At 75.5% G+C, this 57,671-nt stretch carries 46 protein-coding genes (1 of these 46 running past the window's edge); 30 read left to right on the top strand and 16 right to left on the bottom strand.

The window, feature by feature from the left end; genetic code table 11:
- Both xylB and H7K62_RS15610 read right to left on the bottom strand, forming a co-directional pair.
- Positions 1-22, bottom strand: partial view of a xylulokinase gene (gene xylB / locus H7K62_RS15615; RefSeq protein WP_186719973.1) — the beginning only. 1,418 nt of this gene lie to the left of the window's left edge; the window shows 22 of its 1,440 coding nt (coding positions 1-22); the start codon lies at positions 20-22; the stop codon falls past the left edge of the window.
- Between the two features lie 29 nt (positions 23-51).
- On the bottom strand, positions 52-777 hold the full coding sequence (locus tag H7K62_RS15610) for a FadR/GntR family transcriptional regulator (RefSeq protein ID WP_186719971.1): 726 nt from the start codon (positions 775-777) through the stop codon (positions 52-54).
- 121 nt (positions 778-898) lie between these two features.
- On the opposite strand from H7K62_RS15610, the gene H7K62_RS15605 reads away from it, so the two are divergent.
- Together H7K62_RS15605 and H7K62_RS15600 are read left to right on the top strand one after the other, a co-directional pair.
- On the top strand, positions 899-2,596 hold the full coding sequence (locus H7K62_RS15605) for an L-lactate permease (protein ID WP_186719969.1): 1,698 nt from the start codon (positions 899-901) through the stop codon (positions 2,594-2,596).
- A gap of 53 nt (positions 2,597-2,649) precedes the next feature.
- On the top strand, positions 2,650-3,912 hold the full coding sequence (locus tag H7K62_RS15600) for an alpha-hydroxy acid oxidase (protein WP_186720159.1): 1,263 nt from the start codon (positions 2,650-2,652) through the stop codon (positions 3,910-3,912).
- Positions 3,913-3,983: 71 nt separating this feature from the next.
- Here H7K62_RS15600 and xylA read toward each other — a convergent pair whose 3' ends face one another.
- Positions 3,984-5,201: a xylose isomerase gene (gene xylA / locus H7K62_RS15595; RefSeq protein WP_222437698.1), complete on the bottom strand. Its 1,218-nt coding sequence runs from the start codon at positions 5,199-5,201 to the stop codon at positions 3,984-3,986.
- Between the two features lie 76 nt (positions 5,202-5,277).
- Between xylA and H7K62_RS15590 the strand changes: the two genes are divergently transcribed.
- Positions 5,278-6,516 carry an ROK family protein gene (locus tag H7K62_RS15590; RefSeq protein ID WP_222437697.1) on the top strand — a complete coding sequence of 413 codons (1,239 nt, stop codon included), beginning with the start codon at positions 5,278-5,280 and terminating at the stop codon, positions 6,514-6,516.
- 70 nt (positions 6,517-6,586) lie between these two features.
- Positions 6,587-7,771: a Gfo/Idh/MocA family protein gene (locus tag H7K62_RS15585; RefSeq protein WP_186719967.1), complete on the top strand. Its 1,185-nt coding sequence runs from the start codon at positions 6,587-6,589 to the stop codon at positions 7,769-7,771.
- Between the two features lie 16 nt (positions 7,772-7,787).
- Here H7K62_RS15585 and H7K62_RS15580 read toward each other — a convergent pair whose 3' ends face one another.
- Positions 7,788-8,843: a LacI family DNA-binding transcriptional regulator gene (locus tag H7K62_RS15580; protein ID WP_186719965.1), complete on the bottom strand. Its 1,056-nt coding sequence runs from the start codon at positions 8,841-8,843 to the stop codon at positions 7,788-7,790.
- Between the two features lie 406 nt (positions 8,844-9,249).
- Between H7K62_RS15580 and H7K62_RS15575 the strand changes: the two genes are divergently transcribed.
- From H7K62_RS15575 to H7K62_RS15550, 6 genes are all read left to right on the top strand, one after another.
- Positions 9,250-10,554, top strand: a complete 1,305-nt coding sequence (locus tag H7K62_RS15575) for an extracellular solute-binding protein (RefSeq protein ID WP_186720156.1) — start codon at positions 9,250-9,252, stop codon at positions 10,552-10,554.
- A 75-nt stretch (positions 10,555-10,629) separates the two neighbouring features.
- Positions 10,630-11,571, top strand: a complete 942-nt coding sequence (locus tag H7K62_RS15570) for a carbohydrate ABC transporter permease (protein WP_186719963.1) — start codon at positions 10,630-10,632, stop codon at positions 11,569-11,571.
- Between the two features lie 139 nt (positions 11,572-11,710).
- Positions 11,711-12,508 carry a carbohydrate ABC transporter permease gene (locus H7K62_RS15565; RefSeq protein WP_186720149.1) on the top strand — a complete coding sequence of 266 codons (798 nt, stop codon included), beginning with the start codon at positions 11,711-11,713 and terminating at the stop codon, positions 12,506-12,508.
- A 12-nt stretch (positions 12,509-12,520) separates the two neighbouring features.
- Entirely contained in the window at positions 12,521-13,243 is a 723-nt protein-coding gene (locus H7K62_RS15560) for a ThuA domain-containing protein (protein WP_186719961.1), read from the top strand.
- Positions 13,240-14,379, top strand: coding sequence for a Gfo/Idh/MocA family protein (locus tag H7K62_RS15555; RefSeq protein WP_186719959.1), 1,140 nt, complete (start codon positions 13,240-13,242; stop codon positions 14,377-14,379). Before H7K62_RS15560 ends, H7K62_RS15555 begins: the two co-directional genes overlap by 4 nt.
- 93 nt (positions 14,380-14,472) lie before the next feature.
- The gene (locus H7K62_RS15550) at positions 14,473-16,827 is read left to right on the top strand and encodes a beta-xylosidase/alpha-l-arabinosidase (RefSeq protein WP_445500197.1); all 2,355 of its coding nucleotides are present in this window, start codon (positions 14,473-14,475) and stop codon (positions 16,825-16,827) included.
- A gap of 75 nt (positions 16,828-16,902) precedes the next feature.
- Here H7K62_RS15550 and H7K62_RS15545 read toward each other — a convergent pair whose 3' ends face one another.
- The 5 genes from H7K62_RS15545 to H7K62_RS24110 form a co-directional block, all read right to left on the bottom strand.
- Positions 16,903-18,390 (bottom strand): S1C family serine protease, encoded by a 1,488-nt coding sequence (locus H7K62_RS15545; RefSeq protein ID WP_186719957.1) that lies wholly within the window; start codon positions 18,388-18,390, stop codon positions 16,903-16,905.
- 103 nt (positions 18,391-18,493) lie between these two features.
- Positions 18,494-20,380 (bottom strand): thiamine pyrophosphate-requiring protein, encoded by a 1,887-nt coding sequence (locus H7K62_RS15540; protein WP_186719955.1) that lies wholly within the window; start codon positions 20,378-20,380, stop codon positions 18,494-18,496.
- A gap of 52 nt (positions 20,381-20,432) precedes the next feature.
- The gene (locus H7K62_RS15535; protein ID WP_186719953.1) at positions 20,433-22,094 is read right to left on the bottom strand and encodes a DNA repair helicase XPB; all 1,662 of its coding nucleotides are present in this window, start codon (positions 22,092-22,094) and stop codon (positions 20,433-20,435) included.
- Positions 22,095-22,149: 55 nt separating this feature from the next.
- Positions 22,150-22,722 carry a hypothetical protein gene (locus H7K62_RS15530; protein WP_186719951.1) on the bottom strand — a complete coding sequence of 191 codons (573 nt, stop codon included), beginning with the start codon at positions 22,720-22,722 and terminating at the stop codon, positions 22,150-22,152.
- A 132-nt stretch (positions 22,723-22,854) separates the two neighbouring features.
- Entirely contained in the window at positions 22,855-25,239 is a 2,385-nt protein-coding gene (locus H7K62_RS24110) for a helicase-associated domain-containing protein (protein ID WP_186719949.1), read from the bottom strand.
- Positions 25,240-25,353: 114 nt separating this feature from the next.
- Here H7K62_RS24110 and H7K62_RS15520 point away from each other — a divergent pair, with 114 nt between their 5' ends.
- Genes H7K62_RS15520 through H7K62_RS15505 form a run of 4 tightly spaced genes read left to right on the top strand, consistent with a single transcriptional unit; the run spans position 25,354 to position 30,928 of the window.
- Positions 25,354-25,737 (top strand): cold-shock protein, encoded by a 384-nt coding sequence (locus tag H7K62_RS15520; RefSeq protein ID WP_186719947.1) that lies wholly within the window; start codon positions 25,354-25,356, stop codon positions 25,735-25,737.
- A 43-nt stretch (positions 25,738-25,780) separates the two neighbouring features.
- Positions 25,781-26,581, top strand: coding sequence for a DUF3027 domain-containing protein (locus H7K62_RS15515; RefSeq protein WP_186719945.1), 801 nt, complete (start codon positions 25,781-25,783; stop codon positions 26,579-26,581).
- Positions 26,565-29,639, top strand: coding sequence for a sacsin N-terminal ATP-binding-like domain-containing protein (locus tag H7K62_RS15510; protein WP_186719943.1), 3,075 nt, complete (start codon positions 26,565-26,567; stop codon positions 29,637-29,639). The genes H7K62_RS15515 and H7K62_RS15510 overlap by 17 nt, the downstream gene beginning before the upstream one ends.
- Positions 29,636-30,928, top strand: a complete 1,293-nt coding sequence (locus tag H7K62_RS15505; RefSeq protein ID WP_186719941.1) for a CapA family protein — start codon at positions 29,636-29,638, stop codon at positions 30,926-30,928. The genes H7K62_RS15510 and H7K62_RS15505 overlap by 4 nt, the downstream gene beginning before the upstream one ends.
- A gap of 24 nt (positions 30,929-30,952) precedes the next feature.
- Here H7K62_RS15505 and H7K62_RS15500 read toward each other — a convergent pair whose 3' ends face one another.
- Positions 30,953-31,192: a DUF2530 domain-containing protein gene (locus H7K62_RS15500; protein WP_186719939.1), complete on the bottom strand. Its 240-nt coding sequence runs from the start codon at positions 31,190-31,192 to the stop codon at positions 30,953-30,955.
- A 50-nt stretch (positions 31,193-31,242) separates the two neighbouring features.
- On the opposite strand from H7K62_RS15500, the gene H7K62_RS24105 reads away from it, so the two are divergent.
- The 5 genes from H7K62_RS24105 to H7K62_RS15475 all read left to right on the top strand — a co-directional run bounded on the left by H7K62_RS24105 (position 31,243) and on the right by H7K62_RS15475 (position 38,258).
- A complete protein-coding gene (locus H7K62_RS24105; RefSeq protein ID WP_222437696.1) occupies positions 31,243-31,551 on the top strand; it encodes an Lsr2 dimerization domain-containing protein in 309 nt (102 codons plus the stop codon).
- Positions 31,552-31,611: 60 nt separating this feature from the next.
- Positions 31,612-32,076, top strand: a complete 465-nt coding sequence (locus tag H7K62_RS15490) for a MarR family transcriptional regulator (protein WP_222437695.1) — start codon at positions 31,612-31,614, stop codon at positions 32,074-32,076.
- Positions 32,073-33,401, top strand: coding sequence for an MFS transporter (locus H7K62_RS15485; protein WP_186719935.1), 1,329 nt, complete (start codon positions 32,073-32,075; stop codon positions 33,399-33,401). Before H7K62_RS15490 ends, H7K62_RS15485 begins: the two co-directional genes overlap by 4 nt.
- Positions 33,401-34,630, top strand: coding sequence for a class I SAM-dependent methyltransferase (locus tag H7K62_RS15480; protein WP_186719933.1), 1,230 nt, complete (start codon positions 33,401-33,403; stop codon positions 34,628-34,630). The genes H7K62_RS15485 and H7K62_RS15480 overlap by 1 nt, the downstream gene beginning before the upstream one ends.
- A gap of 97 nt (positions 34,631-34,727) precedes the next feature.
- The gene (locus H7K62_RS15475) at positions 34,728-38,258 is read left to right on the top strand and encodes an ATP-binding cassette domain-containing protein (RefSeq protein ID WP_186719931.1); all 3,531 of its coding nucleotides are present in this window, start codon (positions 34,728-34,730) and stop codon (positions 38,256-38,258) included.
- 20 nt (positions 38,259-38,278) lie between these two features.
- On the opposite strand, the gene serC is transcribed toward H7K62_RS15475, so the two are convergent.
- Entirely contained in the window at positions 38,279-39,457 is a 1,179-nt protein-coding gene (gene serC, locus H7K62_RS15470; protein WP_186719929.1) for a phosphoserine transaminase, read from the bottom strand.
- 10 nt (positions 39,458-39,467) lie between these two features.
- Here serC and pdxH point away from each other — a divergent pair, with 10 nt between their 5' ends.
- On the top strand, positions 39,468-40,157 hold the full coding sequence (gene pdxH / locus H7K62_RS15465; protein ID WP_370591802.1) for a pyridoxamine 5'-phosphate oxidase: 690 nt from the start codon (positions 39,468-39,470) through the stop codon (positions 40,155-40,157).
- Between the two features lies 1 nt (position 40,158).
- On the opposite strand, the gene H7K62_RS15460 is transcribed toward pdxH, so the two are convergent.
- The gene (locus tag H7K62_RS15460) at positions 40,159-40,884 is read right to left on the bottom strand and encodes a PIG-L deacetylase family protein (RefSeq protein ID WP_186720143.1); all 726 of its coding nucleotides are present in this window, start codon (positions 40,882-40,884) and stop codon (positions 40,159-40,161) included.
- Positions 40,885-41,240: 356 nt separating this feature from the next.
- Between H7K62_RS15460 and H7K62_RS15455 the strand changes: the two genes are divergently transcribed.
- From H7K62_RS15455 to H7K62_RS15445, 3 genes are read left to right on the top strand one after another with little or no spacing between them, the layout of a single operon-like run.
- Positions 41,241-42,545 carry an MFS transporter gene (locus tag H7K62_RS15455; protein ID WP_186719926.1) on the top strand — a complete coding sequence of 435 codons (1,305 nt, stop codon included), beginning with the start codon at positions 41,241-41,243 and terminating at the stop codon, positions 42,543-42,545.
- A gap of 10 nt (positions 42,546-42,555) precedes the next feature.
- Positions 42,556-43,329: an HD domain-containing protein gene (locus H7K62_RS15450; protein WP_186719925.1), complete on the top strand. Its 774-nt coding sequence runs from the start codon at positions 42,556-42,558 to the stop codon at positions 43,327-43,329.
- 9 nt (positions 43,330-43,338) lie between these two features.
- A complete protein-coding gene (locus H7K62_RS15445) occupies positions 43,339-44,682 on the top strand; it encodes a DUF2254 domain-containing protein (RefSeq protein WP_186719924.1) in 1,344 nt (447 codons plus the stop codon).
- Positions 44,683-44,700: 18 nt separating this feature from the next.
- Here the strand turns inward: H7K62_RS15445 and H7K62_RS15440 are convergent, their stop codons facing one another.
- A complete protein-coding gene (locus H7K62_RS15440; RefSeq protein WP_186719923.1) occupies positions 44,701-46,080 on the bottom strand; it encodes a cryptochrome/photolyase family protein in 1,380 nt (459 codons plus the stop codon).
- A 64-nt stretch (positions 46,081-46,144) separates the two neighbouring features.
- Here H7K62_RS15440 and H7K62_RS15435 point away from each other — a divergent pair, with 64 nt between their 5' ends.
- From H7K62_RS15435 to H7K62_RS15405, 7 genes are all read left to right on the top strand, one after another.
- Positions 46,145-47,701: an MmgE/PrpD family protein gene (locus H7K62_RS15435; RefSeq protein ID WP_186719922.1), complete on the top strand. Its 1,557-nt coding sequence runs from the start codon at positions 46,145-46,147 to the stop codon at positions 47,699-47,701.
- The gene (prpB, locus tag H7K62_RS15430; RefSeq protein WP_186719921.1) at positions 47,701-48,621 is read left to right on the top strand and encodes a methylisocitrate lyase; all 921 of its coding nucleotides are present in this window, start codon (positions 47,701-47,703) and stop codon (positions 48,619-48,621) included. The genes H7K62_RS15435 and prpB overlap by 1 nt, the downstream gene beginning before the upstream one ends.
- The gene (locus H7K62_RS15425; protein ID WP_186719919.1) at positions 48,618-49,760 is read left to right on the top strand and encodes a bifunctional 2-methylcitrate synthase/citrate synthase; all 1,143 of its coding nucleotides are present in this window, start codon (positions 48,618-48,620) and stop codon (positions 49,758-49,760) included. Before prpB ends, H7K62_RS15425 begins: the two co-directional genes overlap by 4 nt.
- Positions 49,761-49,796: 36 nt before the next feature.
- Positions 49,797-50,474, top strand: a complete 678-nt coding sequence (locus H7K62_RS15420) for a metal-dependent transcriptional regulator (protein ID WP_186719917.1) — start codon at positions 49,797-49,799, stop codon at positions 50,472-50,474.
- A 310-nt stretch (positions 50,475-50,784) separates the two neighbouring features.
- Positions 50,785-51,660 carry a C40 family peptidase gene (locus tag H7K62_RS15415; RefSeq protein ID WP_186719915.1) on the top strand — a complete coding sequence of 292 codons (876 nt, stop codon included), beginning with the start codon at positions 50,785-50,787 and terminating at the stop codon, positions 51,658-51,660.
- A 434-nt stretch (positions 51,661-52,094) separates the two neighbouring features.
- A complete protein-coding gene (locus tag H7K62_RS15410; protein WP_186719913.1) occupies positions 52,095-52,595 on the top strand; it encodes an HNH endonuclease in 501 nt (166 codons plus the stop codon).
- Between the two features lie 33 nt (positions 52,596-52,628).
- Entirely contained in the window at positions 52,629-54,590 is a 1,962-nt protein-coding gene (locus H7K62_RS15405) for a gamma-glutamyltransferase family protein (protein WP_370591801.1), read from the top strand.
- Positions 54,591-54,614: 24 nt separating this feature from the next.
- On the opposite strand, the gene ligD is transcribed toward H7K62_RS15405, so the two are convergent.
- The 3 genes from ligD to H7K62_RS15390 all read right to left on the bottom strand — a co-directional run.
- Entirely contained in the window at positions 54,615-55,583 is a 969-nt protein-coding gene (gene ligD, locus H7K62_RS15400; protein WP_186719912.1) for a non-homologous end-joining DNA ligase LigD, read from the bottom strand.
- Between the two features lie 112 nt (positions 55,584-55,695).
- Entirely contained in the window at positions 55,696-56,394 is a 699-nt protein-coding gene (locus tag H7K62_RS15395) for a fasciclin domain-containing protein (RefSeq protein WP_186719911.1), read from the bottom strand.
- A 269-nt stretch (positions 56,395-56,663) separates the two neighbouring features.
- Positions 56,664-57,671, bottom strand: a 1,008-nt coding sequence (locus H7K62_RS15390) for a molybdopterin-dependent oxidoreductase (protein WP_186719910.1), incomplete at its 5' end; no start/stop codon positions are given.

Genomic DNA, 57,671 nt, shown 5'->3' with positions numbered 1-57,671 from the left:
CCGCGACCAGCTTCTTCGCCATGGCGCCCAGTCTGCCGTCCGTGCTCTCGATCACAGGTGCAGGTCGGCGGCGGCCCTGCGGACGTGGCGGTCCACGAGGTCGGCGGCGGTCTCGCCGTCGCCCGCGGCCACGGCGTCGTAGATGGCGCGGTGCTCGGCGCGCAGCTGGGCCGAGACGGCCTCCCAGGAGGTGCTGCGCTGCATCGCCTCCAGGATCGGCCCGCGCATCGCCGTGCGGATCGAGACGGTCAGCGCCGAGGAGACGGCGCTGCCGGAGGCCTCGGCCAGGCCGGAGTGGAAGGCCGTGTCAGCGGCGTTGAAGTCCTCCCGGCTGACCCCGGGGGCCTCCATCGCGGCGAGCGCGTCGCGCATCGCGGCCATGCCCGCCTCGGTGCGGGCCTCGGCGGCGCGCACCGCGCTCGCGCGCTCGAGCACCACCCGCGCGTCGACGACGTCCTCGAGGGCGAAGTTGGACAGCGCGATGTGCAGCCGCAGGAAGCGCGTCAGCGCCTCGCGGGGGACGGGGGTGACGAAGGTGCCGCCGTCGACGCCGGGCCGCGAGCGCAGGACCCCCTGGCTCTCGAGCACCCGGACGGCCTCGCGAACGCCGGCGCGGCTGACGCCGAGGCGGGCGGCGAGCTCGCGCTCCGGGGGCAGCGGGTCTCCCACCCGCAGCGCCCCGGCCTCGATCTGGTCCTCGATCGCCTCGATGACCAGCTCGTGGGCGCTGGCCCGGCGCAGGGGCTTCCAGTCGGGTCCGGCGGAATCCGAGGACATCCGCCCTTGATAGCAGGTGGTCGGTCGAGCCGCACGCATGGTTGACCCCTCTGACCGCGCAGAGTATGGTCCATTCAGCGGTCAGACCATTAGAACGACGACGTTCGAACGGAGTCCACCCATGACGTACGCGCAGCAGCTCGCGCCGCTCGGCAGCCTCGGGCTGTCAGCGCTCGTGGCAGCCCTTCCCCTGGTCACGGTCTTCGTGACCCTCGGCGTCCTGCGCTGGAAGGCGCACTGGGCCGGGCTGTCGGGCCTGGCGGTGGCCGTGCTGGTCGCCGTCGCCGCCTACGGGATGCCCGCGCCCCTGGCCGGCCTGTCGGCCACCCAGGGGTTCGCGTTCGGGATCTTCCCCATCATCTGGATCGTGCTCAACGCCATCTGGCTGTACGAGCTGACGGTCCGCAGCGGCCGCTTCGAGCTGCTCCGCCGCGTCATCGACGCCGTCTCCGACGACCCCCGCATCCAGGCGATCATCATCGCCTTCGGCTTCGGCGGCCTGCTCGAGGCGCTCGCGGGCTTCGGCGCCCCGGTCGCCATCACCGGCGTGATGCTCCTGGCCGTCGGGTTCGCGCCGATGCGCGCCGCCGTCGTCGTCCTGCTGGCCAACACCGCTCCGGTCGCCTTCGGCGCCGTGGGCATCCCGATCGTCACCGCCGGCAACCTCACCGGCATCGACTACCACGAGATCGGCGCCGTGGTCGGGCACCAGACCCCGCTGATCGCGATGGTGGTGCCCGCCCTGCTCGTGCTCATCGCCGACGGGCGGCGCGGCCTGCGCGAGACGTGGCCCGCGGCGGTCGCGGTCGGGCTCTCCTTCGGCGTGGCCCAGTGGCTGGCCGCCACCTACGTGTCCGTGGAGCTCACCGACATCGTCGCCTCGCTGGTCGGGGTGGCCGCGGCGGTGGTGCTGCTGCGCTTCTGGCGCCCCACCGGCACCGAGCGGGCCCGCGAGCGGCTGCTGCTCGACCGGCAGCGCGAGGAGGCGCTGGTGGGCGCCGGGGCCGGTGGCCCCGCCGTCCCCGCGAGCGCGGCCACCGCCACCACCGCGGCCGGCGGTGCGCAGAGGCTGACGCCGGGCGTCGTCGTCAGCGCGCTCTTCCCCTACCTCCTGGTGGTCGTGGTCTTCGCCCTGGCCAAGCTGTGGACGCCGCTGAAGGAGGCCCTCGTCGGCACCGACGTGAAGGTCCCCTGGCCGGGCCTGGACGGCGCCGTGCTCAACGCCGCGGGCGCACCCCTCGCCTCCACCACCTACACGCTGCCGTGGCTGTCCTCCGCGGGCACCCTGCTGCTGGGGTGCGGCGTCGTCGTGGGCCTCGTGCAGGGCCTGGGGCTGGGCCAGGTCGCGCGGGCGTGGGTGGACACGGTGGTGAAGCTGCGGTTCTCGATGCTCACCGTCGGCTCGGTGCTGGCGCTGGCCTACGTCATGAACCAGTCGGGCCAGACCCTCACCATCGGTGCGTGGATCGCCGGGACCGGCGCCGCGTTCGCCTTCCTCTCCCCGGTGCTCGGCTGGCTCGGCACCGCCGTGACCGGCTCGGACACCAGCGCCAACGCCCTGTTCGCCACCCTCCAGCAGAGCGCCGCCGAGCGCATCGGCCTCGACCCGACCCTGCTGGTGGCTGCCAACACCTCCGGCGGCGTCGTCGGCAAGATGATCAGCCCGCAGAACCTGGCCATCGCCGCCACCGCGGTGGGGCTGGTGGGCCGCGAGTCCGAGATCCTGCGCCGCGTCGTCTGGTGGAGCCTCGGCATGCTGCTCGCCCTCTGCCTGCTGGTCGGCCTGCAGTCGAGCGTGCTCTCCTGGATGCTCCCGTGACCCCGCCGCCGGACCTGCCCACCCGTCTCCGCACCACCAGAGAGGTGACCCCCGTGTCCGTCGTCCAGCGCCAGGCCCCCAAGCCCCGCGAGCTGCTCGAACTCGTGAAGTTCAAGAAGCCGACCCTCGACGGGCGCAGGCGCCGGCTGGAGAGCGCGCTCACCATCCACGACCTGCGCGCCATCGCCAAGCGCCGCACGCCCGCCGCGGCCTTCGACTACACCGACGGCGCCGCCGACGGCGAGATCTCGATGCAGCGGGCCCGCCAGGCGTTCCTCGACGTCGAGTTCCACCCCAGCATCCTGCGGGACGCCACCCGCGCGGACACGTCCTGCACGGTGCTCGGCGGCCCGTCCGCGCTGCCGTTCGGCATCGCCCCCACCGGCTTCACGCGCCTCATGCAGACCGAGGGCGAGACGGCCGGCGCCGGCGCCGCGGGGGCGGCCGGCATCCCCTTCACGCTGTCCACCCTCGGCACCACCTCCATCGAGGGCGTGAAGGCCGCCAACCCGCACGGGCGCAACTGGTTCCAGCTCTACGTCATGCGCCAGCGGGAGATCTCCTACGGGCTGGTCGAGCGCGCCGCGAAGGCCGGCTTCGACACCCTGTTCTTCACCGTGGACACCCCGGTGGCCGGGGCCCGCCTGCGCGACAAGCGCAACGGCTTCTCCATCCCCCCGCAGCTCAGCCTGGGCACGGTCCTCAACACCGCGACGCGCCCGTGGTGGTGGTACGACTTCCTCACCACCCCCAAGCTGGAGTTCGCCTCCCTGTCGGCCACCGGCGGCACCGTGGGGGAGCTGCTGAACTCCGCGATGGACCCGTCGATCTCCTACGACGACCTCGCCGTGATCCGCTCGATGTGGCCGGGCAAGCTCGTGGTCAAGGGCGTGCAGAACCTCGAGGACTCCAAGCGCCTCGCCGACCTCGGCGTCGACGGGATCGTGCTGTCCAACCACGGCGGCCGCCAGCTCGACCGGGCCCCGGTGCCGTTCCACCTGCTCCCCGAGGTGGTGCGCGAGGTGGGCGCCGACACCGAGGTCATGGTCGACACCGGGATCATGGACGGTGCCGACGTCGTCGCGTCGATCGCCCTGGGGGCGAAGTTCACCCTCATCGGCCGCGCCTACCTGTACGGCCTCATGGCCGGCGGGCGCCCCGGCGTCGACCGCGCCATCGCCATCCTGCGCGAGCAGGTGGAGCGCACCATGCGTCTGCTGCAGGTCTCCGAGCTCGCCGAGCTCGGCCCGCAGCACGTGACGCAGCTGCAGCGGCTCGCGCCGCGCGCCCTGGAGCGGGACGCGCTGCGGGTCTGAGGCGGACGGCTGAGGGCCGGCCGCCCGTGGTGGTGACCACGGGCGACCGGCCCTCAGCCGTCAGCGGTGGGTCAGCGGGCGCCCATGAGGTGCTCGATGGCCAGCTGGTCGAGGTTGCCGATGCCGTAGCCGCGCTTGCCCTTGGCGTCCGCGTCGAAGTCCTCGAACGCGGAGCGGTCGGCGACGATGTCGGCCAGCGACTCACCCGGCGAGAGGGTGGGGACGGCCAGCTCGGTGACGCTGGCGGTCTGCAGCGCGGCCTGGACCTCCGGGTCGGCGCGGAAGGCCAGCGCACGCTCCTTGAGCAGCAGGTAGGTGCGCATGTTGGCCGCGGCCGAGGCCCAGATGCCGTCGAAGTCCTCGGTGCGGTTGGGCTTGTAGTCGAAGTGCTTCGGGCCCGAGTAGGTGGGCCCGCCGCCCGGGAAGCCGTTCTCGAGGAGGTCGACGGTCCAGAAGGCGGAGAGCAGGTCGCCGTGGCCGAAGACGAGGTCCTGGTCGAACTTGGGGCCGTGCTGGCCGTTGAGGTCGATGTGGAACAGCTTGCCGGCGGCGAGCGCCTGCGCGATGCCGGCGGTGAAGTTGAGGTTGGACATCTGCTCGTGCCCGACCTCGGGGTTCACGCCCACGAGGTGCGGGTGCTCGAGGGTGTAGGAGAAGGCGATGGCGTGGCCGACCGTGGGCAGCAGGATGTCGCCGCGGGGCTCGTTCGGCTTGGGCTCGATGGCGATGCGCATGTCGAGGCCCTGCTCGGTGATGTACGTCGTCAGCAGGTTGACGGCCTCGGCGTAGCGGTCCAGCGCGGCCTTGATGTCCTTGGCGCCGTCGACCTCGGCGCCTTCGCGGCCGCCCCACATGACGAACGTCTGCGCGCCGAGCTCGGCGCCGAGCTGCAGCTGGCGGAAGGCCTTGCGCAGCGCGAAGCGGCGGACGTCGCGGTCGTTCGCCGTGAACGCGCCCTCCTTGAACACCGGGTGGCTGAAGAGGTTGGTGGTCACCATCGGCACGGCGAGGCCGGTGTCGGAGACGACCTTCTTGAGGCGGCCGAGGATCTCGTCGCGCCCGGCCGGGTCCTTGTGGCCCACCTCGAAGGGGACGACGTCGTCGTCGTGGAAGGTGATGCCGTAGGCGCCGAGGTCGGCCAGGCGGCGGGCGGCGTCGATGACGTCGACGTCGGGGCGGGTGGCGGCGCCGAACGGGTCGGCGGCGGCCCACCCGACGGTCCAGAGGCCGAAGGAGAACTTGTCCTCGGGGGTGGGCGTGAGGTGCTGAGCTGAGATCGGGGCGGCCACGGTGGTGCTCCTCTGCGTCGAGGTCGGTATTTGTTCTGTGATTGAACTTATGTGCTCGCCGTGGGAGTGTCAACGGGTGCCCCCCGTCGAGCCGGTGCGCGAGCCGGCGCGCCAGCGCGACCTGCGCGACCGCAACCTCGCCACCCTCCTGGCGCGCGTCGCCGCCGCTGGCGGTGCCGACGACGACGCCGCGCCCTCCCGCGCGGCCCTCGCCGCCGCGACCGGCCTGGCGCGCGGCACGGTCTCGGCCCTGGTCGACGTGCTGCTCGCCGCCGGGCTGCTGGAGGAGCTCCCGCCGCCGCCGCGCACCGGCGCCGGCCGGCCCGCGAACGGGCTGCGCCTCTCGGGCGGGCGCGTCGCCGCGCTCGGCGTGGAGCTGGGCGCCAGCCACGTGGTCGCCTGCGTGCGGGACCTCACCGGCGCCGTCCGCGCACGGGTGGCGCGGGGCTCCGTGGACCGCACCGGCGCTCCCGAGCGGGTGCTCGCCGCCTCCGCCGAGCTGGCGGGCGCCGCGCTCGCGCAGGCGCGGGCGCAGGGGCTGGAGGTGGTGGGCGGGGCCTGGGCGCTGCCCGGTCTGGTGGACTCCGCCGCCGGGCGGCTGCGCCTGGCGCCCAACCTGGGCTGGCGCGACGTCGACGTGCTCGCGCTGCTGGGGGCGCACCCGGGCCTGGCGGGACTGCCGCTCGCCGTCGACAACGAGGCGGCGCTGGCCGCGGTGGCGGAGCTGTGGCACCCCGGCGACGCTCTCGACGGCTCCCTGGGCGGGACGTCGTTCGTGCTGGTCACGGGGGAGGTCGGCATCGGTGCCGGGGTGGTGCTGGACGGGCGGCCGCTGCGCGGCGAGCGCGGCTGGAGCGGTGAGCTCGGGCACGTCACGGTGGACCCCGCCGGACCCCGCTGCGGCTGCGGCGCCCGCGGCTGCCTGGAGGCGTACGCCGGGCAGGAGGCGCTGCTGCGGCGCGCCGGCCTGGCCGGTGACGGCACGGGGGCGGACGCCCTGCGGCGCGCGGCCGAGGCCGGGGCGCCGGCGGCCCTGGGCGCGCTCGAGGAGGCCGGCCGCGCGCTCGGGGTGGCCCTGGCCGGTGCGGTGAACCTCCTCGACGTCGACGCGGTGGTGCTCGGCGGCACCTGCGCGCCGCTCGCGCCCTGGCTGGCGGCGCCGCTGGAGCGCGAGCTGGGCGAGCGCGTGCTGCGCGCGCGGCTGCTGGGGGTGCCCGTGAGGGTGTCCACCACCGGTGCCGACGCCGCCGTCATGGGCGCGGCGGCGCTCGTGCTGCAGCGCGTGCTCGACGCCCCGGCGGCGCTGCTCGGCTGAGGGCGTTCGCTACCGTCCACACCCATCGATGCGAATCGACGGCACGAACCGAGCTCACTGAGGAGCAGTCATGGCACAGACAGGCGCGCTGCGGGTCGCGATGGTCGGGCACGGCTTCATGGGAGCCGCCCACAGCCAGGCGTGGCGGGTGGCACCGCACTTCTTCGACCTGCCGCTGGAGGTCCGGCGCTCGGTGGTGGTCGGCCGCGACGCCGGCCGCGCCGCGGCCGCCGCGGCGAAGTTCGGCTGGGAGGGCTCAGCCACGGACTGGCGGGAGGTCATCGCCCGCGACGACGTCGACCTGGTGGACGTCGTCGCCCCCGGTGACGCGCACGCCGAGGTCGCCATCGCGGCCCTGGAGGCCGGCAAGCACGTGCTCTGCGAGAAGCCCCTGGGCAACACCCTCGCCGAGGCCGAGGCCATGAACGCCGCCGCCGAGAAGGCCGCCGCCTCCGGTGCGAAGGCCATGGTCGGGTTCAGCTACCGCCGCGTGCCCGCCGTCGCGTTCGCCAAGCAGCTCGTGGCCGAGGGCGCCGTGGGCCAGGTGCGGCAGGTGCGCGCCTCCTACCTGCAGGACTGGCTGTCCGACGCCAGCGCGCCCATGACGTGGCGGCTGGACAAGAAGCTCGCCGGGTCCGGTGCGCTGGGCGACATCGGTGCCCACGCCATCGACCTGGTGCAGCACGTGCTGGGCACGCAGATCGCCCAGGTCAGCGGCCTCATGCACACGTTCGTCACCGAGCGCCCGCTGTCCGGCGGGCGCGGCCTGTCGGCCAGCTCGAGCGGAGGTGCCGGCGACGAGGTCGGGAAGGTCACCGTGGACGACGCCGCCATGGCGATGGCCCGCACCACCGAGGGCGCCCTGGTCTCGCTGGAGGCCTCGCGCTTCGCCACCGGTCGCAAGAACGGGCTGCACCTGGAGGTCTACGGCTCCGACGGCGCGATCGTCTTCGACCTCGAAGACATGAACGTCCTCAACGTCTACGACGCCCGCGAGGGCGCTGACCGCCAGGGCTTCAAGCGCGTCCTCGTCACGGAGCCGGAGCACCCGTGGATGGCCGGCTGGTGGCCGGCCGGGCACATCATCGGCTACGAGCACACCTTCACCCACCAGGTGGTGGACCTCGTCGGCGACATCGCCGCCGGGCGCCAGCCCTCGCCGTCGTTCGCCGAGGGCCTGCAGGTGCAGCGCGTGCTGGACGCCCTCGAGCGCAGCTCCGGCGAGGGCAGCGCCTGGACGCCGACCTCCGCCTGACCCCCCGGGGGGCCCGTCAGCGGTGGTGCGGGGGAGCGGTGCTCTCCCGCACCACCAGGCGGGTCGCCAGCTGCAGGTGGGGCGCCGCCGCACCGGTCCGGGGCCGCGGCGCGGGGCCGGACCGGCGGGCCCGCACCTCCTCCAGGACCATCCGCACCGACTCCGCGGCCATCTCGCCCAGCGGCTGGCGCACGGTGGTCAGCGGCGGTGACATGTACTGGCACATCGAGACGTCGTCGAAGCCGACCACGGACAGGTCGTCGGGGACGTGGAGCCCGCGCCGCCGCGCCTCCTGGTAGACGCCGCTGGCCATGAGGTCCGACCCGGCGAAGACGGCCGTCGGCGGGTCGGGGTGGTCCAGCAGGGCCCGCGCCGCCCGCTGGCCACCGGCCGCGGTGAAGTCGCCCTGGTGCACCAGCGCCTCGTCCACGGGTACGCCCGCGCGCGCCATGGCGGCGCGGAAGCCCTCGAGCCGCTCCTGGCTGCACAGCAGGAACGGCACCCCCGTGATGGTGCCGATGCGCCGGTGCCCGAGGCTGAGCAGGTGCTCGGTGGCGGTCACCCCGCCGGCGAAGTTCGTGGCGCCGACGGTGGGCAGCGACGGGTCGGAGCTGCCCGCCGGGTCGAGCAGGACGACGGGGGCGCCCAGGCTGGCGACGTCCTCCGCGCTGCCGCCGCCGAAGCGGTTGATGACCAGGACGACGCCGGAGGGGCGCCGCGCCCGCAGCGCGCTCAGCCACGACCTGTCGCCGCCCTCGTGGTCGTGCGCGGCGTTCACCACGAGCCCGGCGCCGGCGCGGGACGCTCCGCCCTCGGCACCGGCCAGCACCTCCAGGGCGTAGGCGCTGGCCAGGTCGGTGATGACCAGCTCGACGAGCAGGGAGTCGGGGCGGTGCTCGCGCTGGCGCCGGCGCGGGCGGTACCCGGAGCTGGCGATGACGCCGCTCACGAGGTCGCGGGTGTCGGCGGCCACGTCGTCGCGGCCGTTGAGGACCTTCGAGACCGTCGGCACCGAGACCCCGGCCTGCCGAGCGACGTCGGCGATGGTGATGCGGCCGGTGGTGCTGGTCATGGACCGCTCCCGTCGGTGGGTCGGTGGTGTCGCCGGATGGTAGCCGAAACTTTCGGAGTTCCGGTAGGGGTGGTGCGGGGTGCACGGGGCACGCCTGACGTGGTCGAGGAGGCGGGATGGTGACGCGCCGTCGTGGCGTCTCACGCTGAGATCATCGATCACGCTGTCGATCAGTGTGACGGAATCGTGACCTGCGGAACACCTGTCACGTGGTCGGATTCGCTTGACGGCCCCGCTGGAGCCTCCTACTGTCCAGCAGGCAAGCGCAACGGTCGGAAACTTTCGATCGTTGCGGCTGACCACCACTGGTGCGCCGCGCCGACGCGGCTCGAACGACGGAGTTCACGTGGACGCTTCTTCGACGGCCAGCGGCACCTCTCGCCGCGGCTTCCTCTCCCTGCTGGCCATGGCGCCCCTCGCCGGCGCGGCCCTCTCCGCGTGCGGGACCTCCGGTCCCGGCACCACCGGCGGCTCCGGCGGCGGTGGCGGTGGTGGCGGCAAGGCCTCGTGGTGGTACCTCTCGGGAGACCCGAACGAGACCATCCGCAAGGACAACATCAAGTCGTGGAACTCCTCCAACGCCCAGGAGACCATCGACATCACGTTCTTCCAGAACGACGCCTACAAGACGAAGATCAAGACGGCCATCGGCGCCGGCCAGGCCCCGACCATGATCTACGGCTGGGGTGGCGGCACGCTCGCCAGCTACGCGGCCGCCGGCCAGGTCATCGACCTCACGGACTGGCTCAGCCAGAACCCGGACGTCAAGAACGCCGTGCTGCCGGCCTCGTACGGCCCGGCCACGATCGACGGCAAGATCTACGCCTACCCGAACGAGAACGCCTCGCCGATCATCTTCTACTACAACAAGCGCGTCTTCTCGAAGGCCGGCATCTCCGCTCCGCCGAAGACCTGGGACGAGCTGCTCTCGCTGGTCAAGACCCTCAACGCCGCCGGCATCGCGCCCATCGCCCTCGCGGGGCAGTCCCGCTGGACGTCGATGATGTGGCTCGAGTACCTCTTCGACCGGGTCGGCGGCCCGGACGTCTTCAACGCCATCTTCAAGGGCGAGGCCAACGCCTGGTCCAACGCGGACGCCATCAAGGCGCTGACGATGGTGCAGGACCTGGTCAAGGCCGGCGGCTTCATCAAGGGCTTCGAGTCCATCACCGCCGACAGCAACGCCGACCAGGCGCTCATGTACACCGACAAGACGGCCATGATGCTGCACGGCTCGTGGACCTACGCCGGCATGAAGAACGACGGCGGCGACTTCGTCCCCGGGGGCAACCTCGGCTGGTTCGACTTCCCGACCGTCTCCGGCGGCAAGGGCGACCCGAAGGACACCTGCGGCAACCCCGGGCAGTACACCTCGATCTCCTCCAAGGCCTCCGAGGAGGCCCAGAAGGTCGCCAAGGACTTCTTCGCCAAGGGCATCATGAGCGAGGAGGTCATCCAGAAGTTCATCGACAGCGGCCAGGTCTGCATCGCCGCCTCCGCGGCGGACAAGTTCGCCGCCTCCAAGGACAAGGACTTCCTGGAGTACGCCTACAACCTCACCAAGAACGCCCCGGTCTTCCAGCAGTCCTGGGACCAGGCGCTCTCCCCGGCCACCGCCGAGGCGCTGCTGTCCAACATCGACCAGCTCTTCAGCCTGTCGATCACGCCGGAGCAGTTCGCGACGAACATGAACGCGACGCTCGGCAAGTGACCACCCGTCGGGGGCGGCCGTCCGCGGCCGCCCCCGACGTCGTCAGGCCCCGCACGTGAGGAGAGGACAGCACCCATGAGCGTCTCAGCGGCGACGACGCGAGCACCCGCCACGGCAGCCCCGACCAGTCCCCCCGAGCACCGCAGCGTCAAGACCGGCTCCGTGGCGTGGATGGCGCTGCCGGCGCTGCTGTTCTTCGCCTTCTTCGGCGGCGTCCCGCTCGTGGGCGTCCTCGTGCTGAGCTTCACCCAGTGGGACGGCATCGGTGCCATCAGCTGGCTGGGCGTCGGCAACTGGACCTCGGTGCTGGCCGACCCGGTGATGTGGAAGGCGCTCGGCCTGACCTTCGGCATCATGATCTTCAGCTGGCTGGTGCAGACGCCGCTGGCCCTGCTGCTGGGCGTCTTCACCGCCGGCACGCAGAAGTACCGGGCCTTCCTCGCGGTGCTGTACTTCCTCCCGCTGCTCATGAGCGCGGCGGCCATCTCCATCGCCTACAAGGCGCTGCTCGACCCGAACTTCGGCCTGGCCGCGAGCCTGGGCATCCCGTGGCTGGTGCAGAACTGGCTGGGCAGCCCCACCCTCGTGCTCTTCGTGGTCATCTTCGTGCTCAGCTGGATGTACGTGCCGTTCCACTCCCTCATCTACCAGGGCGGCGTGCGGCAGATCCCCACCACGATGTACGAGGCGGCCAGCATCGACGGCGCCGGCACGGTGCGGCAGTTCTTCTCGATCACGCTGCCCCAGCTGAAGTACACGGTCATCACCTCCTCCACCCTCATGGTGGTCGGCTCGATGACCGCCTTCGACCTCATCTTCGTCCTGACCGGCGGCGGCCCCGGAGACGCGACCCGCGTGCTGGCCCTGGACATGTACCTGCGCGGCTTCCGCGCCAACCAGATGGGCCCGGCCAGCGTCATCGCCGTGCTCATCGTGCTCATCGGCCTGGGCCTGGCCCAGCTCCTGCAGCGACTGGGCGGCAAGGACAAGACCAGCAGCCAGATGGAAGGCATGTGACGTGACGGACCTCAGCGCCGGCTCCGCGCCGACCCCCGCCCTGGCAGGGGACCCCAGCACCACCCCGACCGCCCCCGGTGGCCCCGGCCGCCAGGTCGCCCAGCCCGGCCGCGGTCAGCGGGCCAGCCGCCCCAACTGGATGGCGGGCGTCTTCGGGTGGGTCTGGCTCGCCGTCATCATCGTGCCGATCTACTGGGTGGTCATCACCAGCCTGAAGCCCTCGAACGAGTACTTCACGACCAACCCGCTGCTGCCGTCCACCAACCCGACGTTCAGCGCCTACCAGCTGGTCCTCGAGAACGACTTCGTCAGGTACTTCTTCAACAGCGTCATCGTCACGCTGGGGACCGTCGTCCCCGCCGTGCTCATCTCCTTCATGGCGGCGTTCGCCATCGTCCGCGGCTCGGGGCGCTTCCTGCGCTTCACCAACGGGTTCCTGCTCATGGGCCTGGCGATCCCGCTGCAGGCGACGATCATCCCGGTCTACCTGATGATCATCCGGCTGTCGCTGTACGACTCCCTGACCGCGCTGATCCTGCCGAGCATCGCCTTCTCGATCCCGCTCGCCGTGCTGGTGCTGAGCAACTTCATCCGCGACGTCCCGAACGAGCTGTTCGAGTCGATGCGCCTGGACGGCACCAGCGAGTGGGGCACCGCCTGGCGCCTCGCGTTCCCGCTGACGCGCCCGGCCGTCGCCACGGTGTCCATCTACACCGGCCTGCAGGTGTGGAACGGCTTCCTGCTGCCGCTGGTGCTGACCCAGAGCCAGGACCTGCGCGTGCTGCCCCTGGCGCTGTGGAGCTTCCAGGGCCAGTACTCCGTCAATGTGCCCGCCGTCCTGGCGGCCGTGGTCCTGTCGACCCTGCCGATCCTGGCCTTCTACATCGTGGGCCGCCGCCAGCTCGTGTCCGGCCTCACCGCCGGCTTCGGAAAGTGAGTCCCGCACCTCGTGTCTGCTGAGAACAAGCGCGCCCTCGTCACCCGCGGCGGCTGGGACGGGCACCAGCCCGTCGAGGCCACCGAGCTGTTCATCCCCTTCCTGCGCGACGCCGGGTTCGACGTCCGCGTGGAGGAGGGCCCGGCCGCCTACGCCGAGGCCGACTACATGGCCGGCCTCGACCTCGTGGTGCAGAGCATCACCATGTCGACCATCGAGCCCGAGGCGCTGAAGGGGCTCATGGCCGCCGTCGCGGCGGGCACCGGCTTCGCGGGGTGGCACGGCGGCATCGCCGACTCCTTCCGCAACAGCTCGGACTACCTGCAGCTGGTGGGCGGGCAGTTCGCCACGCACGCCGCGCTGCACCCGCCCCACGAGAGGCGGGGCGAGATGGAGGACAACTACGTCCCCCACCGCGTCGAGCTGACGCCGGCGGGGCGGGAGCACCCGATCACCGCGGGGCTGGGGGACTTCGACCTCGTCACCGAGCAGTACTGGATCCTCTCGGACGACCTCAACGACGTCCTGGCCACCACCACCACGGACACCCGAGACTGGGAGCCGTGGCACCGGCCGGTCACCTGCCCGGCGGTGTGGACCCGCTCCTGGGGCGAGGGCCGCGTCTTCGTGGCCACGCCCGGCCACCGCGTCGAGGTCCTGCAGGACCCGAACGTCCGCACGATCGTGGAGAGGGGCCTGCTGTGGGCCGGCCGCTCGCTGGAGGAGACCCGATGAGTGAGCCCCTGCGCGTCGGCGTCGTCGGCGCCGGCAAGATCAGCGAGCAGTACAGCCTCAGCCTGGCGCGCCTGCCCCAGGTCCGGCTGACGGCCGTCGCCGACCTCGACACCGGCCGCGCGGAGGCGCTGGCCGCCGAGCACGACGGGGCTCGCGCCCTGCCGCTGCAGCAGCTCCTGGAGGCCGACGACGTCGACGTCGTCCTCAACCTCACCATCCCGGCGGCGCACGCCGAGGTGGCGCTGGCCGCGATCGCCGCGGGCAAGCACGTCTACGGCGAGAAGCCGCTGGCGGCGACGACGGCGGAGGGCCGCGCCGTCCTCGAGGCCGCCGCCGCCGCCGGCGTGCGCGTCGGCTGCGCGCCCGACACGGTGCTCGGCACCGGCGTGCAGACGGCGCGCGCCGCCGTCGAGGCCGGCCTCATCGGCACCCCGCACGCCGCCACGGCGACGTTCGTGGCCCCCGGCCACGAGCTGTGGCACCCCTCGCCGGAGTTCTACTACGCGCCCGGCGGCGGCCCGCTGCTCGACATGGGCCCGTACTACATGACCTCGCTGGTGCACCTGCTCGGGCCGGTGGTGCGCGTGACCGGGCTGGCGTCCGCGCCGCGCTCGAGCCGCACCGTGGCCACCGGCCCCAAGGCGGGCCTGGAGTTCCCCGTCACCACGCCCAGCCACGTCACCGGGCTGCTGCAGCACCGCGACGGCGCGCTCACCACCGTGGTGATGAGCTTCGACGTGTGGGGCTCGCGGGCGCCGCGCCTGGAGGTCCACGGACCGCAGGGCTCGCTGTCCGTGCCGGACCCCAACCACTTCGAGGGCTCGGTGGAGATCTGCAGCCCTGACGTCGCCGGGACGGACGCGTGGGGCCGGGCGCAGTGGAAGGAGCTCGAGCCCAGCGCCGGGTACGTCGGTGCCGGCCGCGGCGAGGGCCTCGCCGACCTCGGCCTGGCGATCTCGGCCGGCGCCGCGCACCGCGCGTCCGGCGAGGTGGCGCTGCACGTGCTCGACGTCATGGAGCAGGTGCTCGGCTCGGCCGCCGCCGGCGGGACCCCCGTGGACGTCACCAGCACGTGCGAGCGCCCCGAGCCCGTGGCCGGACTGGTGGACCTGACCGCGCAGACCGCCGCCGCCTGACACCCCCCACCCCACCGTGATCATGGGCGTTGTGCACACCGCCAGCGGGAAAGTGCTCGGGACGTCCATGATCACGGGGAGCTTGGAGATCTGATCGTGAGCACCGACCTTCCTGCCCGTCCGGTCGCCGACGTCGACCCGTCGACGCCGCTGAGCGCCGAGCGCGCGGCGCGCGTCGAGGAGCTCGTCGCCGCCATGACGCTCCAGGAGAAGCTCTACCAGCTGGTGGGGCTGTGGGAGGGCCGCGGCGGCACGGGGGAGGGTGGCGACGTCGCCCCCATGGCCGACGCCATGCAGGGGGACGCGCCCGACTCCCTCGAGGGCTACGCGGTGGCCGGCCTCGGGCAGCTCACGCGCGTCTTCGGCACCACGCCCGTCGACGCCGTCGAGGGCGCCCGCGGGCTGGTGGACAAGCAGCGCTGGCTGGTCGAGCGCTCCCGCCACGGCGTCCCGGCGCTCGTCCACGAGGAGTGCCTCACCGGCCTCGCCGCGTGGGGCGCCACCACGTTCCCGGCCCCCCTGTCCTGGGGCGCCAGCTTCGACGAAGAGCTCGTGGAGCAGGTCGGAGCCGCCATCGGCGGCTCCATGCGCTCCCTCGGCGTCCACCAGGGTCTGGCGCCGGTCCTCGACGTGGTCCGCGACGCGCGCTGGGGGCGCGTCGAGGAGTGCATCAGCGAGGACCCCCACCTGGTGGGCGAGGTGGCGACGGCGTACGTGCGGGGGGTCCAGTCCGCCGGCGTCGTCGCCACCCTCAAGCACTTCGTCGGGTACTCGAACAGCCGCGCGGGCCGCAACCTCGCGCCCGTGCACGCCGGCCCCCGCGAGCTGGCCGACGTGCTGCTGGTGCCCTTCGAGATGGCCGTCCTCGACGGCGGCGTCGGCTCGGTGATGAACAGCTACGCGGAGGTCGACGGCGTGCCCGTGGCCGCCGACGCCTCGCTGCTCACCGAGCTGCTGCGCGAGCGGTGGGGCTTCGCGGGCACCGTGGTGGCGGACTACTTCTCCGTGGCGTTCCTGCAGACGCTGCACGGGGTGGCCGCCGACGTCGCCGACGCCGGCGCGCAGGCCCTCGAGGCCGGCATCGACGTGGAGCTGCCCACGGGCGTCGCCTACCTCTCGACCACCCTCCCGGAGCCCCTGGTGGACCGGGCGCTGCGCCGCGTGCTGACCCAGAAGGCGGCCCTCGGGCTGCTCGACCCCGGCTACGACCCGTCCGTCGACCTGGACTCCATCGACCTCGACCCGCCCGCCCACCGCGACCTCGCGCGGCGGCTGGCCGAGGAGTCCGTGGTGCTGCTGTCCAACGACGGCGCCCTGCCGCTGGGGGGCGGTGGGACGGGGACGACGGCGAAGCGCATCGCGGTGGTCGGGCCCAACGCCGACGACCCGTCCGCGCTGTTCGGGTGCTACTCCTTCGCCAACCACGTGCTGGCCCAGCACCCCGGTACGCCGATGCGCCTCACGGTGCCGCCCGTGCTCGAGGCCCTGCGCGGCGAGCTCGACGGCGCGGAGGTCGTCCACGCCCGCGGCTGTGACGTGGAGGGTGCGGACACCTCCGGGTTCGCCGAGGCCGTCGAGGCGGCTCGCAGCGCGGACGCCGTCGTCGTCGTCCTCGGAGACCGGGCGGGGCTGTTCGGGCGCGGGACCAGCGGGGAGGGCTGCGACGCGGAGTCCCTCGACCTGCCCGGCGTGCAGCAGCAGCTGCTCGACGCGGTGCTCGACGGTGTGGAGCCCGGGACGCCGGTCGTGCTCGTCCTGCTCACCGGCCGGCCCTACGCGGTGGCCAGCGCGCTGGAGCGGTGCTCCGCGGTGGTGCAGGCGTTCTTCCCCGGCCAGGAGGGCGCCGGCGCGATCGCCGGGGTGCTGTCGGGGAGGGTCAACCCCTCGGGGCACCTGCCCGTGACGCTGCCGCGCTCGGTCGGCGCGCAGCCGTACTCCTACCTGCACCCGATCCTCGGCGGGGCGTCGTCGGTGTCGAACATCGCCACCGAGCCGGTGCTGCCCTTCGGCCACGGCCTGTCGTTCACCAGCTTCGAGCGCTCGGACCTGCAGGTGGAGTCCGCCGAGGTGCCCACGGGCGGGTCGGTCGTGGCGTCTGTGGTGGTGAGGAACACCGGCGAGCGGGCCGGCGCCGACGTCGTCCAGCTCTACGGACACGACCCCGTCGCCTCCGTGACGCGGCCCGTGACGCAGCTGCTGGCGCACGCCCGCGTGGAGCTCGAGCCGGGGCAGTCGGTGCGCGTGCTCTTCGACGTGCCCACCCGCCGCCTGGCGCTGACGGACCGCCGCGGCGTGCGCGTGGTGGAGCCGGGCGCGGTGCAGCTGCGCATCGGCCCGGACGCCGAGCACGTGGAGCTCACCGCCGACGTCGAGCTGGTGGGCGGGGTGCACCCGGTGACGACCGCGGACCGCCGCACGGTGCTGGTGGAGCGCGAGCCGGCCGTCTGAGACCGCCCCCGAGAACGCTGAGAGGCCCGCACCCTCGAGTGGGTGCGGGCCTCTCAGCGTCCGGCGCGTGCCGCGTCAGTCGCTGCCGGTGGCGGTGCCCAGCTTCACCTGGACGTCCTGCTGCTGGCCGTTGCGGACCACCTGCAGCGTCACGGTGTCGCCGGGGGCGCGCGAGTGGATCTGGGCGATCAGAGACTCCGAGCTGGTCACCGGCGTGCCGTCGACGGCGGTGATGGCATCGCCCTTCTGGAGGCCTGCGGACGCCGCAGCGCTGCCAGAGGTGACGTTGGCGACGATGGCTGCCTGGCGCGTCGTCCCGCTAGCGGTGGCGGTGCCGCCGTCACCGGTCAGCTCGATGCCGAGCCGGGCGTGCTCCGCCTTGCCGTTCTGGATGAGCTCCTTGGCCACCCGGCTGACCTCGTTGCCGGGGATCGCGAAGCCCAGGCCGATGCTGCCGGCCTGGCCCGACCCGTCGGACAGGGAGGCGATCGAGGAGTTCACGCCGATCACCTGACCGCTCGCGTCGACCAGCGGGCCACCGGAGTTGCCGGGGTTGATGGCGGCATCGGTCTGCAGAGCGTTGGTGTACACGGTGGTGTCGGGCTGTTGCTGCTGCTGGTTGAAGCCGAACGGGTCAGGCTGCTGCTGCTGCTGCTCGCTGGCCTGCGTGGTGGTCGGACGGTCCGTGGCCGAGATGATGCCCGTGGTCACCGTGTCCTGCAGGCCCAGCGGGTTGCCGATGGCCATGACGTTCTGCCCGACGACCACCTTGCTGGAGTCGCCGAAGACGGCCGGCTGGAGGTCGCTCGGCGGGTTCTGGATCTGGATGACGGCCAGGTCGGTGGACGGGTCGGTACCCGTGATCTTGCCCTGGTAGATGGCGCCGTTCGACAGGATGATCCGGATCTCGCCGCCGGTGCCGGCAGCGGTGGCCACGTGGTTGTTCGTCACCACGTGGCCCTCCTTGTCGAGGATGATGCCGGTGCCCTCGCCGCCGGTCTGGCCGTTGGAGACCTGGATGGTCACCACGCTGGGCTCGACCCTCTCGGCCACCTGGCTCCAGTTGACGGCCTGGTCCAGCGGAACGGCCTGCGCGGCGGAGCCGCCGTTGTCCGCCGTGCCGCCCCCGGAGCCGCCGATCGAGCTGGAGGCCGAGGCCGGCGCCGCGGTCTGGTCCGTCAGCCGGGCCCCCGCGAAGGCGGCGCTGCCGCCGATGAGCGCCGCCACGGCGGCGATGGCCACCACGCCGGCCCAGCCGGGGCCGCGGCGCTCGCGGGTGGGGGTGGTCGTGCTGTGGCCGCCACCGCCGGCCGGGTCTGCCGCGGGCGTCCCGTACCACGCGCTGTGGTCGCCCGAGCCGTGGCCGCCGAACTGGTGACCGCCCTGCGCGTGCTGGCCGTCCTGCCAGGTGGGCTGCGGGGCGGTCGGTGCGGAGCGGTACGGGTCGCGCGCCTGCTGCGGCCCGGTGTGCCCGCTGCCCACCCACCCCTCGCCGGGGGGAGCCCAGGACGGCGTCTGACCGTTCGGGGTCCCGGAACCGGTGGACTGGGTGTCGTGGCTCATGGTCATCTCTCCGTCAGGAGTGGGTGAGGCGGTACTCGTAGGAGACAACACGAACGTGCTGCACGCACCGTGGACGCTACCTGGGAGGCCGCTGGAAGCTGCGTCAGTCCTCCGACCGGCCGCCCGCGCGGTGCCGCACCGCTGACAGCACCGGGGCCACGACCTGCCGCAGACCCTGCCTCACCAGGCCGGGGACCTGCTCGTCCCCGTGCAGCGCGCTCCGCAGCCCGCTCTTCACGGTCTGCAGCGCCTGCTCGGTGGAGACGTGCGGCGGGATGATCGGCGTGGACGGGTCGACCACGGCGTCGATGACGAACGGCCGGTCCGCGGCCAGCGCCGCCGCCCACGCGGCGTCGACGTCCTCCGGGCGCTCCACCCGGGTGCCGGCCAGGCCCAGCAGCTGCGCCCACTGCGCGTAGGGCACGTCCGGCAGCGACTGCGAAGCCGGGTCCGGCACCTCGCCGAGCTCGGCCCGCACCTCCCACGTCTCGAAGCTGAGGTCGCGGTTGTTGAGGACGAGGACCGCCAGGCGCGGGTCCTCCCAGCTGCGCCACTCGCGAGCGACGGTGATGAGCTCGTTGACGCCGTTCATCTGCATCGCGCCGTCACCCACCAGCGCGATGACGGGCCGGTGCGGGTGGGCGGTCTTCGCGGCCAGCGCGTACGGCAGCGCCCCGCCCATGCTCAGCAGCAGGCCGGACAGCGACCCGAACTGGCCGGGGCGCAGGTCGACGTCGCGGGCGTACCAGGCGGTGGCGGTGCCGCAGTCGACGGCCAGCAGCGCGTCGTCGGGCAGGTGCGCCTGCAGGCCGCGCACCGCGGCCTCGGGGTTCACGGGGTCCGCCGCGGCCTCGCAGCGCGCGTCGCGCACCGCGTCGTCGTCGGCCTTCCAGGTGGCGATGCGGTCGCGCCAGGCGCTGTCGCCGCGCGGGTGCAGCAGCGGCAGCAGCGCGGCGAGGGTCTCGGCGGCGTCGCCGACGAGGTTGACCTCGGTGGGGGTGCGCAGGCCGCACTTCGCGCCGTCGAGGTCGACCTGCACGCTGCGGGCCTGGCCCGGCGGCGGGTAGTACTCGCCGTACGGCATGGTCGAGCCGACCACGAGCAGCGTGTCGCAGTGCTGCATGAGCTCGTACGACGCGCGGGTGCCGAGCAGGCCGATGGCGCCGGTGACCCACGGCAGGCGGTCGTCGAGGACGTGCTTGCCGAGCAGGGCCTTGGCCACGCCCGCGCCGAGGGCGTCCGCGACGGCGGTGAGCTCGGCGGTGGCGCCGGCCGCGCCCACCCCGGCGAGGACCGCCACCCGCTCGCCCGCGTTGAGGACGGCGGCCGCCTCGCGCAGCGCCGCGGCCGGCGGAGCGCCCGGGTCCGTGCTGGGGACGCTCGAGGTGTGGCTGTAGCCGTGGGCGTTCGGCGTCTCGAGGACCGCGTCGGCGCTGCCCAGGTCGCTCGGCACGATGACCGCGCAGACCGTGCGGTGCGCCAGGGCCGTCCGGCAGGCCTGGTCGACGGCGTGGATGACCTGGTCGGCGGAGGAGAGCTGGATGACGTAGTCGGCGACGTCCTCGTAGAGGGCCTTCGCGTCCACCTCCTGGTAGAAGCTCGTGCCCAGCGCCGGGGTGGCGGTCTGGCCGACCAGCGCCACCACGGGCACGCGGTCGAGCTTGGCGTCGTACAGGCCGTTGAGCGCGTGGACGGCACCCGGGCCGCCCGTGACGACGCAGGCGCCGATCGGAGAGCCGCCGTACTTGACGTCGGCGACGGCGGCGAAGGCCGCGGTCTCCTCGTGGCGGACCTGCACCAGCTGCGCGGCACCCGCGCACCGCGCGCGGCTGACCCCGGCCATGACGCCGCCGACCCCGTCACCGGGGTAGCCGTAGTAGCGGCGCACCCCCCAGCGGGCGAGGCGCTCGACCAGGTGCTCGCCGACCGTCGTCGGCTCGGGGACGTCGGCCCACTGGCCGGTGCTCTGCTGGGGGCGGGTCTGCGTCACGGGTCGCCCCTACCCACCGGTGGGCGTTCCGATCACGCGTCGCGCGCAGCGCTCAGGCGCCGGCGGGGGTGGTGCCGGTCCGGGGCAGGTCGTCGGCGTCCACGATGGAGTACGCGTACCCCTGCTCGGCCAGGAACCGCTGGCGGTGGGCGGCGAAGTCGGCGTCCACCGTGTCGCGCGCCACCACGGTGTAGAAGCGCGCCGTGCGACCGTCGGCCTTGGGGCGCAGCAGGCGGCCCAGGCGCTGGGCCTCCTCCTGGCGCGACCCGAACGAGCCCGACACCTGCACCGCCAGCGCCGCCTCCGGCAGGTCGATGGAGAAGTTGGCCACCTTGGAGACCACCAGCACGTGGATCTCCCCGGTGCGGAACGCCTGGAACAGGCGCTGGCGCTCGGCCACCGACGTCTCGCCGGTGATGACGGGCGCGTCCAGGCGGTCGCCGATCTCCGCGAGCTGGTCGAGGTACTGGCCGATGACCAGCGTCTGCTCGCCCGGGTGCTGGCGCAGCAGCTGCTCCACCACCCGGGTCTTGGACGACGACGTCGCGCACAGCCGGTACTTCTCCTCCGGCTCCGCGGTGGCGTAGGCCAGCCGCTCGCCGTCGGGCAGCGTCACCCGGACCTCCACGCAGTCCGCGGGCGCGATCCAGCCCTGCGCCTCGATGTCCTTCCACGGCGCGTCGAAGCGCTTGGGCCCGATGAGGGAGAACACCTCGCCCTCGCGGCCGTCCTCGCGCACCAGCGTGGCCGTCAGGCCCAGGCGGCGGCGGGCCTGCAGGTCCGCGGTCATCCGGAAGATCGGCGCGGGCAGCAGGTGCACCTCGTCGTAGACGACCAGGCCCCAGTCGCGGGCGTCGAGCAGCTCCAGGTGCGGGTAGACGCCCTTCCGCTTGGTGGTCAGCACCTGGTAGGTGGCGATGGTGACCGGACGGACCTCCTTCTTGGAGCCCGTGTACTCGCCGATCTCCTCCTCCGTCAGCGAGGTGCGGCGCAGCAGCTCCTCGCGCCACTGCCGCGCGCTGACGGTGTTGGTGACGAGGATGAGCGTGGTGGCCTTCGCCTTGGCCATCGCGCCGGCGCCGACGATCGTCTTGCCGGCCCCGCAGGGCAGGACGACGACGCCGGAGCCGCCGTCCCAGAAGCCGTCCACCGCCTGCTGCTGGTAGGGGCGGACGTGCCAGCCGTCCTCGGCCAGGTCGATGGGGTGCGCCTCGCCGTCGACGTAGCCGGCGAGGTCCTCCGCGGGCCAGCCGAGCTTGAGCAGCACCTGCTTGAGGTTGCCGCGCTCGGAGGGGTGCACCAGCACCGACTCGCGGTCGAGCCGCTCGCCCACCAGCGGGGACACCTTCTTGGAGCGCAGCACCTCCTCCAGCACCGGCACGTCGGTGGTGTGCAGGACGAGGCGGTCGCCGTCCTTCTCCAGGCGCAGGCGGCCGTACCTGTCCATCGTCTCGGCGACGTCGACGAGCAGGGCGTGCGGCACCGGGTAGCGGGAGTGCTCGATGAGGGCGTCGACCACCTGCTCGGCGTCGTGGCCCGCGGCGCGCGCGTTCCACAGGCCCAGCGGGGTGATCCGGTAGGTGTGGACGTGCTCGGGGGCGCGCTCCAGCTCCGCGAACGGCGCGATGGCCTTGCGGGCGGCGGCCGAGGTGGGGTGGTCGACCTCGAGCAGCAGCGTCTTGTCGCTCTGGACGATGAGGGGGCCGTCGGTCACCGCAGGCCCAACGCCGTCCCGGCCGGGATGCTTCCCGCGCCGCAGGTCGGGGAGGTCACACCGACACCCCGCCGGCTCCGCCGGAGCCCCCGCCCTCGCTGAAGCCGTAGCGGGCCAGCAGGACACCGCCCACGACGACGAGCAGTCCCAGCACCACGGTCATCACCCCGAAGACGATCCACCCGGTCCGCGTGAGCCTGCGCGCACCTGACGGGTCGCTCCCGCTGCGGGCCAGTGCGACCACCGACAGGACCGTCGGGATCACGTACATCACCAGGCCGACGACGGTCCAGGACAGGGCCAGCGTCAGCAGGCCGGACAGGACGACGAGCACGATCGCGCTGGTGGGCGCCTGGCCCCGCGGAGCCGCCGAGGCGGGCACGCCCGTGTAGCCGTGGCCCTGGGGCGCCTGGCCGTACCCGGGCGGGGGGCCGTAGCCGGAGGGCCCGTACCCGGGCGGCGGCGGGTAGGCGGCGAGCGGGCCATCGGGCTGCGGGGGAGCGGGCTGCTGCTGCGCGGGCCAGCTCGGTCGGGCCCACCCGCCGGTGTCGCGATCGTGCACCGACGGCTTGACCGGCTGCTCGCCCGCGGGGGCGTCCCACGACGAGTGGTGCGGGTCCTGGGTCACGTGCGTCCTTCCCGAGGCAGAGCAGTCCTCCCACGCTAGTCGCGGACGCGTCGCGCAGCGTGCTGCGCGGCCGGTGGTCAGTCTCGTCTCCCCGGACCGTTCGCCTGAGCAGGATCGACGGCCCTCGAGCGGTCAGGCCAGGGCGACGCCGCTGATCCGGTGCACCGACATGGTCCGCACCTGCCCGGACTCCGCGTCCAGCGCCGTGACCAGACCGCCGTCCACGGCCACCGGGGACAGCTGGCGCACCACGAGGCGCCCGGCCGCGTCGGAGGTGCCCACCCACACGGCGCGCCCGGCGCTCGCGGCGTCGCGCAGCGCCGCCAGCGCGGACGCCGGGTCGGTGGCGGTGAGCGCCGGCGGACCGCCGCGCCCGTCGGCCTCGGCCGCGGCGCGGCGGACCGCCTCGGTGTCGCCCGAGCGCAGGCCCGCGACCACCCCGGCCACCTGCCCCGGGGTCGGGGCCGGCGGGTCTCCCGTCACGGGGCGGGGCACCTGGCGCGGCGGGGTGCGCCGGGCGCTGGGGGCGTGCAGGACGACGTCGCCGTCGCCGCCCTCCACCGCCGGCGCCAGCCCCAGGGAGCGCAGGACCTCCAGCACCGTGGCGGGGTCCGCCTGGGCCGCGGCGACCGTCGGCGCGAGCCGGCGCAGCCGCAGCGGCGCGGCGGCGCGGGCGGTGAGGACCTCCGCGAGCGCGGCCTCGTCGTCGCTGCGCAGGTAGGAGGACGCCACGCCCACCCGCAGCCGCCCGTGGCGGCGGGCGACGTCGCGCACGAGCACCTCCAGCGCCTGCGGCACCGGGGTGGCGGAGGCGCCGCGCAGGAACGCCAGCACGTCGTCGCCCGAGCGGCCCACGTCCATCGCGCGGCGCACGGAGGAGGCCGTGAACCGGTAGACGGTGGCGCCGCCGCGGGAGTCGACGTCGGCCACGAGCGCCAGCTCCAGCGCCACCGGCCGCACGAGGGGACCGGGCGCGACGGCGGTGAGGTCCGCCTGCAGCAGCACCTGCTCGACGGGCTCGGGCAGGTGGCGCGCGAGGACGCCGGCGGGGTCGCCGTCGAGCAGCGCCCGGCCGTGCTCGGCCGCGGCGCCCAGGGCGAGCGCGCCCAGCCACGCGCCCTCCCGCAGCGCCCACGCCACCAGGCGCGGTGCCAGCGCCCCGGCCCGCCGGGGCGCCTGCCAGCGCACCCGCTCCAGCAGCGCCGCCTCGCTCGCGCCGGTGCCCGGCTCGAGCGAGGCCAGGGCCTCCAGCACCGCGCGGCGCACGGGGGCGGCGGTGGTCCGGTCGAGGTCGTCGGACAGGGTGGTGCGGGCGGCGCCGCGCGCGTCCTTCTCGCCCACCAGGCCCGGGACGCGGGAGGTGCGCAGCCAGGCGCCGGCCAGCGCGGCCCAGCGCTGCGGCACGCCCAGCTCCAGCCACTCGTCGGAGGCCGGCGTGGGCGCCCAGGCGGCGTCGGCCTCGCCGTCGTCGCCGACCAGGCCGGCGGCGCGGGCCAGCTCGGCCCAGAACGCGGCCTGCTCGCCGTCCACCTCGAGGCGGTCGGCGAGGCGCTTCAGCTCGCGCACGCCCAGCCCGCCCGCGCGCAGCACCGGCGGCGGCGCGGCGCTCCAGGCGGTGAGCAGCGACTCCACCAGCCGCACCGCCTCCGCGGCCTGCCCGGCCGCGGCGCCGTCCACCAGCGAGGGGCGCCGCGCGGCGCCGGTCGACGGCGGCGGGGTCAGCGGCGGCGGCTCGTCGTCCAGCCCGGCGAGCACGGCCCCGCCGCGCAGCGCCACGGCCACCTCGCGGGGCAGCACCACGTGGCCGGGCCCGGCGGCGGCCAGCAGCCCGCGCGCCAGCAGCCACTCCAGCGGCGTGGCCGCCTCGGCGGTGCGCACGGAGCGGTCGGCGCCCGCCACGGCGCCCGTCGGCGGGCCCCACGTGAGCCGGTCGAGCAGGTCGCGGGAGGCGGCCGGGGCGGTCTCGAGCAGCGCGCGCAGCCGCTCCGGGTCCGACAGCAGCGCGCCCACCGCGTCGAGGTCGGCCACGGGGTCGCCCGCGCTGGGCAGGCCCAGGTCCTCGGCGAGCTCGCGGACGCGCTCGGGGGAACGGGTGCCCAGGGCCTCCCGCAGGGTGGCGCCCAGACCGGCCGGGGTCGGGCCGAGCACGTCGGCGGCGGTGCGGACCGGCCGCAGCGCGGCGTCGGGGCCCCACACCAGCGCCAGGGCGCGCAGCCGGCGCAGCGGGGGGAGCACCCGCGCCCGGGGCGCGGCGCAGGCCCGGACCAGGGCCGGCAGCCCCACCGGCTCGGCGGCGGCGCCCGCCAGCGCCACGAGCGCCTCGAGCACCTGCAGCTGCGGGGTGGTGAGCCTGTCGACGGCGCGCTGGGTGCTCACGCGCGTGCTCGCGCGCGCCGCCAGCGAGGCGGTGTCACCGGGGACCGGGGCGGCGAGGTCGGGGCGGCTCAGCAGGAGGTCGGTGAGCGCGTCGTCGTCGCGGGAGCGCAGGTCATCGGCCAGGGAGCGGGGGGCCGGCACCGGAACACCGTACGCGGGGAACGGCGTTGACCCGCCCCGGTAGGCTTGCTGCCCGGGCCGCAGAGACGCTCACCAGGCCCCCACCCACCGACACGAGAGTCCTGAGGTCCCACCGTGCCCACTGGCAAGGTCAAGTGGTTCGACGCCGAGCGCGGCTTCGGCTTCCTCGCCACCGACGACGGCGAGGAGGTCTTCCTCCACGCCTCCGCGCTGCCCGCCGGCACCGCGACCGTCAAGCAGGGCGCCCGCCTGGAGTTCGGGGTGGCCGACGGCCGCCGCGGCAAGCAGGCGCTGTCGGTCAAGGTGCTCGAGCCCGCGCACTCCGTGGCCGCGGCCCAGCGCAAGCCCGCCGAGGACATGGTCGGCATCGTGGAGGACCTCATCAAGGTGCTCGAGGGCCTGTCCGGCCAGCTGCGGCGCGGCCGCTACCCCGACCGCGCCAGCACCGGCAAGGTGGCGGCGGTGCTGCGCAAGGTCGCCGACGACCTCGACGCCTGACCGGCCGCCAGGCCGCCCGACCGCTCGCCCGACTGGAGGACCCGTGCCCGCCACGCGCACCCGACGCCCCGTGCTGGACGCCGTCGCCGCGGCCGCCGTCGACCTGGCCCGCGGGGCCGCCGAGGACGTCTCCCGGGAGACCTCCGGCGGTCCCGCCACCGTCGGCGAGCACCTCGGCGCGGTGCCGGAGGGCGACCGCGTGGTGGTGCACCGCTTCGCCTCCACCGACCCCGGCTACCGCGACTGGGCCTGGACCGTGGTGGTGGCCCGGGCCTCGCGCGCCAAGACGGCCACGGTCAGCGAGGTGTCGCTGCTGCCCGAGACCGGCGCGGTGCTGGCCCCGGCCTGGCTGCCGTGGGACGAGCGGCTGCGCCCCGGGGACGTGGGTCCGCACGACGTGCTGCCCCGCATCGTCGACGACCCCCGCCTGGAGCCCGGCTACACGGCCGTGCCCGGCACCCGCCCGGACGGCGGTGACGGCGAGGCCGACCAGGACGAGGCCGACCGCGTCGCCCTGTGGGAGCTGGGGCTCGGCCGTGCCCGCGTGCTCTCCGCCGAGGGGCGCGACGACGCCGCCACCCGCTGGTACACCGGCTCCCACGGACCCACCGCCGAGCAGGCCCGGGCGGCGGCGGCGCCGTGCGCCTCCTGCGGCTTCTACCTGCGCCTGGCCGGTCCGCTGAGCACGGTGTTCGGCGTCTGCGCCAACGAGTGGTCGCCCTCGGACGGGCAGGTGGTCTCGGTCGACCACGGCTGCGGCGCCCACAGCGAGACCGACCAGGTGCTCGAGCCGGAGCCGCGCGGCTCGCTGGTGCTCGACGAGCGCGGTGTCGACCCCGTCTGACCTCCCCGCTGACGGGTCCGACCCGTTCGGCGCGGCGGCGCTGCGCCGCGCCGTCCTCGACGCGTGGGCGGCCTGGCCGGACCGGCTCCGCGAGGACGCCAACGCCGAGGAGGACCTGGTCCTCGGCTCCTACCGCGACCGCGCGGTGGTGGAGCTGGCCCAGAACGCCGCCGACGCCGCCGCGCGCGCCGGCCGGCCCGGGCGGCTCGTCCTGCGCCTCGAGGACGACGACGCGCGCCCCCGGCTGCTCGCGCTGAACACCGGCGCACCGCTGGACGCCGACGGCGTGCGCGCGCTGGCCGCGCTGCGGGCCTCCGCCAAGCGCGCCGGCGCCGGGCCGACCGGGCTGACCGGGCGGTTCGGGGTGGGCGCCGCCTCCCTGCTGGCGCTCGGTGACGACGTCACGTGGACCTCGCGGACCCACGGGGTCCGCTTCAGCGCCGACCTCGCGCGCGCCGCCGCGGGCCTGCCCGCGGGCGGGCCCGTGCCGGTGCTGCGGCTGCCGTTCGCCGTGGACGCCCCCGGCGACGTGCGCGCGCTGCTGGAGGCGGAGGGCTGCGACACCGCCGCCGTCGTCGTCCTGCGGGACCGCGGGACGGTCGCGGCGGCCGAGGCGGCGCTGGAGGCCGTGGACGACCTCCTCCTGCTCGCCCTGCCGGCGCTGGCCGAGGTGGCGGTGCAGCTGCCCGGACGCGCGCCCCGCGTGCTGCGCGACGTCGACCTGCGCTGGCACCGGGTCGGGCGCCGCGGGTCCTTCGAGGCCTGCGAGCTGGCCGGGCTGGGCGCGGAGGAGCGCGAGCGCGCCCAGCGCACCGGCTGGTCGGTGGCGTGGGCCCGGCCCCGCGGCGGTGGCGAGCGGGAGGTGCGGCTGCCCGGGGTGCTGCTGGCGCCCACCCCCACCGACGAGCCGCTGGACCTGCCCGCCGTGCTCGTGGCCGACCTGCCCCTCGACGCCGGCCGGCGCCGCGTGCCCGACGGTCCCGCCGCCCACCGCGCGCTCCGCGAGGCCGGGGCGGCCTATGCCGCGCTGCTCCAGGAGCGGGCGCTCGCCGGGGAGGACGTGCTCGAGGCCGTGCCCGTGGGCCTGGCCGCGGGGTGGGTGGACGCCGCGGTGCGCCATGCGGCGGTGGACGCGCTGGCGGGTGCGCCGGTGCTGCTGCCGGTCGAGGCGGGGGGACCGCTGCGCCCCGACCGGGCGCAGGCCCTGGACGACGGACCGCTCGCCGACGACCCGACGGCGCTGGCGGCGCTGGCGCCCCTGGTCGCGGGCCTGGTCGCGGCCCCGCGCCGCGCCCGCGCCGCCCTGGAGGTGCTGGGGGTGCGCCGGGTGGGCCTGGCGGAGGTGGCCGAGGTGCTGCCCCCGGAGCCCGCCGCGTGGTGCGCGGCCGCCGCCGCGCTGGCACCCGCCGCGCTCGACCCGGCCGCCCGCGAGCAGCTGGCCGTGCTGCGGGTCCCGCTGGCGGACGGGCGCACCGCCGCCTCCCCCCGCGGCGTGCTGCTGGCCACCGGCGGGCAGACCCCGGCGCTCGCCGACCTCGCCGACGCCGGTCTGCGGCTCGCGCACCCGGTGGTGGCCGCCGAGCCCGCCGCCGTCCGGCTGCTCACCGCGCTGGGCGCGCAGCCGGCGGGGGCCCGCGAGCTGCTGGCCGCCCCCGAGGTGGCCGCGCTGGTCGAGGACCTCGCCGACGACGACGAGCGGGTGGACCACCTGCTGGCGCTGGTCGCCCGCGCGGTGGCCGAGCAGGGGCTGGCGCCCGGCGACCTGCCCGCGCTCACCGAGCTGCCGCTGCCCGCGAGCACCGGGGAGGTGCTGCCCGCCGCGGGCCTGGTGCTGCCCGGCTCTCCCGCGGCCGACCTGCTCGACCCCGACGAGGTGGCCCCCGCCCACCCGGACCTCCTGGAGCGCTGGGGCGCCCCCGTGCTCGCCGCGGCCGGTGTGGCGGGCTCGCTGGCCCTGCTGGTGCTCGGCGAGGTCGACCCCCACGACCCGCCGACAGCGCTGCTCGACGCGGCCGGCGGCCACGAGTGGCTCGAGGAGGTCCTGGCGCGCGCCGGCGACGGCGCCACCGCCACCGACGTGGTGCTGGTGCGCGACCTCGACCTCCTGCGCGAGGGCGCCGAGGGGGCGCTCCTGGACCACCTGGCCACCGTCCCCGCGCTGCGCGCCGCCGTGCTCGACCCGGTGCGGGTGGTGCGCCCGGACGGCACCGCGCTCGACCTCGCGCCGCCGAGCGCCGGCTGGCTGCGCTCCGAGCTGGGCCTGGCCGGCTGCGCGGGACCCGGCTGCGCCCCCGGGCTCGCGGCCGTGCTGCCGCCCGCACCGGCCTGGGCGCGGGGCGCGGACGCCGCGCTGGGACGGGCCCTGGGCCTGGTCGCGGACGCCGCCGACCTCGACGCGCGGGGCTGGCAGCGCGTCCTCGACGGCGCCGCCGACCTCGCCGACCTCGCCGAGCGGGGGCAGGCGCCACCGCTGGACATCACCGCCCTGCTGCCGCTGTGGCGGGCCCTGGGCCGGGCCGCCGCGGACGACCCCGCCCTGGTCACCGCCCTGGCACCGCCCACGCACGTGCTCGCGCTGGACGCCGGTGGAGCCGTCGTCGCGGTCCCCGCCGAGCGGGCGGTGGTGGTGGACGACCCCTGCTGGTCGCAGCGCACCGACCTGGGCGCCCGGCTGGTGGCGGGCGCCGGGCTCGTCCCCGCTCTGGCGGACGTGCTGGACGTCCCCCTGTGCAGCGAGCTCGCAGCAGGCAGAGTGGACCCCGTGGGGCGCAGCTCGACGGCCGACGTGCCGCCGCGGGTGCGCGCCGCGCTGCCCGGCTGCCCGCGCCGCTGGACCGAGCACGACGCGCTCACCGTGGACGGCGCCCCCGTGGCGTGGTGGGTCACCGGGCGCGGCGAGGACGCCGACGTCCGGGCCACCACCCCCGACGGCCTGGCCCGGGGCCTCGCGCTCGCGGCGGGCCGGTGGGAGTCGCGGGCGCTGGTGGCGGAGCTGCTCGCCGCGCCGGGCCGGGCGGCCGCCGCGCTGCTCGAGGACGCCGCCGGGGCGCGGCCGTGACCCGCCGACCGCGCCCGGTGGCGCTCGCCCTGGCCGGCGCCCTGGCCGGGGTCCTCGCGGTGTCGGGGTGCAGCCCGACCGGGGCCGACCCGGACCCGGCGCCGACGTCGGCCGGCGCCGCGACCACGGGCGCGGACGGCGTGGTGCACACCCCCGGGACGGCGGTGCTGGCCTTCGCCGGGGACGTGCACTTCGAGGGCTCGTCGTCGTCCACCACCGACCTCGGCAGCGCCTTCGACGTGCTCGCGCAGGCGGACCTGGCGGTGGTGAACCTCGAGACCGCCGTCACCCGGGGCGGGACGCGGGCGGACAAGCAGTTCACCTTCCGGGCCCCGCCGCGGGCGGTGGCCGCGCTGGAGGCCGCCGGGGTGGACGCCGTCAGCGTGGCCAACAACCACGGCATGGACTACGGCACCACCGGCCTGCAGGACACCCTCGAGGCCGGTCGCGCCGCCGGCCTGCCGGTGCTGGGCGCCGGCGACGACGTCGACGAGGCGTTCCGGCCGCTGCGCCTGGAGCCGCAGGGCGTGCCCGTCTCCGTCATCGCCGCCACCGACGTGCTCGACTCCTCGCTGCAGACCGCCTGGACGGCGACGTCGACCAGACCCGGCCTGGCCTCCACCAAGGACAGCGACCGGCTCCTCCGGGACGTCAGGAGCGAGGCGCAGGCGGGACGCGTGGTCGTCGTCGTCCTCCACTGGGGGACCGAGCGGGTGCAGTGCCCCACCGCGCGGCAGCGGTCCCTGGCCGCCGACCTCGCCGAGGCGGGCGCGGCGGTGGTGGTGGGCAGCCACGCCCACGTGCTGCAGCCCACGGCGCAGGTCGGCTCGGCGTTCGTGGCGTACGGGCTCGGCAACTTCCACTTCTACGCCCAGCCCGGCAACACCCTGGGCACCCAGACCGGCGTGCTGACCGTGCAGGTGGGCCGGGACGGCGTGCAGGGCAGCCAGTGGCACCCGGCCACCATCAGGTCCGGGAAGCCGCAGCTGCTCACCGGCGCGGCCCAGACCGGCGGCGCCCGCGGTGCCGACGAGCTGGCGCAGCTGGGCCGCGACTGCGCCGCGGGCACCCTCCCGTCCGCGCCGCAGCAGGGCGCCGGTGGCCAGGACGGGGACGACGGCGGGGACGACGGCGGCGCCTCGCCCTCGGTCACCGCGTCCCCGACGGGCACCCCGTCGGCGACGGCGTCCGCGACGGCGTCGCGCTCGGCGGAGCCGTCCCCCGCGGTCAGCCCGTCGGCGCCGACCGGGTCGCCGACGCCCGCGCCGTCGGCCTCGGCCACGGGCTGAGCCCCTCCGGCCAGGACGGGGGCGTCAGCGGCGCTGCCGCCGGCGGCCCTCCCGCGCCAGGGCCGCGACGCCGAGCGCCGCACCGGCCGCGCACGTCCACAGCCACCAGGTGCGGCCGGTGCTGCTCAGCCAGCCGTGCGCGAGGACCGCGACCACGAGGAGCACGAGCCAGCCGGCGGTGATGACGCCGAAGGGGCGGCGGTCGTCCGCGGGAGGGGCGGAGGGCGCGGGCCGTCGCTCCTCCCGCCTGAGGTAGAACCGCACCCGACCAGGGTAGGTGCGGACGTGAGAAGCGTGAGGAGCGTGCGGAGCGGGTGAGCGGCAGGTCCAGCTGGTGCTTCTCCAGCGATCACGGAGGGTGCCGGTTCGCCGCGTGCGCGTGCGCCTGCCACACCGGTGCGGTGGCGCGGGTGGAGGCGGTGGCGCCCCGGCCGGTGCTGGCGGGGCCCCAGGGCGAGCTCTCCTTCGCGGACAGCATCGACGGCTCCACCGACGACGTGGCGACCGTCGCCTTCTCCCTGCGGGGGCAGCGGTACGAGGTCGACCTGTCGCGAGAGCACCGGGAGCAGCTGCGGGCCGCCCTGGCGCCGTTCGTGGCGGCCGCCAGGCCCGCCCGGGAGTAGCCGCCGGGAACAGGTTTCCTCGGGCTACCATTAGCAACAGTAATGACCTATGCTCATCACGTGACCCCGGCAGCCGCTCCCGAGCAGCGGGTGGCCCCCACCCGGTGCCGGCCCGCCCCGCTGGCCGCCGAGCTGCGCGTGGGCGCCATGCGCCTGGCCCGCCGCCTGCGCCGCGAGCGCAGCAGCACCGACATCACCGACGCCCAGTACTCGGTGCTCGCCGGGCTGGACCGCCGCGGCCCGCAGTCGCTGCGGGCCCTGGCCGACCACGAGAACGTGCAGCCGCCGTCCATGACGCGCACGGTCACCGCGCTGGAGGAGGCGGGCCTGGCCCGCCGCACCCCGCACCCCGACGACGGGCGCCAGCTGCTCGTCGTCCTCACCGAGGCGGGCACCCGCCACGTCCACGAGACGCGCCGCCAGCGCGACGCCTGGCTCGCTGAGCAGCTCGCCGCCCTGAGCGCCGACGACCGCGCCGTCCTCGCCCGCGCCGCCGCACTCCTGCAGGAGATCGCCACCCGATGACAGTCCTCACCAGCACCGGCCGGGCCCTCGCGCCGACGTTCCGCTCGCTGACCGTCCGCAACTACCGGATCTGGGCCGGTGGCGCCATCGTGTCGAACGTCGGCACGTGGATGCAGCGCGTCGCCCAGGACTGGCTGGTGCTCACGCAGCTGACGAACAACAGCGCCGTGGCCGTCGGCATCACCACGGCGCTGCAGTTCGGCCCGCAGCTCGTGCTGGGCCCGCTGACCGGCGCCGTGGCCGACAGGTTCCCCCAGCGCGCGGTGCTCGCGGTGACGCAGGCGCTCATGGGTACCTGGGCGCTGCTGCTGGGCCTGCTCGTGGTGCTCGGCGACCCCCAGCTGTGGCAGGTGTACGTGCTCGCCGGCCTGCTGGGCGTCACCAGCGCCTTCGACGCCCCGGTGCGCCAGACGTTCGTCACCTCGCTGGTCCCTCCGGCCATGCTGGCCAACGCCGTGGGCCTCAACAGCGCCTCCTTCAACGGGGCCCGGCTCATCGGCCCCGCCGTCGCCGGCCTGCTCATCGCCGCGGTGGGCACCGGGTGGGTCTTCCTCATCAACGCCGCCACCTTCGCCGCCACGTTCGGCTCGCTCATGCTCATGCGCCGCAGCGAGCTCGTACCCGCTCCCCGCCGCAAGCGGGGGCGCGGGGCCACCCGCGAGGGCCTGGCCTACGTGCGCAGCCGGCCGGACATCGTGCTCATCCTGCTGGTGGTGGGCCTGGTCGGTTCGTTCGGCATGAACTTCCAGATGACCACCGCGCTCATGGCCCGGGTCGAGTTCGGGCTGGGGGCGAGCAGCTACGGCCTCCTCGGCTCGATCATGGCGATCGGGTCGCTCACCGGCGCGCTGCTGGCCGCCCGCCGCGAGAAGCCGCGGCTGCGCCTGGTGGTGGGCGCGGCGACCGCGTTCGGCGTCTTCGCCATCATCGCCTCCGTGATGCCCGGCTACTGGACCTTCGCCGTCGCCCTGATCCCCGTGGGCCTGTCGGCGCTGACCCTCATGACCGCCGCCAACGCCACCGTCCAGATGACCACCCCGCCGGAGCTGCGCGGCCGCGTCATGGCCCTCTACATGGCCGTCTTCGCCGGCACCACGCCCCTGGGGGCGCCCCTGGTCGGGTGGGTCGGCGAGGTGGCCGGGCCGCGCTGGTCCATCGCCGTCGGCGGGATCGCCGCGCTGGTGGCCGCCGCCGTCGTCGTCCTGGTCGTCTCCCGCCGCCAGGAGCTGCACGTGAGCTACCGGCTGCACGAGCGGCCCCACCTGCTGGTCGAGGTCGGCTCGGCGCAGGAGCCGGTGCCCGCGGGTCTGCGCGAGGCCGCCTGATGGCGCTGGTCGAGCTGGCCGAAGCCACGGGCGCCCTGCGCGCCGCGCTCCTCGACGAGGGGTTCGTGCGGGCCACCGCCGCGGGCCGGCGGCGCGGCGTCGAGGTCCCCCAGGACGCGCCGGAGCGCGTCGAGGTGCGCCCGGTGCTGCTGCGCGGCGCGCGGCACGCCCAGGTCACCGAGCGCACCGGCCCGGTGGTGCGCACCCGCAACCTGCGCGTCCAGGCCCCCCTCGGACCCGCCGACGACGCTGCCCTCGACGCGCTGCTGGCGCTGCCCTTCGCCACCTGGCACGCCGAGACGGCCGCCGGCGCGGTGCAGGTGCAGGTCACCAAGAAGGGCCTGGCGACCGTCGGTCGCAGCGCCGCCGCTGCTGCCGGGCCCACCGCTGGTGCGGCGGGGGCGCTCGCCAACGACCGCGCCAAGCAGCACCTGCTCGACCCCGACGACCCGCTCTTCGCGGTGCTGGGCGCCGGCGGCGACAAGCGCCGCCAGGTCGACGCCTTCCTGCGCCAGCTGTCGGCGGCCCTCCCCGACGACCTGGCCTCCGACAGGCCGCTGCGCGTGGTCGACCTCGGGTGCGGCAACGCCTACCTCACCCTCGCCGCGCAGCGCTGGCTCGCCGGCCGGCCCGCCGGCGCCCGCACCGTGGGCGTCGAGCTGCGCGCCGACCTCGTGCAGCGCTCCACCGAGCGCGCCGCCGCTGCGGGCGTCGACGGGCTCACCTTCACCGCCGGCACCATCGCCGACGCCGACCCGACGCCCCTGCTGGGCGGTCCTCCCGACGTCGTGCTGGCCCTGCACGCCTGCGACACCGCCACCGACGACGCCCTCGCCCGCGCCGTCGCCTGGGGGTCCCCGGTGGTGCTCGCCGCGCCCTGCTGCCACCGCGACGTGCAGCGCCAGCTGGTGGCGGCCGGCGCGGGCACGGCGTCCTCGTCCCTGCCCGCGGCGCAGGACGCGCTGGTGTCCTCCCCGATCCTGCGGGAGCGCTTCGCCGACGTGCTCACCGACTCGCTGCGCGCCGCCGCGCTGCGCGCGCACGGGTACCGCACCGACGTGGTGGAGTTCGTCGACAGCAGGCACACCCCGCGCAACGCCCTGCTGCGCGCGGTGCGCCCCGCCCGGCCCGAGCCGCCCGCGGCGCGCGAGGCCGCCCAGCGCGAGCTGGAGGAGCTGGCGGCGTCCTGGAGCGTGCGCCCCGTCATCGCCGACCGCCTGGCCCCCTGAGGGAAAAGCAGAGGCGGGCTGTCGGAGGGCGGTTGTAGCGTCACAGCGGCCCCTCCACCGGAGCCGTCCCCGCCCCCCGCCTCCTGGAGGTCCTCCCGTGCGCGAGCACGCGCCGCTGACGTGGCGCCGCCTGTCCGGCTGGGGCAGCACCGTCGCCCTGGCGCTCGCCGTGCTCGCCGCGGTGGCCGAGACGATCGGCACGGTGGTCGCCGGGTCCCTCGCCGACGGCCCCACCACCCCCGCGGTGGCGCTGCTCGCCGTGCTGCTCGTCGGCTCCGCCGTGCTCGACATGGTCGGCCGCACGGGCTTCTCCACCGTCGTCGGCCGCGCCGAGGGCCAGCTGCGCTCGGACCTGCTCGACGCCGCCCTGCGCCAGCCGCTGACCGCCCTGGAGTCCCAGGGCGTCGGCGAGCTGCTCGACAGGGTCGACGACGACACCCGCCAGCTCGCCCAGCTGGTCCGCCAGACCGGCTGGCAGCTGGGCCGCGCGCTGCTGCGCTCCGTGCTCGCCTGGGTGGTCGCGGGGCTGACGTTCTGGCCCGCGTGGTTCGCGTTCCCGCTGGTCGCGGCGCTGGCGTACGCGTGGGTGCACAAGCTCACCCCGGTGGTCGCCGCGCGCAAGACCGAGGAGGAGCTCGCCTGGTCGGACTCCGCCACCCAGCTGGAGGAGTCCGTCGCCGGCCGCGACGACGTCCGCACCTCCCTGGGCCAGGCGCACGTGCTCGCCCAGTTCTCCGCGCGCTCGGCGGAGGTCCTGCGCCGCTGCGCCCGCACCTGCCGCGCCGCCACCGCCGTCGGCCTGCGCACCGGCCTCGTGCTGCACGCGCTGCTCGCCGCCCTCGCCCTCGCGGGCGTGTGGCTGGTCACCGGCGGCCAGCTGGGGCTCCCGCTGCTCATCACGCAGTGGCTGCTCGTCACCACGTTCGTGGGCCGCCTCGGGGAGGTGGCCAACCACCTGCCCGAGGTGCAGGAGGGCCTGGGGGCGCTGACCCGCATCCGCTCGCTCATGGCCGCCGAGCGCGAGCCCGCCGACGGCGCGCCCGTGCCCGCCGCGACCGGCGACCCGGTGCGCGACGGCGTGGAGGTGCGCGGCCTGCGCTTCACCTACGGCGAGGGCTTCACCCTGGCGATCGACTCGCTCGTGGTGCCCGCCGGCACGTCGTGCGCGGTGGTCGGGCGCAGCGGCGCGGGCAAGTCGACCTTCGCCAAGCTGCTCTCCCGCGCCGTGGAGCCGCCGCCGGGCACCGTGCTGGTCTCCGGCCAGGACGTCGTGGCCACCGAGCTCGGCTCGCTGCGCCGCGCCGTCGGCGTGGTCACCCAGCGCACCGAGGTGCTCGCGGCCACGCTCGCGGACAACATCACCCTCTTCGCCCCCGTCCCGCGCGAGCGCGTGGAGCGCGCCCTGGCCGACCTCGGCATCAGCGAGTGGGTCGCCTCCCTGCCGGACGGGCTCGACACCCGCCTGGGCGCCTCCGGCGCCACGCTGAGCGCGGGGGAGGAGCAGCTGGTCGCCTTCGCCCGCCTGCTCGTGCGCGACGTGCGCGTCGTCGTCCTCGACGAGGCCACCGCCCGCATGGACCCCCAGACCGAGCAGCTGGTCACCCGCGCCTCCCAGCGCCTGCTCGCCGGACGCACCGGTGTGGTCATCGCCCACCGCCTATCCACCACCCGCTGGTGCGACGCGGTGGCCGTGCTCGACTCCGGCCGCCTCGTGCAGCACGGACCCCGCGCTGCGCTGGCCACCACGATCGGGCCGTTCCGCGACCTCCTCGTGGCCTCCGGCACCGAGCGCCCCCGCGGCACGGAGCCGGCGACGACGACGAGCGCGGCCGGCGTCAGCGGCTCCGCGACGGCCGTGCTCCTGGCTCCCGCGGCGGCGTCGTCCGCGCTCGTGACCCGGCGCGAGCGCCGCGACCCGCGCCCGGTGCCTCCGGCTCCCCGCCCGAGCCTGGCGCGGCACGTGGCGAAGCTGCTCGTGGTGCACCCGCAGTGGGGCCTGGTCGGCACCTTCGCCTTCCTGGCCGTCACGATGCTCGGCGCCTACGGCGCGCTCACCGGGTGGGCCTGGGGGCAGCTGGTGGTGGCGCTGGGGTCCGGCGGGCGGCCGTGGGCGCTCGCCGTGCTCGCGGCCACCTGCCTGCTGCTCACCCCCGTGGGCATCGCGCTCGCCTTCCGCGTCTACCCGATGTGGTGGTCGGCGGCCACGCTGCGGCTGCGCCTGGCGGTGCTGCGCGGCCAGACCGAGCAGCGCCGCCTGCGCCGCACGCCCCCCGGCGAGGTGGCCGCGCGCGCCCTCGACAGCGACCGCCTCATCATCTACGTGGACCGCTGGGTCGACGTCTTCATCGGCGCGGCCGCGGTGCTCGCCACCGGCCTGTTCAACGCCAGCCCCACGGCGTCGCTGGTCGCCGGCGGGGTGCTGGCGCTGTCGGCGCTGACCGCCGCCGCGGGAGCCCCCGCCGCCGGCCGCGCCGGGCGGGCGGCCGGCGACGAGCGCGCCCGCTTCGGCAAGGAGCTGGTGAGCACCCTCGAGGCCGTCCGCACGGTCAAGCTGGCCGCGGCCGTCCCCGCCGTCCAGGGGCACCTGCAGGTGGTCGACGCGCGCCGCGTCGAGGCCAGCGTGCGCGAGCAGCGCATCCGCAGCCTCCTCGAGGGCGTCCCCGGCGTGCTCGTGCAGGTCGGCGTGGTCACCGCCTGGGTGCTGTTCCTCACCGGGGTGTGGGGCCTGGGCACCGCGCTGGCGGTCTCGACGGCCGTCTCGGGCTTCGGGTGGTTCGGCATCGTGGCGGGCGCCGCGGTGGTGGAGATGCCCATCGCCCGGACCTGGCTGCGCGCCGCCAGCGAGCTGTCGGGGCGCGCGGACCTCGTGGTGCTGCCGCCGTCGGTGGACCTCGTCACGGGAGCGGCCCCCGCGCCCGAGCCCGCCGGCCGGGTGGCGCTGCGGCGGCTGCAGCTCGAGGGCGTCACCGCGGTCCACGACGACGGCACCGTCGGCGTGCGCGACGTGTCGCTGTCGGTGGCGGCCGGGTCGCTGGTGCTGCTGGTCGGCCGGGTGGGCTCGGGCAAGTCCAGCCTGCTGTCGGCGCTGGTCGGCCTGGTCGACCACGAGGGCGCCATCCGCTGGAACGACATCGAGGTCGGCGACCCGCAGCTGTTCCTGCGCCCCGGCCAGGTCGCGCACGTCGCGCAGGTCCCGCGGGTGCTCTCGGGCACCTTCACCGACAACGTCACCCTCGGGCACGACAGGGGCTCGGTGAGCCTGGGCAGCGCCCTCCGCGACGCCCGGCTCGACCGCGACGTCCGCGAGGCCGGGGGCACCGGCGCGCTGGTCGGTCACCGCGGCGTGCGGCTGTCCGGCGGGCAGGTGCAGCGGCTCGCGCTCGCGCGGGCGCTGGCCACCGAGGCCGAGCTCGTCGTCGCCGACGACGTCTCCTCCGCGCTGGACGCCAAGACCGAGCTGGAGCTGTGGTCGGCGCTGCGCGAGCGGGGCGCCACCGTGGTGGGCTGCAGCGCCAAGCGCAGCGCCCTCGCGCTGGCCGACGTCGTCGTCGTCCTCGAGGACGGCGAGGTGGCGGCCACCGGGCCCTGGGCGGAGCTGTCCGAGGAGTGGGGCCACCTCGCCGGGTGACGCCCCACTCCTCGGGCGGGTCAGGAGAGGGCTTCCACCACGTGGTCGACGCAGGCGGTCAGCGCGGAGACGTCGTGCGGGTCGACGGCGGGGAACATGCCCACGCGCAGCTGGTTGCCGCCCAGCCCGCGGTACGGCTCCACGTCCACCACGCCGTTCGCGCGCAGCACCGCGCGGACGGCGGCGGCGTCGACCGACGGGTCGAGGTCGATGGTGCCGACCACCGGTGAGCGCAGCGTGCGGTCCCGCACCGCAGGGCGCGCGTACTGGCTGGCCTCGGCCCACTCGTACAGCCGCGAGGCGGACTCCGCCGACCGCGCCGCCGCCCACTCCAGGCCACCCCTGTCGAGCATCCACTCCACCTGCTCGGCGAGCATGAGCAGCGTCGCCACCGCGGGCGTGTTGACCGTCTGCTCGCGGCGGCTCTCCGCCAGCGCGGCGAGCAGGTCGAGCGAGCCCGGCACCCAGCGGCCCGGCTGCAGCTCCTCGGCCCGCGCGAGCGCCGCGGGGGAGAGCAGCGCGAGCCACAGCCCGCCGTCGGACCCGAACGACTTCTGCGGCGCGAAGTAGTACGCGTCGGCTGCCGCGACGTCCACCGGCACCCCGCCGGCCGCGGACGTCGCGTCGACGAGCACCAGCGCGTCGTCGTCGTCCGTCAGACCGCGGGGACGGACCACCGGCAGCACCACGCCGGTGGAGGTCTCGTTGTGGGGGTAGGCGTAGGCGTCCACGCCCGGCTCGGCCTCCGCGGTGGGCGCGCTGAACGGCTCCGAGCGGCGCACGTCGGGCGCCTCCAGGAACGGCGCGGCCGCCGTCGCCCTCGCGAACTTCTCGCTGAACGCCCCCAGCACCAGGTGCTGCGCGCGCTCGCGGACCAGGCACGTGGTGGCGACGTCCCAGAAGGTGGTGGAGCCGCCGTTGCCGAGCACCACCTCGTAGCCCTCGGGCAGGGAGAACAGGTCGGTCATGCCTGCTCGGGTCCGGGCGACCAGCGAGCGCACGGGCAGCTGGCGGTGCGACGTGCCCAGCACGGTGCGGCCGACCCCGGCGATGGCGGCCACCTGGTCGTCACGGACCTTGGACGGTCCGGAGCCGAAACGGCCGTCGCGGGGCAGCAGCGACGGCGGCACGGTGATGGTGGGTACACCCGCCGCAGCGGCACGTGAGCTGGACGTGTCGGAGGAGGTCACGGCGTGCATCCTGCACCGTGTGGAGAGCACGGACGTGAACAGCGAGCTGGCGGAGCACCGCGTGGACTACTCCGACGAGGGCCTGGACGCCGCCGACCTCGCCCCCGCGCCGCTGGAGCAGTTCCACCGCTGGTGGGACGCCGCCGCCGCCGACCCGCGCATCAGCGAGCCGAACGCCGTGGTGCTCGCCACGGTGGACGCCGGCGGCCTGCCCGACGCGCGCACGGTGCTGCTCAAGGGCGCCGACGAGCGGGGCTTGGTCTTCTACACCAACCTCGGCTCCGCCAAGGCCCGGCAGCTGGCCGCCGCCCCGCACGCGGCGCTGGTGCTGCCCTGGCACCCGCAGCAGCGGCAGGTGCGCGTGCGCGGGGACGTCGAGCAGGTCAGCCGCGAGGAGAGCGCCGCCTACTTCGCCTCCCGCCCGCGCGGGTCGCAGCTGGGCGCCCACGCCTCCCAGCAGAGCGCGCCGGTGGCCTCGCGGGAGGAGCTGGCGCGCGCCTACGAGGAGGCGGCCGCCCGCTTCCCCGAGCCCGACCCGGTGCCGCTGCCCGACGGGTGGGGCGGGTTCCTCGTGCGGCCGGTGGAGGTGGAGCTGTGGGTGGGCCGGCGCTCGCGCCTGCACGACCGGCTGGTCTACCTCTCGGTGACCGGGGAGCCGGCGCCCCTGGACGACGCCTCTGCCTGGCGCGTCGTCCGCCGCCAGCCCTGAGTCAGAGGGTGAGGGCGAGCTCCACGGCCAGCACGGAGCGACCTTCCCAGCCCGGGGCGTCGCGGCGCACCACCTGCTCGTAGACCTTCTCGGCCTGCCGGCGCACCGGGACGTCCGGGTCGAGCGCGCGGAAGTACTCCTCGTGCAGCGCCAGCGCCGCGATCCCGGCCTCCACCGTGTCGGTGATGTCGACGACGTGCGTGGGGGAGGTGCTGTTCGCGACGACGACGCGGCGCACGCCCTTCCACGGGGCGAAGCCCTCGTGCCCGAGCTCGGGGAAGATCCAGCGGTTGGCGGCGTCGGCGACGGCGTCGAGCACCGTGCGGCCCAGGGCCCGGTGGTCGGCGGAGTTCCACGTGCCCGGGCCCCAGGTGTCGTGGTGGTTGGTGGTGACGACGAGGTGCGGGCGGTGCTGGCGGATCGCGCGGGCGATGTCGCTGCGCAGGTCGAGGCTCTCGGTGAGGCGGCCGTCGCGGTGGTGGAAGAACTCCACCTCGCGCACGCCCACGGCGCCGGCGCTCGCCAGCTCCTCGGCCTCGCGCAGCGGCCCGGCCTTGGCCGGGGGGACGGTGTCGATGCCGGCCTCGCCGGAGGTCGCCATGGCGTAGACCACCTGCTTGCCCGCCGCCGTCCAGCGGGCCACGGCCGCCGCGGTGCCGTACTCGACGTCGTCGGGGTGGGCGACCACGCACAGCACCCTGTCGAAGTCCTCGGGGAGGCCCGGCAGCGCGGCGGGGGAGGCGGGGGCGGCGTCGCTCACCCCGCCATCGTGGCCGACGAACCCGGCGCGGAAAAACCCTCGACGCTCCGCGGAACCGGACGTAGCGTGGAGGCACACGGGAGAGGAGGTGATCCGAGAAGTGGTTGTTCTTCGGACGCGTGAGGTGACTGCCCGCTAGCCGTCAGGCAGCGTGAGCCACCCGGACGGCCTGCTAGTCCCAGGCAGTCACCGGAGCCCGCGGGAGTCGCGCCCTCGTCCAGCGCGACGCCCCCTCCAGGTCGGAGGGGAGCCCGCGGGCTCTTCCACGCCCTGGGAGGCGACGGGGACGCCTCTGACAGGTGCCTGGGGCACCATGGACACCGATGTCCGCGCTGCTCCTCGACACGGCCCCGCTGCGCTCCTCCCCGGAGTACCGGCGCCTGTGGGTCGGGCTCACCCTCGCCGGCGTCGGCAGCCAGCTCGGCGTCACCGCCGTCGCGCTGCAGGTCTACGACCTCACCGGCTCGTCCTTCGCCGTCGGCCTGGTGGGCCTGGTGTCCTTCGTGCCCCTCGTGGTGCTGGGCCTGTACGGCGGCGCACTGGTCGACGCGCACGACCGCCGCCGCGTGGTGGTGCTCTCCTCGGGGGCGCTGCTGATCGCCTCGGTGCTCATCGCGGGCCAGGCGTGGCTGGACGTCGGCTCCGTCGGCCTGCTGCTCGGGCTGGTGGCGCTGCAGAGCGCGGCGTTCGCGGTGAACTCCCCGGCGCGCACCGCGATCATCCCCATGCTCGTGCCCGCGGAGCAGCTGCCCGCCGCCAACGCCCTCGGCACGCTGTCGATGAACCTCGGCGTCACGGTCGGCCCCCTGGTGGGCGGCCTGCTGGTCGGCTCGGTCGGCTTCGGGCCCGCCTACACGATCGACGTGGTCACCCTCCTCGTGGCGCTGGCCACCGTGCTCAGCCTCCCGCCCCTGCCCCCGGTCGGCGGGGCGCGCCGGGCGGGCCTGGCCAGCGTGCTGGAGGGCCTGCGCCTGCTCAAGGGCTGGCGCAACGTCCGCATGACGTTCCTGCTGGACATCTGCGCGATGGTGCTCAGCCAGCCGCGCGCCCTGTTCCCCGCCGTCGGCGCCGTGCTCATCGGGGGCGGGGCGACGACGGCCGGCGTGCTCGCCTCGTCCGTGGCCGTCGGGTCCGTCCTCGCCAGCCTCGTCTCGGGTCCGCTGGGCCGCGTCCACCGCCACGGGGTGGCCATCGCGGTGTCGGTGGCGGCGTGGGGCGCCGCGATCGTGGCCTTCGGCCTGGTGCTGCTGCTCGCCGCGCCCTCGTCCTCGGGGGCGGCGGGATCCGTCACCACCACAGCCGTGCCCTGGACGTCGTGGCACCTGTGGGGGGCGTGCGCCGCCCTGGCCGCGGCCGGCGCCGCCGACGCCGTCAGCTCGGTGTTCCGCCAGACCGTGCTGCAGTCCGCCGCGCCCGACTGGGCCCGCGGGCGCCTCCAGGGCGTGTTCATCGTGGTGGTGGCCGGCGGTCCCCGCCTCGGCGACCTCGTGGCTGGAGCCGACGCGGACGCCCTCGGGGAGGCGCTCGCGGCGGTGGTCGGCGGCGTGGCGTGCGTGCTCGCCGTCGTCGTCCTCATGGCCTGGCAGCGGGGCTTCCTGCGCTACGACGCGCGCGACCCCGTCCCGTAGCGTCCGGGGCGTGGCAGACCTCGACGACCGGCTCGGCGCCGTGCTGGCCGAGCTGCCGCTGAAGGAGATGGAGGGTGCGCTGCTCACCGCGGCGCTGCTGCGCGCCGCCGAGCCCCTCGACGCCGCGGGAGCGGTCCGCAGAGCGGTGGAGCTCGCCGCCTACGCCCACCGGGACGCCACCCGCGGCCGCCGCGGCCCCCTCCCGCGCGACAGCTACGTCACCCACCCCCTGCGCGGGGCGCTGAGGCTGCACCGCTGGGGCGTCAGAGACGTCGACGTGCTGGTGGCGGCGGTGCTGCACGACGTCGTCGAGGACGCCGCCCCGGCCCTGCTGGAGGTGGCGGGCCTGCCGGCCACGGCGAGCGCGCTGCGCGACGTCATCGCCCCGGCCTTCGGGGCGCGCGTGGCGGCGGTGGTCGAGGCGGTGAGCAACCCGCCCGGCCCGCGGCCCGCGGACCCGGAGGCGCGCCGGCGCGCCTACCGCGAGCACGTGCTGGAGGCCGTGCGGGGTGACGCCGCCGCGCTGCTGGTGAAGACCAGCGACCTCTACGACAACGCCGGCTCGCTGCACCACCACGCGAGCGAGCACCCCGAGCAGGTGCGCCGCCTGGCCGCCAAGTACGCGCCGCTGCTGGGCCCGGTCCGTGCCGAGCTCGCCCGGGTGCGGCCGCTGCCCGAGGACTCCCTCGAGCAGCTGCTCACCGACCTGCGCGGCATCGAGGAGGGGCTCGAGCAGCTGCTGGGCGCCGGCGCCCAGCGGGCAGAGAGGCCGGAGCTGCCCTAGTTTCCCGCCGTGATCACACGCTCGGGAACGGTGGCGGGCGGCGGCGCCCTGGTGAAGCGGCTGCGCCGGGCCAGGCTGCGGACCACCCCCGACCTCGTCTCGGGCTTCTGGTTCCTCACGAGCCTCGTCTCGCTGACAGGACCGGTGCTCGCGGTGGCGGTGGTGGCGGTGGACAAGGCGCACGGGGAGGCCGGGGTCTTCCCGACCCTCTACATCAGCCCCGACTCGGCCCGGACCATCCTGGGGTCGATCTCCGGCTCGTTCATCACCATCGCGAGCCTCACGTCGTCACTGACGATCGTCACCCTGCAGCTGCTCTCCAACCAGTACACGCCGCGCACCGTGCGCGGCTTCCTGTCGTCCCGGCTGTCGCAGGTGGTGCTGGGCAGCTTCATCGCGATCTTCCTGTACTGCCTGGTCGTGCTCGTGACGGTGCGGGCACCGGCCGACGAGAACGACCCCTTCGTGCCCTCGCTGGGCGTGCTGCTGTCCATCCTGCTGACGGTGGTCGGGATGGTCCTGCTGGTCGTCTTCATCCACGCCATGTCGCAGACCATCCAGGTCTCCACGATGGCGGCCCGGATCGCCCGCACCACTGCGGCGGCGGTGGCCGGCCTCCACGGCGCCGACCCGCACGCCGAGCCCGGGGCAGCGGCCGGGCCCGGACCCCTGACCGGGGGCGGCGAGGTGAGGTCCACCCGCACCGGGTACGTGCGCGGTGTCGACCTCGACGAGCTGCTCGACCGGCTCGACAGGCCCGGCGGGCCCGGTGGGCCCGGTGGGCGAGCGCTGCGGGTGACCTACCTCGCCGCCCCGGGGGAGTTCGTCACCCCCACCACCGTCCTCGCCCGGGTGGAGGGCCCCGGCGGTGCCCCGGACGACCGGGCGACGGCCGCCGTGCGCGCAGCCGTCGTCGTGGCGCGCGAGCGCGAGCTGCGCGCCGACCCCGCCTTCGGGGTGCGGCAGCTGGTGGACATCACGCTGCGGGCCCTCTCCTCGGGCATCAACGACCCCAGCACGGCGATCACCTGCCTCGGCTACCTCAGGGCGCTGCTGGAGGACATCGCCGCGCGCGACCTGCCGCCCTCCACCACGGTCGCGCGCGGACAGGTGAGCGTCACCGCTCGCCTGCCCACCTTCGAGGACTACCTCGAGCCCTACCTCGAGCTGACCGGGTACGCCGGTGCCGACGTGCGCGTCACCTGCGCCCTGCTCGACGGGCTCGCGTCGGTGGCCCGGTGCGCCCGGGACGACGAGCGCCGCCACCACGTCGAGCACGTGCGCGAGGAGTTCCGCCAGGTCGAGCTGGAGGGCGTGCGCATGCCCCGGGACCGGCAGCGCCTGGCCCGCTGACGGCCCGCGGGGCACCCGTCAGGAGCGCACCGCCGCGTAGCGGGCCAGCGCCTCCTCGCGCTCGGCCTTGTGGTCGACGATCCGCTGCGGGTAGCCGTGGTCGTACCCGCCGGCGTGGTCCCACGGGGAGTGGGCCGCCTTCCCGGCCAGGTGGCGCAGCTCGGGCACGTAGCGGCGCACGTACTCGCCGTCCGGGTCGAACTTCTCGCCCTGGCTGACCGGGTTGAACACCCGGAAGAACGGCGCCGCGTCCGTGCCGGACCCGGCGGTCCACTGCCAGCCGTGGTTGTTGGAGGAGAGGTCGCCGTCGCGCAGCCACCGCATGAAGTACCGCGCGCCGTGCTGCCACTCCAGGTGCAGGTCCTTGACCAGGAAGCTGGCCACCACCATGCGCACCCGGTTGTGCACCCAGCCCTCGGTGCGCAGCTGACGCATGCCGGCGTCGACGAACGGGAAGCCGGTGCGCCCCTCCTCCCAGGCCTCCAGGTGCGCCTTCCCGTCACCGCGCGCGGGGGAGTCGAAGCGCATGCCCGCCAGCTGCGGCCGGTAGTACTCGCGGGCCGAGTCGGGCCGGTGCCAGAGCACGTCGGCGTAGAACTCCCGCCAGATGAGCTCGGTGCGGAACGTCTGCCCGCCCTTCGTCGACCCGTGGGGGCTCGCCGCGAGCTCGGCGAGCAGCGTCCGCGGGTGCACCTCGCCGTACTTGAGGTGCGCGGACAGCTGGGAGGTCCCGTCTCGGTCGGGGCGCTCGCGGTCGGTGTCGTAGGCGTCCAGGCGGTCGGCGAACGCCTCCCAGCGGCGCATCGCGGCCTCCTCGCCCACGTCGGGGAGGGTGAGGTCACCCAGGTCGGGGTCGTCCGGGACGTCCTCGCCCTCCACGCGGCGCACCCACCGCAGGTCGCTGGGCGGGGAGGCCGCGGGCTCGGGGTGGCCGTGGGCCGTCCACGCCTTGGAGAACGGGGTGAACACCTGGAAGGGGGTGCCGTCGCCCTTCACCACCGTGCCGGGGCCGATGGCGTAGGGCGTGCCGGTGCGGACCAGCCCCACGCCGTCGGTCTCGAGCGCGGCCTCGACGCGCTCGTCGCGGGCGCGGCCGTAGGGGCCGGCGTCGGCGGTGACGTGGACGCGCTCCGCGCCCACCTCGCGGGCGACCTGGCGGACGACATCCTCGGGCTTCCCGGACCGCACCACCAGGGCGCCGTCGGCGCTGGCCGACCAGGCCCGCAGCGACCGGAACAGCCACGCGGTGCGCGTGGGTCCGGCCGGGCCGAGCAGGGCGGGGTCGAGCACGAAGAGCGGCAGGACGCCGGAGCCGCCCGCCTCCTGCGCCGCCGCGAGCAGCGCCGGGTGGTCGCGCAGGCGCAGGTCGCGGCGCAGCCAGAGCACGGTGGAGGTCACGCGGGGAGCGTCGCGCACGGGGAGCGCCTCGGCCACCGCAGCGGCCCCGGATTAGCGTGACGGCGTGCAGACCCACCAGGTCCGAGCCCACCGCAGCGACGAGAACCTGCCGCGCGAGGAGCAGCTGGCGTGGAAGCTGGCCCAGCTCGCCGCGGACACGGCACGCGGCGGGAGCCTCGACTCCATCGACAGCGACGTCGTCGACATGGTCGTCAACCGCGTCATCGACGACGCCGCCGTGGCCACCGCCTCGCTGAGCCGCGCTCCCGTCGTCGCCGCCCGCGCGCAGGCGATGGCCCACCCAACGTCCGGGGCCGCGCCCAGCCAGGGCACCGGCTCCACGGTCCACGGCGCGCCCGGCCGCTACGGCCCGGAGTGGGCGGCGTGGGCCAACGGCGTGGCGGTGCGCGAGCTGGACTTCCACGACACCTTCCTCGCCGCCGACTACTCCCACCCGGGCGACAACATCCCGCCCGTCGTCGCCGTCGCCCAGCACCTGGCCGCGAGCCAGGGGCCCTTCGGCGGGGTCACCGGCGCGGACGTGGTGCGGGCGCTGGTCACCGCCTACGAGGTGCAGATCGACCTCGTGCGCGGCATCTGCCTGCACGAGCACAAGATCGACCACGTCGCCCACCTGGGCCCCTCGGCCGCCGCGGGGCTGGGCGCGCTGCTGCGCCTGCCGCCTCTGCAGGTCTTCCACGCCATCGGCCAGGCGCTGCACACCACCACCGCCACGCGGCAGTCGCGCAAGGGCGAGATCAGCACCTGGAAGGCCCACGCCCCGGCGTTCGCCGGCAAGGCCGCCGTCGAGGCCGTCGACAGGGCGGTGCGCGGGCAGACCAGCCCCACCCCCATCTACGAGGGGGAGGACGGCGTCATCGCGCGCCTGCTCTCCGGGTTCGGCCACGTCTACGAGGTGCCGCTCCCCGAGCCGGGGGAGCAGCGGCGCGGGATCCTCGACAGCTACACCAAGGAGCACTCCGCGGAGTACCAGGCGCAGGCCTGGATCGACCTCGCCCGCCGCCTCGGCGCGCAGCACCCCGCGCTGCGCGACCCGTCGCAGGTGAGCTCGATCGTGCTGCACACCAGCCACCACACCCACCACGTCATCGGGTCCGGGGCGAACGACCCCCAGAAGTACGACCCGACGGCCTCGCGGGAGACCCTCGACCACTCGATCCCGTACATCGTGGCGGTGGCCCTGCAGGACGGCGGCTGGCACCACGAGCGCAGCTACACCCCCGAGCGCGCTGGCCGCCCGGACACCGTCGACCTGTGGCGGAAGGTCACCACGGTGGAGGACCCGGAGTGGACCCGCCGCTACCACGACCCCGACCCCCTGAAGCGGGCCTTCGGCGGCCGCCTGGAGGCCGAGCTGGTCGACGGCAGCCGGGTGGTCGAGGAGATCGCCGTCGCCGACGCCCACCCCGCGGGCGCCCGGCCGTTCGCCCGCGCCGACTACGTGGCCAAGTTCCGCACCCTCGCCGAGGGCGTGCTCGACGACGACGAGGTGGAGCGCTTCCTCGACGTCGCCCAGCGCCTGCCCGAGCTGGAGCCCGGCGAGCTCTCGGGGCTGACCGTGCGGGCTCGCACCGCCACGCCCGCCGGGGGGATCTTCTGATGCTGCACGCTCCGCAGACGGCGTCGAGCAAGCGGCAGGCCCTGCGCGCGGGGCTGGCCAGCGGGGACCTCCAGCGGTTCGTCGGGGCGTTCACGCCGCTGTCCACCTCCCTCGTGGCGGGCAAGGGCTTCGAGGGCGTCTACGTCTCCGGCGCCGTGGTCTCCGCGGAGCTGGGCCTGCCCGACATCGGCCTCACCACGCTGACGGAGGTGGCCGAGCGCGCCGCGCAGGTGGCCCGCACCACCGACCTGCCGGTGCTCGTCGACGCCGACACCGGCTTCGGGGAGCCCATGAACGTCGCCCGCACCGTGCAGGTGCTGGAGGACGCCGGGGTGGCCGGGCTGCACCTGGAGGACCAGGTCAACCCCAAGCGCTGCGGCCACCTCGACGGCAAGCAGGTGGTCAGCCGGGACGTGGCCGCCCAGCGCATCGCCGCGGCCGTGCGGGCCCGGCGCGACCCCGACCTGCTGGTCATGGCCCGCTCCGACGCCCGCGCGGTGGAGGGCCTGGACGCCGCCGTCGACAGGCTGAAGGCCTACGTGGACGCCGGCGCGGACGCCGTGTTCCCCGAGGCGATGGCGTCCCTGGCCGACTACGAGCGCGTCATCGCCGCGGTGGACGTGCCCGTGCTGGCGAACATCACCGAGTTCGGCAAGGCGCCGCTGTTCACGCACTCCCAGCTGGCCGACGTCGGCGTGCGGATCGCGCTCCACCCCGTCAGCCTGCTGCGGACGGCGATGGGCGCCGTCGAGCGGGCGCTGGACGCGCTCGCGACCACCGGGACCCTGCAGGGGGAGGTGCCGTCGATGCTGACGCGCGCACGGCTCTACGAGCTCATCGACTACGCCGGCTACTCCGACTTCGACGCCGACGTGTTCACCTTCGAGGTCCCGGACGGCGAGAAGGGCGTGCAGGCGTGAGCGAGCAGGAGATCAAGCGGGGCCTGGCCGGCGTCGTCGTCGACACCACCCAGGTGTCCTCGGTGACGGCACCGACTGACGAGCAGGGGGGACCCTCCGAGCTGCTCTACCGCGGCTACCCGGTGCAGGACCTGGCCGCCCGCTGCAGCCTCGAGGAGGTCGCCCACCTGCTCTGGTACGGCGAGCTGCCCACCACCGACCAGCTGGTGGCCTTCGAGCGCGCCGAGCGGGCGCAGCGGGCGCTGCCCGACGCCGTCGTCGCCGTCCTCGACGCCCTGCCGGCCGACGCGCACCCGATGGACCTCGTGCGCACCGCGGTCAGCGCCATCGGCGCCACCTGGCCGACCCTGGCGCCGGAGGAGCGCACCCGCGAGGACGACCTCGCCCGGGCCCTGCAGCTGTTCGCGCAGCTGCCGGCGGTGGTGGCGCGCATCCAGAGGCGCCGCCGCGGCCTGGAGCCGCTGCCGCTGCGCACCGACCTCGGCTGGTGCGCGGCGTTCCTGCAGGCGACCTTCGGCGAGGAGGCGGCACCGGAGGTCGTGCGCGCCTTCGAGGTGTCGATGGTGCTCTACGCCGAGCACTCCTTCAACGCCTCGACCTTCACGGCAAGGGTGGTGACGAGCACGCTCGCCGACTACCACTCCGCGATCACCGCGGCCGTCGGCGCGCTCAAGGGCCCCCTGCACGGCGGCGCGAACGAGGCCGTCATGGGCGTGCTCGCCGAGGTGGGCACCGCCGACCGGGCGGCCGAGTGGGTGGCGGCAGCGCGGGCGGAGAAGCGCAAGGTGATGGGCTTCGGGCACCGCGTCTACAAGACCGGCGACTCCCGCGTGCCCACCATGAAGGCCGCGCTCGACGTCCTGGTCGAGCGGGAGGGCCGGGCCGACCTCGCCGAGCTGTACGCCGCGATCGAGACCGCGATGGCCGAGGCCACGGGCATCCGCCCGAACCTCGACTACCCCAGCGGGCCGGCGTACGCGCTCATGGGCTTCGACACCGAGGTGTTCACGCCGCTGTTCGTCATGGCCCGGGTGCTCGGGTGGACCGCGCACGTGCGCGAGCAGGTGGAGGCCAACGCCCTGATCCGCCCGCTGTCGGCGTACACCGGTCCCGACCGGCGCACGATCACCGGCAACTAGGCTGCCGGGAGGACCGGCACGGAAGGGGTGGGCGGCGTGAGCGACCTCATCGACACCACCGAGATGTACCTCAAGACCATCTTCGAGCTGGAGGAGGAGGGCACCGTCCCGCTGCGCGCGCGGATCGCCCAGCGCCTGCAGCAGAGCGGCCCCACCGTCTCCCAGACGGTGGCGCGCATGGAGCGCGACGGGCTCGTGGTGGTCAGCGGTGACCGGCACCTGGAGTTCACGGCGCTGGGCCGCGAGCGCGCCACGCAGGTGATGCGCAAGCACCGCCTGGCCGAGCGCCTGCTCATCGACGTCATCGGCCTGGAGTGGGAGTACGTCCACGACGAGGCCTGCCGGTGGGAGCACGTCATGAGCGAGCGCGTCGAGCGCCGCCTGCTCGACCTGCTCGAGGCGCCCACGGAGGACCCGTACGGCAACCCCATCCCGGGGCTGGCCGAGATCGGCGGGGTGGACGTCCCCGACACCCTCGACGGTCTGCGCACGCTCGTGGCGGCCGCCGGTGCCGCCCCCGTCGACGTGCAGGTCCGCCGGGTCGGCGAGCCCGCGCAGGCCGACACCGGCGCCATGCACCGGCTGTCCGCGCTGGGCCTGCGCCCCGGCGGCTCGGTGCGCGTGCAGCGGGTGTCCGGCGGCGTGCTGGTGGGCGAGCCGGGTGAGGTGCTGCCCGACGACGTGGCCGTCCACGTCTTCGTCACCGGTGTGTGACCCAGGTCACGTTTAGCCACGTTCCTGAGTTCCCGGGACGCAGAGTCACGCGTCACTACTGTCAGTCCTGCCTCGAGAGACACCTCACGAGGTCCGCACCGGGCGCTGAGCCCTGCCACCGGGCGCGGTCAGGCGGACACCGCTGGCAGGGGCGGGGGACCCACGCACCACGGGGCTCCTCCAAGCGGGAGCTCCTCGGGGTTGAGAGCGCACCCCGCCCGGTGACCCCGGGTGGTGCGCGCCGGGCGCAGACCTCTCGCCCGAACCCGACAGCTCACCCCGCAGGCGACGGAGAGGCCGAGTGGTCGAGATGTCCGCGAGCAGCCGGACCGCAGCACGTCACCGCCGTCCCGTCAGGACGCGCACCCCGCTGACCGTGATCGGCGGCGCCGTCGCGACCAACGCCACCACCGTCGGCCGCCGCTCCGCCGTCATCGCCGTCAGCGGCGGGCTGCTCGTGACCATGGGCATGCCGGCCATCGCCGCGCCCACCGACGCCCCGCAGGACTCCTCGCCCGCCACGCAGAGCTCCACCGCCGTCGCCGGAGCCTCCTCGGTGAAGGCCCCCGCGCAGGCGCAGGTGAGCTTCGCGCTCACCTCGCTCACCACCGTCGACGCCGCCCAGTACCAGCACGACGCGCAGGTCACCGCCGGTGAGCGCGCCGCCGTCGCCCAGCGCGCCTCCCGCGCCGCGGACCGGTTCCAGGCCGCCAAGGACGCCCGCGACGCCAGCCGCGTCGCCAGCACCGACTCCACCGCCGACGACCCCAACGTCGACGCCGGCCCCCCGGAGCCCAGCGACGACGGCACCGCCGCGCCGGCGCCCGGCGCGACCGCGTCCGGCGCCTCGGTGATCGACATCGCCAAGCGCTACACCGGCATCAAGTACCGCTTCGGCGGCACCACCCCCGCCGGCTTCGACTGCTCCGGCTTCGTCCGCTACGTCTACGCCCAGGTCGGCAAGGACCTGCCCCGCACCGCCGCGCAGCAAGCCAGCGCCGGCACCCGCGTGTCCGCCTCCGACGCCAAGGCCGGCGACATCATCTCCTTCACCGGCAAGGGCGGGGTGTACCACAACGGGATCTACCTCGGCGGCGGGAAGATGATCGACGCCCCGCGCACCGGCAAGACCATCGACGTGCACGACGTCTGGTCCTCCTCGGTCATCTTCACCCGCGTCGCCTGAGCGACCAGCCCGTGACCAGCCCGTGACGAGAACAACGGGTGAAGCGCGGGCTGCCGGGCACCCGGGCGACGTAGAGTCCTACCCGTGGTGCCGCCACATCCGCTGAGCGGGGCGCTCGCAGGCCTGAGCGTCCTGCACCGCCCTGCGCCGTGCGGGCTCGCCTGCAGGCAGCGCCTCCACCATCCCAGCCGGCACCACCACGGCCAGCCCGTCCCCGGCAGCAGCGCTGGGGCCAGCAGGTGCAGTGCCGCGCGCAGCAGCGCGCGCCGCGCCAGCAGCCCGGCCAGCCACACCGCCCTGACACCAGGCGCCGTCCCTCGCGGGACGGCGCCTGTTCTCGTTCCGGGGCCCCTCGACCGGCCCTTCCCATGACGCGCCGTCGCGTCCCCGACCTCCACGAGCCCGCTGACGAACCACGACGAGGGGGTGGCACCGTGAGGACCCTGGTGCTCAACGCCGGCTACGAGCCGCTGGCGGTGGTCCCGCTGCGGCGGGCGCTGGTGCTGGTGCTGGCCGGCAAGGCGAACGTCGTCGTCGCCGACGAGGTGCCCGTCGCCTCGACGCGGGCGACGCTGCCCCGGCCCGCCGTCATCGTGCTCAACCGGTACGTGCGGGTGCCGTTCGGGCGGGCCGTGCCCGTCTCGCGGCGAGGCGTGCTGCGCCGCGACGGCCACCGCTGCGCGTACTGCAGCCGCCCCGCGACCACCGTCGACCACGTGCTCCCGCGCAGCCGGGGCGGCCGCGACACCTGGGAGAACCTCGTGGCGTGCTGCCTGCGCTGCAACGGCGTCAAGGGCGACCGGACGCCGGAGGAGATGGGCTGGCAGCTGCGCGTGCGCCTGCGCGCCCCGCACGGCGCCGCGTGGCTGCTGCGAGGCAGCGAGCACCGCAGCCCCCTGTGGGGCGGGTACCTGCCGGAGCTCGACGCCGCCTGAGCGTCGCCGTGCGGGGTGGGTGAGAGTGGGGGCGTGCCCCTCACCACCACCCGTCCCGAGATCACCGGCACCTTCGGCGCCGTCGCCTCGACCCACTGGCTGGCCAGCCAGGTCGGGATGGGGGTGCTGGAGCGCGGCGGCAACGCCTTCGACGCCGCCGCGGCCGCCGGGTTCGTGCTGCAGGTGGTGGAGCCGCACCTCAACGGGCCGGGCGGCGACATGCCGGTGGTGCTGTGGTCCGCTGCGGGCGGCGCCGACGGCGGCGCGCACGTGGTGTGCGGCCAGGGCGCCCTCCCCGCCGCCGCGACGCCGCAGGCGTTCGCCGACCTGGGGCTGACCGCCGTCCCGGGCTCCGGGCTGCTCCCCGCGACGGTCCCCGGCGCGTTCGGCGCCTGGACGGTCCTGCTGCAGCGGTGGGGCACGTGGCGGCTGCGGGACGTGCTCGAGCCCGCCATCGGCTACGCCCGCCACGGCGCGCCCGTGCTGCCGCGCGTCGCCGCGACCCTGGAGTCGGTGACGCCGCTGTTCACCGATGGCCCGGGCGCGTGGAGCACCTCGGCCGCCACCTACCTCACCGGGGACGACGGCGGAGCCCGCGCCCCGCGGCCCTGGTCCCGGCTGCGCCTGACGGCCCTGGCCGACACCTACGACCGGGTGCTGGCCGCCGCGGAGGCCGCCGGCTCCGACCGGGACGCGCAGTACGAGGCCGCCCGCGAGCACTGGTACCGCGGGGAGGTGGCCGACGCCGTCGAGGCGTTCTTCTCGACGACCAGCTGGCGCGACGCCACCGGCGCCGTGCACCCCGGGCTGCTGCGCGGCTCCGACCTGGCGGGGTGGGAGGCGACCGTCGAGGAGCCTGCGCTGGGGGAGTACCGCGGGGTGCAGGTCGTCAAGACCGGCACCTGGGGCCAGGGGCCGGTGCTCCTGCAGACCCTCGCGCTGCTGGACGGCCAGCTCGGCGCGGACGGCCCGCCCGACCCGCTCTCCGAGGACGACGACGCCTGGGTCCACGCCTGCGCCGCCGCCTTCGACCTGGCCAGCGCCGACCGCGAGGCCTGGTACGGCGACCCGGTCGGCGCCGAGGAGGACGGCGTGGACGTGCCCGCCGTCGCCGAGCTGCTCGACCCGGCGTACACGGCCTCCCGGCGCGCGCTGCTCGGTGAGCGCGCGGACGGCGAGCTGCAGCCCGGGTGGCCCGGCGGGACCTCCCGGCGGCTGCCGCAGCTGCCCGCGCCACCGCGCGTGGACGCTTCCGGCGCGGGCGCCGCGGTCGGCGAGCCCACCGTCGACCGGCGCGAGGAGCTGGGCCGCGGCGACACCGTCCACGTCGACGTGGCCGACCGCTGGGGCAACCTCGTCTCCGCCACCCCCAGCGGCGGGTGGCTGCAGAGCTCCCCGGTGGTCCCCGAGCTGGGGTTCGCGCTCGGCACGCGCGGGCAGATGTGCTGGCTGCCCGCCGGACCCGGCACCGCCGGTGTGACCGGTGGCGGGTCTCCGCGCTCGCGGTCGGCCGCGGCGCGGTGGGGCTCCGCGCTCGGCTCGACGCTGCGCCCGGGGCGCCGTCCCCGCACCACCCTGTCCCCGACGCTGCTGCTGCGCGACGACGAGCCGTGGATGGCGCTCGGCACCCCCGGCGGCGACCAGCAGGACGCCTGGCAGGTGCCGTTCGTGCTGCGGGTCGTGCACGCCGCCGAGCGGGCCCGCGCGGGGAAGGAGCCTGTCGAGACCGCGCTGCAGGCCGCCGTGGACGCCCCGACCTTCCACACCGAGACCGCGCCCAGCTCGTTCTGGCCGCGGCAGGCGGCGCCGGGCCGGCTGCTGCTGGAGGGCAGGTTCGGCGACGGCCTCGCCGAGCGGCTGCGCCGGCGCGGGTGGGACGCGCAGGTGGTGGACGGGTGGTCGCTGGGACGGCTGTCCGCGGTGGCCCTGGACGGAGGCTGGGTCCGCGCCGCAGCCAACCCCCGCGGCGCCCAGGGCTACGCCGTCGGCCGCTGAGCCCCTCCCGCGCAGAGGCGGGCGTCAGCGCTCGGGCAGGCGCGGGCCGGGCGGGGCGCCGGGGGTGAGGACGCCGGCCAACGGGTCGCCGTCCGCGGCGAACCGCTCGGCGGCCTCGGACAGCGTCAGCTGGAACAGGTCGTCGCCCAGCTCGTCCCAGCTGCGCGGCACCGCCGCCTGCGGGTGGTCCCGTCCCCGCGGCGACCACGGCGTGATGGTGGTCTTGGCGCCGTTGTTCTGGCTCCAGTCGATGAGCACCTTGCCGCGCCGCACGTCCTTGGCCATCACGGCGGTCACCCACGCGTGGTCCTTCGCGAGGCCCTCGGCGAGCCGCCTGGCGTAGGCGGAGACGACGGCGGCGTCCTGCTCACCGCTGATCGGCGCGTACAGCTGCATCCCCGTGCTGCCGGAGGTGACGGGGACGGCGACCAGCCCGTCGTCGGCCAGCCGCTCCGCCACCAGCACCGCCAGCTCGGAGCACTCCGCCAGACCGGTGCCGGGCCCGGGGTCGAGGTCCACGACGAGGCGGTCCGGATCCCGCCGCCCGCTGCCGGCGCCCGAGCCGTCGAGGCGCCACTGCGGGGTGTGCAGCTCCAGCGCCGACAGGTTGGCCAGCCACACCAGGCCGGCCTCGTCGTCCACCAGCGGGTGCGTGACCGGGCCGCCGCCGTCGTCGTCCTGCGCCGATGACGAGCCCCAGCGCCCGCCACCGGTGCCCTCCAGGTCCACCGTGCGCACCCACCGCGGCGTGCCGGAGGGGACGTTCTTCTCGAAGAAGCGCGGGCCGCCCACCCCCTGCGGCCAGCGCACCCGCGTCACGGGCCGGTCGGCCAGCTGCGGCAGGAGCGCCGGCGCCACGTCCAGCAGGTAGCTGACCAGGTCGGCCTTGGTGGTGGCCCGCCGGCCGGGACCGCCGGGCCACAGCTCCCGGTCGAGGTGCGTGAGCCGCACGCGGCGCCCCGCGATCTCCACCACCTGGGCCGCGGCGTCCACGGCCCCAGCCTGCCCCACGCGCGCCGCCACCCGCTCGGGCGGCGGGACGACGACGGCCCCGCCACCCGGGCGGGTGGCGGGGCCGGACGTCAGCCGCGGACGGCCGGGCGGGTCAGCTGGCCGGCGGGGTCAGCACGCCGTCGATGAGGTACACGGTGGCGTTGGCGGTCTTCACGCCGCCGCAGATGACCTGGGCGCCGTTGACCTTGAGGTTGTCGGCGGTGCCGGTCACGTCGACGGTCTGGCCCTCGACGGTCTTCTGCATGCCGATGACCTGCTGGGGGCTGAGCTGGCCGGACACCACGTGGTAGGTGAGGACCTTCTGCAGCAGCGCCGGGTCGGTCTTCAGCTTCTCCAGGGTGGTCGCGTCGACCTTCTTGAAGGCGTCGTCCACCGGGGCGAAGACGGTGAACTGGCCGCCGTTCAGCGTGTCCACCAGGTTGACGCTGGGGTTGAGCTTGCCGGACACCGCCGAGACGAGGGTGGTGAGCAGCGGGTTGTTGCTGGCGGCGGTGGCCACGGGGGCGGTCGCCATGCCCGAGACCGAGCCGGCGCCGCTCGGCACCATCGCGGCGTAGCTCGCGCAGCCGGGGCCCACCGGGCCGGACATGGCGGCGTCGCTGGCCGTGGCCGAGGAGCTCATGGAGTCCGAGGGGGCGGCCGAGGAGGTCATGGAGTCCGACGGCGACATCGAGCTCGAGGACGACATCCCGCCGCCGGCGCTCGTCGAGCCGCCGCCGCACGCGGCCAGGCCGACCACGAGCAGGGCGCTGGCGGAGACGGAGAAGGCGGTGGTGAGGGAGCGCTTCATGGGTTCTACCTCCGTGTCGGGCCACCGGTCGGCGGCTCGGGCTTGCTGACACCGGGGGTTCGCAGCCGCTCGCCGCAGGGATGGGTCACGATCGGGTCACGAGTTGTCCAACGCCCGATCGGCGCAACGAGGCCCCGGCCTCCCGCGCGGTGCGGGTGGCCGGGGCCTCGTGGTGGTCGGCGTCGTCGGGTGAGTCGTCTGGGGCGTCGTCTGGCAGGGGTTCGGAGCCGCCCGCCGCGGGGACTGGTGCTGAGGCCCGCTGCTGCCCGCTACTGCACGGTGACCGACACCGAGTGCCAGCCGGTGGCGCCGTCGGGGGCCGGCTCGGCCCGCTCGCCCGTCTGCACCGCGCCCGTGCCGTCGGTCGCCCGTACCCGCAGCGTGTGCGGACCGGAGCTGACCGAGGAGGTGTCCCACGCGTACGACCACTGCCGCCAGGTGTCCAGGCCGTCCTCCGCGGCGAGCTTCGCCTCCTGCCACGGGCCGTCGTCCACCTGCACCTGCACGGCGGCGATGCCGCGGGTCTGCGCCCACGCCACCCCGCCCACGGCCACGGTGCCCCGCGGCACCTGGGCGAAGCCCTTCGGCACGTCGATCCGGGACGCCGTCTTGATCGGTCCCTGCGCGGACCAGCCGCGCGTGGTCCAGTACGCGGTGGCGTCCGCGAACCGCGTGACCTCCAGGTCCACCACCCACTTGGTGGCGGAGACGTAGCCGTACAGGCCCGGCACCACCATCCGCACGGGGAAGCCGTGCTCCAGCGGCAGCGGCTCGCCGTTCATGCCCACCGCCAGCAGCGCCCCCCGCGAGGGGTCGGTGAGCGCGCCCAGCGGCGTGGAGGCGCTGAACCCGTCGCTGCTGCTCGAGAGCACCATGTCCGCGCCGGACCGCGGCCGCGCCCGGCCGAGCACCTCGGCCACCGGCACGCCCAGCCACGTGGCGTTGCCCGCCAGCCCGCCGCCCACCTCGTTGGAGACGCACGTCAGGGTGACGCGCTCCTCGGTCAGGGGCATGCCCAGGAGCTCCTCGAAGGAGATCTCCACCTCCTGCTCCACCATCCCGTGCACCCGCAGCGACCACGTGGACGGGTCGATCGCGGGCACCGTGAGGGCGGTGTCGATGCGGTAGAAGTCGGTGTTGGGCGTCAGGTACGGCGTGGTGCCCTCCACCCCGTTCGACACCCCGGCCGGCACGGCGCTCGCGGGCGTGGCCGGGGCGGGCAGCCGCAGCCCGGCCCGCGCGGCCACGGCGTCGCGCGCGGCGGCCCCGAACGCGCG

It is taken from the genome of Quadrisphaera sp. RL12-1S (assembly GCF_014270065.1).
Classification (GTDB): Bacteria; Actinomycetota; Actinomycetes; order Actinomycetales; family Quadrisphaeraceae; genus Quadrisphaera.
This window is presented reverse-complemented; position numbering and strand designations above follow the sequence as displayed.

Excerpts from the sequence above, each read along its gene's own strand:
- H7K62_RS15610 (WP_186719971.1), bottom strand. The coding sequence starts at position 777 with ATGTCCTCGGATTCCGCCGGACCCGACTGGAAGCCCCTGCGCCGGGCC.
- H7K62_RS15605 (WP_186719969.1), top strand. The coding sequence starts at position 899 with ATGACGTACGCGCAGCAGCTCGCGCCGCTCGGCAGCCTCGGGCTGTCA.
- H7K62_RS15585 (WP_186719967.1), top strand. The coding sequence starts at position 6,587 with ATGGCACAGACAGGCGCGCTGCGGGTCGCGATGGTCGGGCACGGCTTC.
- H7K62_RS15580 (WP_186719965.1), bottom strand. The coding sequence starts at position 8,843 with ATGACCAGCACCACCGGCCGCATCACCATCGCCGACGTCGCTCGGCAG.
- H7K62_RS15575 (WP_186720156.1), top strand. The coding sequence starts at position 9,250 with ATGGCGCCCCTCGCCGGCGCGGCCCTCTCCGCGTGCGGGACCTCCGGT.
- H7K62_RS15570 (WP_186719963.1), top strand. The coding sequence starts at position 10,630 with ATGAGCGTCTCAGCGGCGACGACGCGAGCACCCGCCACGGCAGCCCCG.
- H7K62_RS15565 (WP_186720149.1), top strand. The coding sequence starts at position 11,711 with ATGGCGGGCGTCTTCGGGTGGGTCTGGCTCGCCGTCATCATCGTGCCG.
- H7K62_RS15555 (WP_186719959.1), top strand. The coding sequence starts at position 13,240 with ATGAGTGAGCCCCTGCGCGTCGGCGTCGTCGGCGCCGGCAAGATCAGC.
- H7K62_RS15545 (WP_186719957.1), bottom strand. The coding sequence starts at position 18,390 with ATGAGCCACGACACCCAGTCCACCGGTTCCGGGACCCCGAACGGTCAG.
- H7K62_RS15485 (WP_186719935.1), top strand. The coding sequence starts at position 32,073 with ATGACAGTCCTCACCAGCACCGGCCGGGCCCTCGCGCCGACGTTCCGC.
- H7K62_RS15480 (WP_186719933.1), top strand. The coding sequence starts at position 33,401 with ATGGCGCTGGTCGAGCTGGCCGAAGCCACGGGCGCCCTGCGCGCCGCG.
- serC (WP_186719929.1), bottom strand. The coding sequence starts at position 39,457 with ATGCACGCCGTGACCTCCTCCGACACGTCCAGCTCACGTGCCGCTGCG.
- H7K62_RS15455 (WP_186719926.1), top strand. The coding sequence starts at position 41,241 with ATGTCCGCGCTGCTCCTCGACACGGCCCCGCTGCGCTCCTCCCCGGAG.
- prpB (WP_186719921.1), top strand. The coding sequence starts at position 47,701 with ATGCTGCACGCTCCGCAGACGGCGTCGAGCAAGCGGCAGGCCCTGCGC.
- H7K62_RS15415 (WP_186719915.1), top strand. The coding sequence starts at position 50,785 with ATGTCCGCGAGCAGCCGGACCGCAGCACGTCACCGCCGTCCCGTCAGG.
- H7K62_RS15395 (WP_186719911.1), bottom strand. The coding sequence starts at position 56,394 with ATGAAGCGCTCCCTCACCACCGCCTTCTCCGTCTCCGCCAGCGCCCTG.